The sequence below is a fragment of the Nakamurella multipartita DSM 44233 genome (genome assembly GCF_000024365.1).
Taxonomy (GTDB): Bacteria; Actinomycetota; Actinomycetes; order Mycobacteriales; family Nakamurellaceae; genus Nakamurella; species Nakamurella multipartita.
Window position 1 is genome coordinate 1546404 of sequence record NC_013235.1, and the last position, 56113, is coordinate 1602516.

Sequence of the window (56113 nt, forward strand, 5' to 3'; positions counted from 1 at the left end):
ACATCCTCGGGCTGACCGGCGGCGGTCTCTGGCAGCTCGCGTTGATCCTGCTGGTGGCCATCGGCGGGAAGTTCGTCGGCGCCTACGCCGGGGCCCGGGCGATGAAGGTCCGCCCCCGCCAGGCCACCGCGCTCGGGCTGCTGATGAACACCCGGGGCCTGACCGAACTGGTCATCCTCAACGTGGGCAAGCAGCTGGGCGTCCTGGACGGCGAGCTGTTCACCTTGATGGTGCTGATGGCCCTGATCACCACCGCGATGACCGGACCGCTGCTCAAACTGGTCTACTCGGACCGGGTCATGCACCGCGACATCGCCGAGGCCGAACGGGCCGCCCTGGGAGTCACCGACTCGTACCGGGTGTTGGTGCTGATCGACGACCCGGCCCGGGCCCGGGAGCTGGCCCAGGTCGGCGCGGCCATGCTGGGCCGGGGCCGGCCGGCCCAACTGGTGCTGACCCGGCTGCTGATCCGGCCGACGACGGCCCCGCTGGAGGTCGGTGCCCCGCTGGTGCCCGACCTGGCCCGGATGGCCAGCACCGTGGACGAACTGAACGGGCTGGCCCGGGAGCTGCGCGAGCAGGGCGTGCACTCGAGCGTGCTGACCCGGTTCTCCACCGATCCCTGGGCCGATCTGCTCGCTCAGGCGGCCAGTGCGCAGGCCGACGTGGTGCTGGTGACGGACACGTTCGCCGCCTCGACCGGGTCGGGCCGCCCGCAGGATCCGGCGTTCACCCTGGCCATCGCGCAGGTGGGGGAGCGGCCGGTGGCGCCGGGCGGATCGGTGGGTGTGGTCGCCGACGGTGGCGCCGACGGCCGGGTGGCCGTCGTGCTCGGCTCGGCCGCGGCAACCCGGCTGGCCGGCCCGCTGCACGTGGCCGTGCCGGACGGCGGTCGCGCCGCGCGACGGGTCTGGAGCGCGCTGGCGCCGCTGCGGACCGGTGGTCTGGCCGCCCAGCTGGTTGACGGCACCGACGAGGCGATGGCCGCGGGTCTGGTGCTGCTGGCCGGCGGCGGGGCGTTCGCCGCGGAGCTGCGGGACACCCGGGGGACCGGGACGGTCGTGCGGATCCACGCCGGGCTGGACGACCGGGAGAGCGAGCTGACCGATCAGCTGGCCAAGCTCGCCGAGTCCCCCTGAGCGCAGGCTGACCCGGGTCGGTCAGCCCCGGTTGGAGATTGGCTGGTACCGGTCGGGTCCGATCCGGTCGGGCTCAGAGCCGGGCGTGCGCGGATTCGAAGGTGAACACCCGGCGGCCGATCCGTACGTGGGTGCCCGGGGTGAGCACGATCGGCCGGTGCGGGGCGAGCCGGTTCCAGCCGGACTGGCCGGGCGCGGCCACATGGGTGCCGTTGGCCGAGCCGCGATCGAGCAGCAGCACGTCCCAGCCCTCCAACCGGATCTCCGCGTGCACCCGGGACAGCGTGCCGCTGTCGTCGTCCAGCCGGATCGGCCGCAGCTGGCTGGAGATCACCGCCTCGTCGACCTCGGGATTGCGGCCCAGCAGGTAGTTGTCGTCCAGTACGAACGTCGATCCGATGTCCAGGACGAGAAGGCCCAGCGGAGGTCGCCGGCCGTCCACCAGGATCCCGGTGCGTTGGTCCATCCGGATCCCGCAGACCGAGCAGAACGAGACCCGCGGGTCGTTGTGGTGGTTGCGGGAACAGCGGAACCCCTTGACCAGCACGTGGGCGGGGCCGGCGGCACCGGGTCGGGGCGGGGCCGGTTTGGCCGTCCCGCCGGCGCCCGGCACCGGCAGCGGCGGCCGCGGTGTCTCGTGCTGGTGGGCACCGAAGATCTGCTCGGAGAGCCGCGGTGGTCGCAACTTGACCGGTTCGTCGCTGGGCGGGGCCGGCGGCGGCGAACTGGGCGCCGAGCTGGGCGGGCTGGGCGGCGGGCTACTAGGAGGTGGGCTGCTGGGCGGTGGGCTGCTCGGGGGTGGGCTGGGCGGGGCTGGAGGAGTGGCCGGGGGGCCCAGCGGCGTGCTGACGAACTTGCGGGCATCGGCCCGGGGCAACGGCGGCCGCGGGGGCTCGGCCACCGGCACCGGCTCCGGCTCGGCGGCCCGGTCCGGAACCGGATGCTCGGCGGTCGGCTCCCGGCTCGGGCGGGCGGCCGGCTGCTCCTGGGTGGCCTCGGGTTCGGCGGTCGGCGCCGGCACCGACCGGGAGGCATGCCGGCCGGGGGCCGGTGCGGCCGCAGGGGTGGCGGCCGGCGCCCCCAGCACGATCCCGACGCCCGGGACCAGGCCCTGGACCAGCCCGGACCAGCCGGGCATACCGATCGACGGGTCGGCCGGTCGCCGGTCCGGGTCGCCCGCGGTCAGCACGATCGGGCCGGCCGGTCGCGGCAGCAGCCGGTCGACGGTGAATGCCGCCGTCCGGCCGGACAGGTGCAACGGCTCGGCCGCGGGTGCGCCGGCGGTGCCCGGCGCGGGCAGCTCGGCCACGGTGACGTCACCGTGCAGGAAGACCGCGATGCCGTCGTCGGTGGCGGCGATGGTGCCGAAGCCGGGCACCGCGCGGGTTCGCACCACCCATTCGGTGAGCCGGCGGGCCAGGTCGCGGCCGGGGGCCGGCGCCGCTTCGGCCGCGGCCTGCCGGATCAACTCCAGCAGTTCGGCGGCCGCCGCCTCGCCGCCCGCGGCGTCCCGACGGATCACGGTGACCACGCCGGGCACGCGGGCCACCAGATGGGACGGTCCGTCGCCGGCCGGCAGGACCTCGCCGTGGATCTCGTCGAAGCTGATCACCAGAACCGGCCTCCCCGGAAGCGCCAGCGCGAGAAGAAGATCTGCACCGGCCCGTTGACCACCAGGAAGATGACCAGCCAGGTGGTGATGAACTGGATCAGGAAGACCGACAGCGGGACGTCGCCGACGCCGGGCACCACGCCCGCCTTGAGCAGGATCCACACCAGCAGACCCTCGTTGATCATGGTGAGGAAGCCGAAGAAGGTCGGCCAGTCCTTCTCCCACCGGAACTGCTGCAGCCCGTGGTAGATGAACTCCCAGACGATACCGAGCACCAGCACGGTGAGCAGGATGGCGAAGGTCATCCGGTAGGAGGGACCGAGCGGCTCACCGGTCGGCAGGAACGGGGTGATGATCAGCGTCCACAGGCCGCCGACGACGATCGTCAGCACGATGCGGGTCTGAATCCGCCCGTACAGGGTGGGTACCACGGCCGCCCCCTAGATGCTGCGGTGACGGGCCCAGCGCCACCACTGTTTGGTCGACTGTGCGACGCCGAACTTCTTGCAGAAGCCGAGCTTGACCAGGTCGTCGCAGATCTCCTGGGCGGCGATCTGCAAACCGAGGAAGGTGTCGACGCCGGGGAAGTACCCGCCGAGGGTGGCGCTGCCGGAGGCATACATCCGGCCCGGCTGGCTGCGGGTGCCGATCACCTCGAAGCTGCGGTCGACATCGAGCCGGCCGACCGGGTTGCGGCCGGCGCCGGAGTGATCGAGCAGATCGGCCAGCACCCGGTGCTCCCGGATGTCGGCCTCCAGGCCGGTGCAGTCGATGACGAAGTCGGAGTAGATCTCCACGGTCTGCCCCGGCGAGCCGGTCTGGCCCTTGGGCTGCAGGTAGGTGATCACGCCCTGCCCGCTGGGCCCGGGTCGCAACTCGCTGACCTCACCGGTGACGGTGCGGTACCAGCCCTCCCGGCGACCCCGCTTGAGCTGCTCCTGCCACGACTTGCGGATGGGGGTGTTGGTGCCGCCCATCTCCTTGTAGGCCTGGGCCCGTTCCTCGCCCTCCAGGCCCCGGATCTTGGCCTTGAGCTGACCGCCCCACACCGACTTGGGGTAGTTGAAGCCCTGGTAGGCCCAGCCGTCGCCGCCGCGGCGCCGCTTGAAGACGTTCGGGCCGTGCGCGCCGGTGATGTAGGTGCGGAACACGTGGATGATCTGGGTCTGCAGCCGGTTCCTGTCCCGGTCGTCGATCAGCCGCTGCAGGACCCGGGAGGCGACGATGCCGCCGCCCCGGATGACCACGGTGCCCGGCCGCAGCGCCAGCTGCTGGTAGACGTGCTCGTGCGGCTCGTAGGCGTTGACCACCCGGGACGGGTCGCGGTAGTACTCGCGGTAGCGCTGCAGGTCGGGCAACAGCTTGAGCCCCGGGTAGCCGATGGCGATGTGCACGAACGGGCTGCGGTAGGCCAGGCGCTTGGTCGCGGTGGCGCCCGGCGGCGGCGTCAGGATGGTGAAGTAGCCGCCCTCGCGGCGCCGGCGGACCATCCGGACCTGGCCCTTGCGCACGCACTGCTGGTAGCCGATCCGGTTGGACTCGCGCTCCATCGTCTCGAACGCCTGCCCGGCCTTGGGCGTGTAGTAGTTCTCGATGATGGGCTCGGTCAGCACGTTCCACAGCGGCTTGACGAAGCCGGAGACGCCCTTGGCCCCGAACGCTTCGCGGACCGCGTAGGAGGGGAAGCCCCAGATGTTGTCCGGCGTGGACTTGGAGTCCGAGCGCAGCCGCTCGCCCCGGGGGATCTGCGACACCCGGGTCAGGTACTCATAGCTCTGCCAGGGCGTCTCGAGCTGGGTGAGCACGGTGATGTCCTGGGCGGGCACGCCGTAGATGCGCAGGAAGTCGACCGTGACGAACGAGCCGATCCCACCACCGACCGTGACGAACTTGGTGTCGATGATGGGGATGCCGGCGCGCTGGACCATCTCGTCGGTCCAGATGTCGGTGTCGATGAGTTCCTGGGTGAGGTCGCCGCCGGCCCGGGCCCCCGCGCCGGGTGGTGACCCGGACGGGTGGGCGGACGGCGGGCCGGCCGGTCGGGTGGACGGTGGTGGTGGTGCGGGTCGAACGGGCGGATGGCTCACCCGGATACCCCCTTATGCGGGCCGCGTCGGTCGCCCTGGCTGAGCAGCGACCGATCAGAACGGACATCGGATGTGATCTTCACTCATCTGGACCCGTGGGTCCAGGGATAGGTGCAACCGAGGGTCATCCTGATGCAATGGGGGCGAAGATTGCCCGGGTCAGTCTGGCCAGCTGGTCGGGAGCCAGCTCCACCTGCAGGCCGCGACGCCCGGCGCTGACCATGATGGTGTCGAACAGTGTCGCCGTCTCATCGATCACGGTCGGTAGCGGCTTGCGTTGCCCCAGTGGTGAGATGCCGCCGGCGACGTACCCGGAGGAGCGTTCGGCGTCCGCGACCTTGGCCATGCCGGCCTTCTTGCCGCCGGCGGCGGCGGCCAGCGCCTTGAGGTCCAGCTGGGCGGCGACGGGCACGATCCCGACCGTCAGCTTCCCGTCGACCGTGGCCACCAGGGTCTTGAACACTCGGTCCGCCGGCCAGCCCAGGGCCTGCACGACCTCGTCGCCGAAGGCGGTGGTCGCCGGGTCGTGGTGGTACGGCTGCAGGGTGTGGGCGACCTTCGCGCGGGTGAGCACGGCGATCGCCGGAGTCGGTGCGCCGGCCACAGCGGCAAACCCTACTGGCCGACCACTTCGTGCGCGATCACCGACATCGACTCCAGGGTGGGACCACCGAACGAGGTGATCATGGCGACGTCGGAGGCGTCCCGGCCGCGGCCGATCAGCACCCGACCCTTGCGGCGCCGGTTGTTGCGGGGATCGAAGGTCCACCAGCGGTCGCCCAGCCAGACCTCCATCCAGGCGGCGAAGTCCATCGGCGCCGGGTCGACCGGCACGTCCAGGTCGGGCAGGTAACCGAAGACGTAGCGGGCCGGGATGTTCAGCGCCCGGCAGAAGGTGATCGCCAGGTGGGTGAAGTCGCGGCAGACGCCGAACCCGGAGGTGTTCACGTCGACGGCCGTCGAGGTCGGAGAACTGCTGCCGTAGGCGAACTGCAGGTGGTTGTTGACGTGGTCGCAGATGGCCTGGACCCGGCCGTAGCCGGGCGGGATGAGGCTGAACCGGGACCACGCCTCCTGGCCGAGCATGTCCGGCAGGCAGTACCGGCTCGGCATCAGATAGACCAGGACGTCGTCGGGCAGCGCCTGCGGAGCCCATTCGGGGGCGGACGGGTCGGCGTCCTCGGTGGCGTCGGGCACCGTGACCAGGGCCTGGTAGCCGATGCGCGAGCTGCCGGCCGGCAGCACCATCCGCTGGCAGCGGTTGCCGTACAGGTCGCGGTACTCGTGGGTGCGGTCCTGGGCGGGCTCCAGGTACCACTGCTCGACCTCGATGCTGACGCCCTCGCCGCCCAGCGGCGTCACCTGCACCACCGCCGGGGTCGGCACGGCCGCGGAGTACCGGAAATCGCAGCCGATCGACAGTCTGCGGGTTCCCATGAGCCCAACGTAGGCGGGTCAGATTCCGAACATGTTTCCCCGCCCGCTGGGGTAGCGTCGTTACCGGCGGGTAACTTCGAGGAGATCGGCATGCCGGAGCAGACCCGGTTCCTGGAGTTGCACGGCCACCGGATGGCCCTGACCGATGTCGGGTCCGGCCCGTCGATCCTGCTGGTGCACGGGATGATGAGCGCCCGCACCACCTGGGCGGACCAGTGGGACCGGCTGGCCGCCGACCACCGGGTGCTGGCGCCCGACCTGTTCGGCCACGGCGAGTCGGACAAACCCCTGGGCGACTACTCGCTCGGAGCGCACGCAGCCAGCCTGCGCGACCTGCTCGATGCCCTGGACGTGCCGTCGGCGACGGTGGTCGGGCATTCGCTGGGTGGCGGCATCGCGATGCAGCTGGCCTACCTGTTTCCCGAACGGGTCGACCGGCTGGTGCTGGTCAGCTCGGGCGGGCTGGGCCGCGACCTCAACCCGCTGCTGCGGGCGGCCACGCTGCCCGGCAGCGAGCTCGTGCTGCCGGTGCTGGCCTCGGGCTGGCTGCACGGGGTGGGTGATTCCGCGCTGCGGCTCTGGCGCCGGGTCGGACTGCCCGCGGTCAGTCCCAGCTCCACGCAGGCTTGGCAGTCGTTGACCTCGCTGGCCGACGCCGACACCCGGCGGGCGTTCCTGGCCACCAGCCGCTCGGTGATCGATGCCGGTGGGCAGACGGTCAGCGCCCGCAGCCGGCTGTCCGGGCTCACCGCCCGGGAGGTGCTGTTGATCTGGGGCGCGGGCGACCGGATGATTCCGTCCTCCCACCTGGAGGCGGCCCGGGCGGAACTGCCGCACAGCCGGGTGGAGATCCTGCCGCGGTCGGGCCACTTCCCGCACCTGGACGAACCCGACCGGTTCGCCGCCGTGCTGGCCGACTTCGTCCGGGCCCCGGACCGGCCGGCCGGTGAGATCACCGCACCGGCCGGCCCGTCCCGGACGTCCTGACCGGACCCGAAACAGCGCCCCGGGTCCCGCTCAGGTTCGGCTCAGCTCAGGTTCTGGGCCACCCACTCCTGGGCGACCTGCGCGGAGTCCTGCTTGTCCACGGCGACCTTGGTCAGCAGCTCGGTCAGCGTGGCCGTGTCCAGCTTGGCCGACACCGCGTTGAGCGCCTCGGTGACCTGCGCGTTGTTGGCGTCCGACCGGATCAACGGCAGCACGTTCTGCGCGGCGAACAGATTCTTCGGATCCTCCAGCACGACCAGATCGTTGGCCGGGATGGCCGGGTCGGTGGTGAACAGGTTGCCCGCCTGAACCTGATCGCTGAGCAGCGCGTTGAGGGTCAGCGGTCCGCCCGCGTCCAGCGCCTTGAACTCCTTGAAGGTCAGGCCGTACTTCTCCTTGAGCCCGGGCACGCCGGTGGGCCGGGTCTCCCACTCGGACGGTCCGCCCAGGATGAACGTGGAGGCGACCGGGGCGAGGTCGGCGATGGACGTGAGGTTGTTGGCCTCCGCGGTGGCCTTGGTGACCACCACCGCGTCCTTGTCCTCGGCCGCCGACTTCTCCAGCACGACCAGGCCCTGCGGCGTGGCCTTGACCAGCGCCGCATAGACGTCGTCGGCCGAGACCGCGGTGGCGGTCGGATCGAAGTACTGCAGCAGCACCCCGGAGTACTCGGGCACCAGATCGATCGACCCGTCCTGGATGGCCTTGATGTAGACCTCGCGGCTGCCGATGTTCAGGTTGGTCGAGGCGTCCAGGCCGGCCTTGGTCAACGCCGCGGCGTAGATGTTGGCCAGCAGCGCGCTCTCGGGGAAGTTGGCCGAGCCGACGACGATCTTGCCGCCGCCGGCGGCCGCCGATCCGGACGCGGGTCCGGATGCCGCGGCCGAGGTGCTGGTGTCCAGCGGGTTGGACGAACCGCCGCCGCAGGCCGAGATGGTCAGGGCGGCGGCCAGGCCGGCCGCCAGCAGGCCGGCGGTTCGGAACAGGCCGCGTCGGCGGCCGGTGCGCATGGTCATGCGAATCTCCTTGATCGGTGGGTGCGGGCTGATGGTCGCATCGGGGTACGACATCGGAACTGGGCGGCGAAGTCGGGGTGGCGGGTCACGGGCGGTCGGCCGTCTCGCCGCGGGCGACGACCAGGTCCGCCGTGGTCGCGGCCGGCTTGCGCCGGCGCTCGGCCCGCCCGGTCAGCCCGGGGGAGATGACGAAGTGGCCGATGACGGCCAGGATCCGGTCGCCCAGCACGGCCAGCACGGCCACCAGGAACGCGCCGGCCACCATCATCGAGTAGTTCTGCTGGGCCAGGCCGTCGATGACGTACCGGCCGAAGCCGCCCAGCGCGACCACCGCGGCGATCGTAGCGGTCGCCACCACCTGCAGGAACGCCGACCGCAGGCCGGACATGATCAGCGGCAGGGCGACCGGCAGCTCGACCCGCAGCAGGACCTGGGACCCGGTCATGCCCATGCCCCGGGCCGCGTCCCGAGCGGCCGGGTCGACGTTGGCGATGCCGGCGTAGGTGTTGGACAGGATCGGCGGCACGGCCAGGATCACCAGCACCGCGATGGCCGGGCCGAGCAGCGCGATGTCGCCCTTGAACGTGTGCAGCCCCCACAGCGCGAGCAGGATCAGAAGGCCCAGGCTGGGCAGGGCGCGCAACGCGTTGGCCACGCCGGAGACCAGCCCGGTGAGCCGGCCGGTGTGCCCGATCAGCGCGCCCAGCGGCAGCGCGATCGCCAGGGCGATGGCCAGCGCGAGCAGCGAGTACCCCAGGTGCTGCAGGAGCCGGTTCCAGACGCCGCCGGTTCCGCTCCAGTTCGCCGGGTCGGTCAACCAGGTCCACGCGCCGCTCACCTGGCCTTCACCGCCCGGGCCCATGGTGTGGTGATCCGCACCAGGATCTGGATGATCGCGTCGAAGATCCCGGCCAGCACCAGGCACAGCACGATGCCCGCCCAGATCGGGGTGAAGAAGTCCAGTTGGAACCCGACCGTGAACAGTTGGCCGAGCTGCGGGATGCCCAGCAACGCGGCCACCGAGACCAGGCTGACGTTGGACACGGCCGCCACCCGCAGCCCGGCCCCGATCACCGGGATGGCCAGCGGCAGCTGCACCGTCAGCAGCGAGCGCAACGGCTGGTAGCCCATCGCGGTGGCACTGGCCACCACCAGGGGCGGCACCGCGTCCAGCGCGTCGGCCACCACCCGGACCAGCAGGGCGACGGTGTACAGGGTGAGCGCGACGACCACGTTGAGCGGATCGAGGATGCGGGTGCCCAGCACGGCGGGCAGGACGACGAACAGCGCGATCGACGGCACCGTGTAGAGCAGGCCGGCCAGGGTGATCAGGGTGGCGTACGACCACCGGTACCGGTGGGCGATCGCGCCCAGCGGCAGGGCCAGCAGCAGGCCCAGCACGGTCGGGGCGGCGGCCAACCAGACGTGATCGAGCGTCCAGGCCAGGATCTGCTGGGCGTTGCGGCTGAGCCACTCCCAGTTCATGTCGTGACCTTGTCCGGACCACGGGACTGCTCGATCGCGGTCAGCACCTCGGCGGCGGTGATGGTGCCGACTACGGCGCCGTCGGCATCGACCGCCACGCCGCGCCCGGACGGGGAGGACAGCGCCGCGTCCAGGGCCCGGCGCAGGGATCCGTCCGGCGCGGCCAGCGAGCCGCCCAGCACGAGATCGTCGACCCCGACCGGATGCCCGACCGGGACCGCCGCGCAGTCCAGCCAGCCGCGCGGCCGGCGGTCGTCGTCCACCACCAGGATCCAGCGCCCGTGATCGGCGGAGATGCCCTCGGCGGCGCTGCCGGCCCCGCGAGGCACGGGGGCGCCCAAGGTCAGCGTCTGCTCCGGCCGGACCGGCAGGTCGCCGGTGACGAACGACAGGGCGCGGTAACCGCGGTCCCGGCCGACGAAGTCGGCGACGAAATCGTCCGCCGGCCGGCTGAGCACCTCGGCCGGCTCGGCGTACTGGGCCAGCCGGCCGCCGACCGCGAAGACCGCGATCCGGTCGCCGAGCTTGACCGCCTCGTCGATGTCATGGGTGACGAACACGATGGTCTTACCGAGATCGGCCTGCAACCGGATCAGCTCGTCCTGCAGCTGGTTGCGGACCACCGGGTCGACCGCGGAGAACGGCTCGTCCATCAGCATCACCGGCGGATCGGCGGCCAGGGCCCGGGCCACCCCGACCCGCTGCTGCTGCCCGCCGGAGAGCTGGGCCGGATAGCGCTTGGCCAGGTTGCGGTCCAGGCCCACCCGGTCCAGCAGTTCGGCCGCCGCCAGCCGGGCCTCCCGGCGGCTGCGGCCCTGCAGGACCGGCACGGTGGCCACGTTGTCCAGCACTGTGCGGTGCGGGAACAGGCCGGCGTTCTGGATGACGTACCCGATGCCGCGCCGCAACACCGGGGCGTCGACGGTGGAGATGTCCCGCCCGTCGATGGACAGCACGCCGTGGGTGGGCTCGATCATCCGGTTGATCATGCGCAGCGAGGTCGTCTTGCCGCAGCCGGACGGGCCCACGAATACCGTGATGCGGCCGGTCGCGATCTCCAGGGAGAGTTCCTCCACGGCATGGGTGCCGTCCGGGTAGATCTTGGATACCGATTCGAAGCTGATCACGGGCGGTCCCTCTCGGGTAGGCCTGGGTCGCGTGCTCGCGGCAGACAGTACCCCGACAGGCCGACAGCCAAGCCGGTGCCGGACCGGACAGGGTTTGTGCCACCCTTCCCTTATGACCGAAGCATTGCCGATTCCGCTGTTGTTGTCCCGTGACGGGCTGGATCCGATCGCGGAGCTGGCGCAGCGCCGGGCCAGTGAGCCGGTGGCCAAGCTCGAGCTGCCGTTCGGCATCGTCGCCTGGCTGGTCAGCGGCTACGACGAGGCCAAGCAGGTACTGGGGGACGCGACCACCTTCAGCAACGACATCGGCAACCTGACCAACGAGACCGAGGAAGACCCCGGCGGCCTGGGCATGACCGACCCGCCGTACCACACCAAGCTGCGCCGGCTGCTCACGCCGGAATTCACCATGCGCAAGCTGCAGCGGCTGCGGCCCCGGATCGAGCAGATCGTCGAAGGGCAGTTGGACGCGATCGAGGCGGCCGGGCCGGGCGCCGACCTGGTCGATCTGTTCGCCATGCCGATCCCGTCGCTGGTGATCTGCGAGCTGCTGGGCGTGCCGTACGCCGATCGCGAGGAATTCCAGGCGCTGTCCACGGCCCGGTTCGAGATGGGCGACGAGTCGCCGCTGGACGTCATCGGCACCTCTTTGGACTACCTGCAGAAACTGGTGGTCCGGGAGCGGGAGACGCCGGGTGACGGCCTGCTCGGTCAATTGATCACCGATCACGGCGACGAGCTGACCGACCGGGAGCTGGCCGGCCTGGCCGACGGCATTCTCACCGGCGGGCACGAGACCACGGCGGCGTCGCTGTCGCTGGGTGCGCTGGCCCTGATGCAGAGTCCGGACTACTACCGGGACCTGGCCGACGCCGACGAGCAGACGGTGCACCTGGCCGTGGAGGAGTTGCTGCGGTACCTGACCGTGGTGCAGGTGGCCTTCCCCCGGTTCAGCCGGACGGCGGTGCAGATTGGCGACGTCGAGATCCCGGCCGGGCAGATGGTGCTGGTGTCGCTGTCCGGGGCGGACCGGGACCCGGCCCTGGGCGAGGGCCTGGACCGCTTCGAGCCGACCCGGCCGGCCACCTCGCACCTGGGCTTCGGCTACGGCATCCACCGGTGCGTGGGCGCCGAACTGGCCCGCATCGAACTGCGGATCGCCTTCCCCGCGCTGGCCCGCCGGTTCCCGGCCCTGCGTCCGGTCCTGCCGATGTCGGAGCTGGCCTTCCGCCAGACCTCGATCGTCTACAGCGTGGAGAAGCTGCCGGTCCGCTGGTGATCGGGCGGTGCGCGGGAGGGGACCAGGGGCGGGGATCGGTGGGTGGTGATGGCAGGGTCGGTGGAATAGCCCGCCGGTCCGGGCTGTTCCAACCAGCGTGACGATCCTGCAGCAGAGCCCCGTGCGACGGGCGCCGAGACGGACCCGCCCAGGGCGGCAGGTACCCTCGACGCTGCGTCGCGCTGGTCGCGACGCGGGGGGTGCGCAGCGCCCGCCTTCGTCGACCGCGAGGCAGGTGAGGCACGTGACCACCTCGGTGGACGACGACCTGAGCCAGCGGTTCACCGAACAGGCGATGCCGCTGATCGACCAGTTGTACGCGGCCGCGCTCCGGATGACCCGCAATCCCGCCGACGCCGAGGACCTGGTCCAGGAGACCTACCTCAAGGCGTTCTCGGCCTTCAAATCCTTCACCCAGGGCACCAACCTGCGGGCCTGGCTATACCGGATTCTCACCAACACCTACATCAACGGGTACCGCAAGCGACAGCGCCAGCCCACGGTGACGGCGACCGACGAGATCACCGACTGGCAGCTGGCCTCGGCCGAATCGCACACCTCGACCGGGTTGCGATCGGCCGAGATGGACGCGCTGGACCGGCTGCCCGATTCGGACGTCAAGGAAGCACTGCAGGAGCTGCCGGAGGACTTCCGGCTGGCCGTGTACCTGGCCGACGTCGAGGGCTTCTCCTACAAGGAGATCGCCGAGATCATGGGCACCCCGTTGGGCACGGTGATGTCCCGGCTGCACCGCGGGCGGCGCCAGTTGCGCGACCTGCTCACCGATTACGCGACCGAGCGGGGCTTCCTGCGCAACCAGAGCGCAAACCAGGCAGGCGGACGAGAGGATGGACCGGGCGATGACGTGCGGTGATCCCAGCGAACTGGCCGACCCGGACTCGGGTTGTTCGGGCGTTCTGCGCGATGTGTGGCTGTTCCTGGACAACGAGATGGACCCGGCGAACCGGGCCAAGGTGCAGCAGCACCTGGACGAGTGCTCACCCTGCCTGGAAGAGGCGGGACTGGATCGAAAGCTCAAGGAGCTGCTGGCCCGCAAGTGCGGCGGTGATCGCGCCCCCGATCAGCTGCGGCATCGGGTGATCGCCAGCCTGGAGATCAACATCACCACGGTGCGGGTGACCCGCGAGCAGTCCTAGCCCGCGGGTCGGCCCCAGGCCCCAGGGTCAGGAGTTGGGGCGCTTGCCGTGGTTGGCGCCGCTCTTCTTGCGGGCCTTCTTCTTGCGTCCGCGCTTGCTCATACTTCCTCCGGTTTTCGATCTGACTCGGCCCGCGCCATCTTGCCACGCGAGAGGTGACAAGATGGACGCCTCATGCACGGCGGAGGGAAGTGGATGGCCGAGGAAGTACGGGCCGAGATGGTGGCCAACGTCTGGAAGGTGCTGGTCGCCGAGGGTGACACGGTGGCCGACGGCGACACGCTGGTGATTCTGGAGTCGATGAAGATGGAGATTCCGGTGATCGCCGAGGTGGACGGAACGGTGTCCAAGCTGGCCGTCGCGGAGGGTGGTCTCGTCCAGGAAGGCGATTTGATCGCCGAGATCTCCTGAGCGTGCCCTTCTCCATGTCGACGCTGTCGGACGTCCTGGCCGAACACTCCAGCATCTCCGGGGCGGCGGTCGCCCATTTGCAGGCGGTCGTCTCCGAGTGGCAGTTGCTGGCCGACCTGTCCTTCTCCGACCTGCTGCTGTGGGTGCCGACCGAACCTGACCGGCTGATCTGCGCCGCGCAGGCCCGGCCGACCACCGGGGTGACCGCCTTCGTCGACGACCGGGTCAAGGCCGTGGTCGCGTTGTCGGAGTTCACCCTGCTGCGGCGGGGCTGGGAAGAGGAGCGGGTCGTCTCCGACGAACCGCCGCTGGAGGCGCCGCGCAGCTGGATCCGCCGGCAGGCCATCCCGGTCCGGCACCTGGGCGAGGTGATCGCGATCATCGAACGCGACACCAGCAGCCTGGTCGGCCGCGAGGGCAGCCTGCTGGAGACGGCCTACGTCGACGCGGCCGACGATCTGTTCCAGATGGTCTGCGACGGCAGTTTCCCGCCGCCGGGGCGTCCGGCCGAGTTGCACACCGGGCCCCGGGCCGGGGACGGGCTGCTCCGGCTGGACGCCGACGGCAAGGTGGTCTACGTCAGCCCGAACGCGCTGTCGGCCTACCACCGGCTGGCCTACAACGGGGAGATGCTCGGCCAGTCGCTGGCCCAGTTGACCCGCGGGCTGATCGACGATCCGTTCGACGCCAGCGAGCTGGAGACCCGGATCACCGACGCGGTCGCCGGGCGGCCGAGCCTGCGGATGGAGGTCGAGGCCAAGGCGGCGACGGTGCTGTTCCGGGCGTTGCCGCTGCGGCCGCACGGGCGCGCCTCCGGGGCCCTGGTGCTGGTCCGGGACGTGACTGAGGTCCGTCGCCGGGACCGGGCGCTGCTGAGCAAGGACGCCACGATCCGCGAGATCCACCATCGGGTGAAGAACAACCTGCAGACGGTGGCCGCGCTGCTGCGGATGCAGGCCCGCCGCTCGGCCGATCCGTCGGTCCGGCAGGCGCTGGGGGAGTCGGTGCGCCGGGTGGCCTCGATCGCCATGGTGCACGAGACCCTGTCCACCTCACCGGACGACCGGGTCGATCTCGATCAGATCGTGGACCGGCTGGTGCCGATGATCTCCGATGTCGCCGCGGCCGAGACCTCGGCGCGGGTGCGCCGGGTCGGCTCATTCGGCATCCTGGGTGCCGAGCTGGCCACCCCGCTGGTGATGGTGCTGGCCGAGGTGGTGCAGAACGCGCTGCAGCATGCCTTCGAGCCCGCGCCGGACGCTCCGGTGGGCGACGAGCAGGCGCAGGTGCGCATCACCGTCGATCGGTCGGCTAAGCAGCTCGACATCGTGGTCAGCGACAACGGGGTGGGCCTGCCCGCCGGTTTCGCCGTCGAGCAGGCCTCCGGGTTGGGGCTGCAGATCGTGCGCACGCTGGTCGAGGCCGAGCTTCTGGGCACCATCGAAATGGGTGACCGCACGCCGGAGCCGGGAACTTTCGTCCGCATGTCGGTGCCGCTGCGCGGCCGCACCAAATGATCAGGTCGAACCAGGGGAGCGGTTACATGCTCCGGGCGCGGGCCCGGGCGCGGCGACGCTTGAGCGACCGACGCTCGTCCTCGCTCATGGCGCCCCACACACCGGCGTCCTGGCCGGTCTCCAGGGCCCAGGCCAAGCACTCGCTCGTCACCGGGCACCGTTGGCACACCGCCTTGGCCTCGGCGATCTGCAGCAGTGCAGGGCCGGAGTTGCCGACGGGAAAAAAGAGCTCGGGGTCTTCGTCGCGGCAGATCGCGCGGTGACGCCAGTCCATGGGTGTGCTCCTCGGTCATGCGCCGGATCGGTGGGATCCGACCGGTATCGAATTGGTCGCCAGGCGGCTTCATCGCCCCCGCACGACCTGCTTGTGAATGCTTTCACATGGGACGTTCGTGTCAAGGTTTTGTCACGTCGGGGTTACGGACGTCACTCCAAGATCGCGTGACGCCGTGGCCCTGAGAATCATGATGCCTGGTCGACACGATTCAGACCAGGGTTAGTGACCATGAACTCGGCGCGTCATCGGGCCGCGGGCCGGACTCACACTACTAACCGCAGCGCCCGAGGAACAGAGGTGAATTTGACTTCTGACCGTTCCCCCAGGTAATCGCCGTCCATCTGAAAGGCGACCGGCTCCCGGCAGCGCACCGTGGCCCAGGGCACGTCGTCGGTGCGGACGACGTGTTTGCCCCCGCTGGTGCGCCCGCTGACGATCGCGGTGGCGGCCTGCAGACCATGCGGCAGGGACATGCTGGTCAACGCGAACACGCCCAGGCCGGTGGTGGGGGAGGTGCCGGGATTGGTCCGGATCGGCACGTTGCCCAGGTAGGTCCACGGGTCGACGTTGGAGACGAACACCAGGTGGGCGTCGTCGATCCGGTCCCGGCCGGGCAGCTCCAGGCTTATCCGTGGGGTGCGTCGGTGGGCCCGGAAGAACTGCAGGATCGCGTCCCGTACATGCATCGCGTTGGTGATGGTGCGGCCGGCGGCCCGCCGTTTCTCCACCGCGCGGACCGTCTCGGCGTCCAGACCGAGGCCGGCGTTGAAGGTGAAGTACCGCTCGTCGGCCCGACCGAGGGAGACCGTGCGCACCCGTTGCGCGGCCAACGCCTCCAGGATCTGCTCGGTGGCCACGGTCGGGTCCGGATCGACCCCCATCGCCCGGGCGAAGACGTTGGTGGATCCGCCGGGGACGACCGCCAGCATCGGCACGTCCGGCCGCACCCCGCGGTACATCAGGCCGTTGGCGACCTCGTTGACGGTGCCGTCGCCGCCGTGCACCACCACCACGTCCACCCCGCTGTCGGCCGCCGCGGCGGCCAGGTGGGCGGCGTGCCCGCGGCTCTCGGTCCGGGCCACCTTCAGGGACAGCTCACCGGCCAAGGCGTGGGCCAACAGGTCGCGCCGGCGCTCCGTGGTGGAGGTGGCGTGGGGGTTGACGATCAGCAGTGCGCGCATCGCCCGGCAGCCTACGTGGGTATCGTGAGCCGGTGCTGGCGCGGTTGATCCAGCCGTGACGAGGCAGCCTCCACGAGGCAGCCTCCACGAGGCAGCAGTCACGAGGCAGCAGCGACGAGGCAGTGAGGTGGGGAGCGAGCGTGGAGCCTGATCCGCCGCCGCTGAGCATCCCGCCACCCGGTCCGGTCCGGGCCGCCGCCGGCCTGGTGCTGCTCGAGGCCCTGGGTCTGCTGGCGTTGGCCGGGATCAATCTGGTCTCCGGACTGTCCGAGTCGCTTTCGGTTGGCCGGACCCTGGCCCAGGTCGCGTACTACCTGGTGATCGCGGCGGCGTTGGTCCTGTGCGCGACCGGTCTGTTGCGTGGTCGCCGCTGGGCCCGCACGCCGAGCCTGGTGGCGCAGATCGTGGTGTTCGCCATCGGGGTCTGGCTGATCGCACCGAGCGGGCAGTTGCTCTGGGGGCCGCTGCTCGTGCTGGTCGGGGGAGCGGGCGCGGCGCTGCTGCTGAGCAAGCCGACGAACGCGTGGATCAGCCGGTTCCCGCTGCCGTTCGCAGAGCCGGACCGGTGAGCCGGAACGTCGTCCAGCCGTTCATCGGCACCGCGTCCAGCGACCGGTAGAACTCGATCGAGGGCGTGTTCCAGTCCAGCACCGACCACTCGACGCGGGCGTAGCCGCGATCGACGGCGATCTGCGCCAACCGGGTCAGCAGTGCCTTGCCCAGACCGGAGCCGCGCTGCTGCGGCCGGACGAACAGGTCCTCCAGGTAGATGCCGTGCACGCCCTCCCAGGTGGAGAAGTTCAGGAAGTACAGGGCGAACCCGGCCACCGGCTCGTCCGGCTCGGAGGCGATGAGCCCGAACAGGGCCGGGCTCGGCCCGAACAGGGCGGAATGCAGCTGCGCCGCGGTCAGGTGGCACTGCTCGGGCGCCTTCTCGTAGGCGGCGAGGTCGTGCACGAGGGCGACGACCGCGGGCACGTCGGCCGGCGCGATCGGCCGGATCCGCGGATCAGGAACCGACATGCGGCGGCCGGAACGGGATGATGTTGGCGTGGTCCAGGCAGGGCTCGTCGTGGTAGGTGCCCAGGACGGTCACCGCCGCCGGGTTCATCTGGATCAGCCCGCCGTGCTGGACCGGCAGTCCCAGCCAGCGCATGGCCAGCACCCGCGAGATGTGGCCGTGGCAGAACAGGGCCACGTCGCCGTCGACCAGCTTGTCCTTGGCCCGGGCCAGCACCCGGTCGCACCGGTCGGCCACCTGCTCGGGTGACTCGCCGCCGGGGGCGCCGTGCTTGAAGATCGACCACCCGGGGTTGGTCTGGTGGATCTGCTTGCTGGTGATGCCCTCGTAGTCCCCGTACGCCCACTCGGCCAGGTCCGGCACCACCTCGTCGATGTGCAGGCCGGCCAGCGTCGCCGTGCGCTGGGCCCGCAGGCGCGGGCTGCTCCACACCGTCACCGGGGACAGCTCGACGCCCCAGAGCAGGCTGGGGATCGTCATGGCCTGGTGCACGCCCTCGTCGGTGAGGTCGATGTCGGTCGTCGAGGTGTGCTGGCCCGAGCGGCTCCACTCGGTCTGACCGTGCCGGATCAGGGCGATGCGGTTGGTCATCAGGCGCCTTTCAGGCTGTCGACGTAGGTCCGGCAGGTCTGCCAGTCCGGGAGCAGTCCCTGCTCGGCCGCCTCGGCCAGGGTCGGGGCGGCCGAGTCCTTGTCCGAGAGCAAGAAGTCGACCCCCTCGGGCAACGGCAGGTTCAGGGCCGGGTCCAGCGGGTTGACCCCGTGCTCGCGGCCGGGCGAGTATCCGGTCGAGCACAGGTAGGTCAGCGTGGTGTTGTCCTCCAGGGCGACGAAGGCGTGGCCCAGGCCCTCGCTGATGTAGACCGCCCGGCGGTGCTCGCCGTCGAGCCGGACCACGTCGCAGACCCCGAAGGTCGGCGAGCCCACCCGCAGATCGACCATGTAGTCCAGGACCGCGCCGCGGGGGCAGGTGACGTACTTGGCCTGGCCGGGTGGGACGTCGGAGAAGTGCACGCCGCGCAAGGTCCCGGCCCGGGACACCGACAGGTTCGCCTGGGCCAGGGTCAGCGGGTGACCGACCGCCTCCTCCAGCCGCTCGACCTTGAACCACTCCAGGAAGACGCCTCGCGGGTCGCCGTGCTGGACGGGGGTGAACTCAAATGCTCCGGGTACCTGGAGCTCGCGGACCTGCATGATTGCGGATCCTATTGGCCGTGCCGGCCGCGCCGCCAACCAGGACGAGTCGGCCCGGTCGACGGGCCGTCATCGCACCCCGGCCGGGGTTAGTTTGGTTTCATGAGCCTGCTCAGCTCCGCGGACATCGACACTGCCCTGGACGCCCTGCCCGGCTGGGGCGGCGACGCCGCCGACATTCGCTGCCGGTACCGGGCCACGGACTTCCCGACGGCCATCGCCCTGGTGGACGCGGTGGCGGTGGTCGCCGAGGAGGCCGGCCACCATCCGGACATCGACATCCGCTGGCGCGAGGTGCTGTTCGTCCTGTCCACCCATTCCGAGGGCGGGGTCACCGGCAAGGACCTCGAACTGGCCGCGCGCATCGACGGCATCGCCCGCGGGATGAGCATCACCGCATCCTGAGCACCGGGCCTGAGCACCGGGCCTGATCAGCGCTGCCGCCGGGGACACGCCGGGGTTATGACTTCCGGCGTTCGTGGTGCATCATGAGTTCACCCTTTGCAGTGCCCGTATCACCAGCATCCTTTCCGATGGACCGACCAGGCCCATACGGACCGGCAGCCCGGAGCGCCCACCGCGCGCTCGACTGACCGGCTCCGCTCATCACTCTCATCCGCGCTGTCGGCGGATGCCGCCTGCTCGACCTCGTCGGAGATCTCCCATGCTCACCACCCTCGACTGTCCGGACACGACCCTGCCTGCTCAGCCTGCTCCCGCGCCCGTGGCGCGACCCGGCGGATTCACCGCCGACGACGTCCTGGACGCGCACCGCGGCGGCAAACTCTCGATCGAATTGCGCTCGCCGCTGGTCGACAAGCGCGACCTGTCAATGATGTACACCCCCGGGGTGGCCGGCGTGTCCAGCCTGATCGCCCGCGACCCGGCGGCGGCGCGTGAGTACACCTGGGCGTCCCGCCTGGTCGCCGTCATCTCCGACGGCACCGCCGTGCTCGGCCTGGGCGACATCGGCCCGAAGGCCTCGCTGCCGGTGATGGAGGGCAAGTCCGCCCTCATGCGCTCGTTCGCCGGGCTGGACTCCGTGCCGATCGTGCTCAGCACCACCGACCCGGACGAGATCGTGGCCGCGGTGAAGGCGATCGCGCCCTCGTTCGGCGCGATCAACCTGGAGGACATCTCCGCGCCCCGCTGCTTCGAGGTCGAGGAGCGGCTGGTCGAGGCGCTGGACATCCCGGTGATGCACGACGACCAGCACGGCACCGCGGTGGTCGTGCTGGCCGCGTTGATGAACGCCGCCTCGGTCATCCAGCGGGTGATGGTCGACCTGAAGGTCGTCATCGCCGGGGCCGGTGCCGCCGGGATCGCCTGCGCCAAGATCCTGCTGGCGGCGGGCGTGCGGGATCTGGTCATGGTCGACTCCAAGGGCATCCTGTCGGTGGGTCGGGACGGGCTGCACCCGGTCAAGCAGCAGATGGCCGCGGTGACCAACCCGCGCGGGCTCGCCGGCGACCTGGCCCAGGCCATGGACGGGGCCGACGTGTTCATCGGGGTGTCCGGCGGGGCCGTCGATCCGGCTCTGGTCCGCACCATGGGTCCGCAGCCGATCGTGTTCGCGCTGGCCAACCCGAACCCGGAGATCCACCCCGAGCAGGCGCTGGCCAACGGCGCCGCGGTGGTGGCCACCGGACGCAGCGACTTCCCGAACCAGATCAACAACGTGCTGGCCTTCCCGGGCATCTTCCTGGGCGCGCTGGACGGGCGGGCCACCCGGATCACCGAAGGCATGAAGGTGGCCGCGGCCGGCGCGATCTGCGCGGCCGTGCCCGGCCGGGCGGACGCCGGCCGGATCGTGCCCGACCCGTTCACCCCGGGCCTGGCCAGGATGGTGGCCGATGCCGTCATGGCCGCGGCGGCCGCCGAGAACGTGGTCGCCGGCTAGCCGCCGACCGGCTGCGGACGAGCGGTTCGACGTCCGGGCCACCCGAACCGCCGGAGCCCCAACCATCGGCTCCGGTTCACTCGCGGCCCTCGCCCCCCACCATCGGGGCGGGGGCCGCGGGCTTGTTCCCGGCCTCCGGGACCGGTTGCGGTCGGTGTTGTCGGGTTCGGGTCGGGGTTTTTAGTCCGGGACGCGTCCGCCGATCGCGGTGGTGATCTCCCGGGCCGCTGCTCGTACCGGCGCGGCCAGCTCGGCGAAGTCCGCGCCACAGGCCCGCTCGGCCGGGGTCCCGTCGGTCCGCACCGCGGGGCAGCGATGCCCGATGGTGATGCCGACCGCGGCGATCGGAACCCGGTTGTGGTCGAACACCGCGGCGGCCACCGACGCCGCGCCGGCGCTGATCCGGCCGTCCTCGATCGCCCAGCCACGGCGCCGGGTGACGGTCAGGTCGGCGCGCAGGTCGGGCAGCGTGCGCGGCCCGCGCCCGGTCCGGTCCACGAAGCTGTCGCGGTCGGGGAACAGCGCCCGCACCTGCCCGGCCGGCAGGTGGGCCAGGATGGACAGCCCGGTGGCAGTCAGCGCGGCCGGCAGCCGCACGCCGACCTCGGTGACCAGGGTCGGGGTACGGCCGGCCTTCTCCTTGGCCAGGTAGAGCGTCTGCGCGCCGTGCAGCACGCCCAGATGGGCGGTGCCGGCGGCGGCCGAACCCAACCGGGCCAGCACCGGCCGGCCCACCCGCTCCAACGGCTGCCCGCGCAGGTACGCGCTGCCGATCTCGAACGCGGCCAGGCCCAGACCCCATCGGCGGTCCTCGGCCAGGTGCACGGCGAAGCCGGCCGCGGCCAGCTCGGTGAGCAGCTCGTAGGTGGTGGAGCGGGGCAGGTCCAGGTCCCGGGCGATGGCCGCGGCCGACACCGGGGTCGCGCGCGAGGCGAGCAGGTGCAGCACGGCCAGTCCCTTGCCCAGGGCGGGGGCCGCCGGTCGACTCATGTGTCCGGTATACCGGACACAATCGGCCGGCGCCCAGTCGCGGCGAGGTGCGTCCGCATCATCCAATGAAGCGGTGACGAGCCCTCTGCAGATCGGAACCCAGCCCCTGACCCAGGCCGACGTGGTCGCGGTCGTGCGGCACGCCCGCCCGGTCGTCCTCGGCCCCGACGCGCTGGCCGCGATGGCCGCCAGCCGGGCCGTCGTGGACACCCTGGCCGGCGACGCGCACCCGCACTACGGCATCTCCACCGGGTTCGGTGCCCTAGCCACGACGTCCATCCCGCCGTCCCGGCGGACGGCGCTGCAGCAGTCGCTGATCCGGTCGCACGCCGCCGGCAGCGGTGAGCCGGTCGAGCGGGAGGTGGTCCGCGGCCTGATGCTGCTGCGGCTGGCCACCCTGGCCCGCGGTCGCACCGGTGTCCGGCCGGCCACTGCCGCCCTGCTGGCCGCCACCCTGTCCGCGGGGATCACCCCGGTCGTCCCCGAATACGGTTCGCTGGGGTGCTCGGGCGACCTGGCCCCGCTGGCCGCCGTCGCCCTGACCCTGATCGGCGAAGGGGAGGTGCACGACGCGCGGGGTCGGCGCCGCCCGGCGGCCGATGCGCTGGCCGAGGCCGGTCTGACCCCGGTGACGTTGGCCGAGAAGGAGGGCCTGGCCCTGATCAACGGCACCGACGGCATGCTGGGCATGCTGGTGCTGGCCCTGCACGACCTGGCCGGTCTGCTGGACGCGGCCGACCTGGCCGCCGCGATGTCGGTGGAAGCCCTGCTGGGCACCGACCGGGTGTTCGCCGCAGACCTGCAGCGGTTGCGCCCGCAGGCCGGACAGGCGGTCAGTGCGGCCCGGATCGCGGCCGCGCTGGCCGGCTCGCCGATCGTTGCCTCGCACGCCGGGCCCGAGGACACCCGGGTGCAGGACGCCTACTCGCTGCGCTGTGCCCCGGCCGTGCACGGCACCGCGCGGGACACGGCGGGGTACGCCGCCGCCGTCGCCGATCGGGAGCTGGCCTCCTCCATCGACAACCCGGTCGTGCTGCCGGACGGACGGGTCGAGTCCAACGGCAACTTCCACGGCGCCCCGATCGCGGCCGTGCTGGACTTCCTGGCCATCTCGGTGGCCGACGTGGCCAGCATCTGCGAGCGGCGGACGGACCGGATGCTCGACCGCACCCGGTCGCACGGGCTGCCGCCGTTCCTGGCCCACGAGGTCGGCGTGGACTCCGGGCTGATGATCGCCCAGTACACCCAGGCCGGCATCGTCAGCGAGCTCAAGCGGCTGGCCGTCCCGGCCTCGGTCGACTCGATCCCCTCGTCGGCCATGCAGGAGGACCACGTTTCCATGGGCTGGCACGCGGCCCGCAAGCTGCGCCGCGCGGTGGACGGGCTGCGCCAGGTCATCGCCATCGAGATGCTCGCCGCGGCAAGAGCTCTGGACCTGCGCGCGCCGCTGGCCGCGGGCCCGGTGACCGGCGCGATGCGCGAGGTCATCCGGACGGCGGTGCCCGGCCCGGGGCCGGATCGTCATCTGGCGCCGGAGATCGAGGCCGTGGTAGCACTGTTGGCGTCGGGAGCCATCCTCGCCGCCGGGTCGCCGGCCGCACCCGGCCCGGTCCGATGAGCAGGGAGAACGCCGTGAGATTCGGTCCGACGCCGGGGGACGGCAGCCGGTTCGCCAGCGCCTGGTCCGACCTGGCCGGGATCGGCCGCGACCAGCTGCGCGGCGGGTTCTCCCGGCACGTGTTCGACGATGCCGAGATGCAGTTGCGGGCTTGGTTCGTCGAGCAGGCCCAGCGGCGCGGGCTCGAGGTCGAGAACGACCGCAACGGCAACGTGTGGGCCTGGTGGGGCGCGCCGGCGCCGGGGGCGGTGGTGACCGGATCACACCTGGACTCGGTCCCCGGCGGGGGCGCCTTCGACGGGCCGCTCGGCGTGGTGTCCGGCCTGCTGGCCGTCGACGAGCTCCGGCTGCGCGGCGTCACTCCCGACCGGCCGCTGGCCATCGCCTGCTTCATGGAGGAGGAGGGCGGCCGCTTCGGCCTGCCCTGCCTGGGCTCCCGCCTGCTGACCGGCGCGGTCGACCCCGACCACGTGCGGCGCCTGCACGACGCCGACGGGGTCTCGGTCGCCGACGCCGCCCGCCGGGTCGGCTTCGACCCGTCGACGATGGGACCCGACCCGGCCCGGCTGGCCTCCATCGGCACCTTCGTCGAACTGCACATCGAGCAGGGCCGGCTGCTGCGTTCGGTGGACCCGCTGGCCGTGATCGGGGTGGCCTCGGAGATCGTCGCGCACGGCCGCTGGCGGATCACGGTGAGCGGGCAGGGCAACCACGCCGGCACCACCGCGGTCGCCGACCGGCACGACCCGATGATCCCGGCCGCGGCCGCGGTGCTGGCCGCCCGCCGGGTGCTCAGCGGCTTCGAGGGGGCGGTCGCCACCATTGGCCGGATCACCCCGGTACCCGGCGGCACCAACGTCATCGCCTCGTCGGTGGCCCTGTGGTTGGACGTGCGGCATACCGATGCCCTGGTCACCGCCGCGATCGTGGACGCGATCGTGGCCGAGGTCCGGGCCGAGGCGGCCGCCGAGGGCTGCACCGTGATGGTGCAGCGCGAGTCGATGTCCGACCAGGTCGCCTTCGATCCCGGGCTGGGACTGGAGATCTCCGGCCGGCTGGGTGCCCCGGTCATCCCGACCGCGGCCGGGCACGACGCCGGCGTCTTCGCCGCGCACGTGCCCACCGCCATGGTGTTTGTCCGCAATCCCGCCGGGGTATCCCATGCTCCGGACGAACACGCCGACGCGGACGACTGCGCGGTCGGCGTACAGGCGCTGGCAACCGTACTGGAGACCTTGCTCACGTGACATCAACTCTGCTGCGCGGCATGTCGGAGCTGGTGACGAACGACCCGACCCTGGGTCCGACCGCCCTGGGGCTGATCGAGGACGCCGCGCTGATCATCCAGGACGGCCGGGTGGCCTGGGTCGGGCCGGCCGGGACGGCCCCGCCGGCGGACCAGGCCGTCGATCTGGGCGGCCGGGCCGTCCTACCCGGCTGGGTGGATTCGCACAGCCACGTGATCTACGCCGGCGATCGGTCGGCCGAGTTCGCCGCGCGGATGGCCGGGGAGCCCTACCGGGCGGGCGGCATGCGCGCGACCGTCGAGGCGACCCGGGCCGTGGACGACCGGACCCTGCTGGCCACCGCCCGCCGGCACCGGGCCGAGATGCTGCTCGGCGGCACCACCTGCGCCGAGACCAAGACCGGTTACGGGCTGACGGTGCCCGACGAGCGCCGGGCCGCGCTCACCGCGACCGCCGCCGGCTTCGACGAGATCACCTTCCTGGGCGCGCATGTCGTACCGGTCGAGTACGCCAAGGACCCCGACGGGTACGTCGACCTGGTCTGCGGGCCGATGCTGGAGGCCGTGGCCGATGCGGTGCGCTGGATCGACGTGTTCTGCGAGGACGGGGCGTTCGACGAGGCGCAGAGCCGCCGGGTGCTGGCCGCCGGTCAGCGCAAGGGGCTGGGGCTGCGGGTGCACGGCAACCAGCTCGGGCCCGGACCGGGCGTGCGCCTCGCGGTGGACCTGGGCGCGGCCTCGGTCGATCACTGCACCCACCTGACCCCGACCGATCTCGAGGCCCTGGCCGCGTCCTCGACGGTGGCCACCCTGCTGCCGGCCTGCGACCTGTCCACCCGGCAGCCGCCGGCCCCGGGCCGGGCCCTGCTCGACGCCGGCGCTCGGGTGGCGCTGGCGTCCAACTGCAATCCGGGCTCGTCCTACACCTCGTCGATGAACCTGGTCGTCGCGCTGGCCGTGCTGCAGTGCGCGATGTCCACCGCCGAGGCGGTGCACGCGGCGACGGCCGGCGGGGCCGCGGCGCTGCGCCGCGACGACGTCGGCCACCTCGCTCCGGGGGCGTGGGCCGACCTGCACGTGCTGGACGCCCCCAGTCACGCCTACCTGGCCTACCGAGTCGGAATGCCATTGACCCATCGGGTGTTTCGGCACGGGGTCGAGATCACCGGCTGATCCCGGGTCGACCGTCAGTCGACCGCCGGTCGATCACCGGGTCGATGCCGCCGTGCCCGTCCGGTCACCCCGGCGGTGGGGCGACGCCCGGTCCGACCGTGGGAGATCATCGTTCCCGGTACGGCGACCGGGAGGCCAGGGGATGACCAGATATGAGAAGTGGGAGGCGGCCACCACGCGGCCGCTGGACATCCTCGGGCTGCTGTTCCTGATCGATTTCCTGGCCGGCCGGCTGATCCCCGGCGGCCCGCAGTGGTGGCAGCTCTCGCTGACCGTCATCTCGGTGCTGGTCTGGGTGGCGTTCGTCATCGACTACGTGGTGCGCCTGGTGCTGACCGAGCACCGGTGGGACTTCGTCCGCAGCCATCCGCTCGACCTGGTGATGGTGCTGGTGCCCATGCTGCGGGTGCTGCGCGCCATCCTGCTGATCCGCCGGTCGTTCCGGAACATTTCGACCGAACGCATCGCCGGCTCGTTGCTCATCATCGTGGCGATCGTGGTGGCGGTCGGCGCCCTGCTGGAGTACGCGGTGGAGCACGATGCGCCCGGTGCGAACATCACCACGGTCGGCATCTCGTTCTGGTGGGCGATCGTCACCACCACGACCGTCGGCTACGGGGACACCTATCCGGTGACGTCCATCGGCCGGCTGATCGCCTCGGTGATCATGCTCGTCGGCATCGGCCTGATCGGTACCGTGTCGGCCACCGTCGCCTCGTGGTTCGTCAAGCACAAGCCCGGCCGGCCGCACGGCGAGGACAAGACCGCCGGGCCCGCCGACCCGGGTGAACCGGGTGACCTGGGCCAGGCGATCGCCGCGCTGACCGAGCAGGTGCGGGCGCTGTCCGCGCAGCAGGCGGAGATCCAACGCTCGATCGAGAAGCTGACCGCCCCGCCCCGCTGATCACCCTTGACGGTCACCGGTGGCCGCGATAAGTTGTGTCTCCAAACAAATTGAGATCGGAGTGCCCATGCCGCTGGTCGCCGGGGTCGATTCCTCGACTCAGAGCTGCAAGGTCGTCATCGTCGACGCCGACAGCGGAGCGCTGGTCCGGTCCGGTCGGGCGACGCATCCGGACGGCACCGCCGTCCCCCCGGCGGCCTGGTGGGACGCGCTGCAGACGGCGATCGCCGGGGCCGGGGGACTGGACGACGTCGCCGCCATCTCGGTGGCCGGCCAGCAGCACGGCATGGTCGCGCTGGACGAGCAGGGCAACGTCATCCGGGACGCCTTGCTCTGGAACGACACCCGCAGCGCCGGGGCGGCCCGCCAGCTGATCGAGGAGGTCGGCGCGGCGGAATACGTCCGTCGCACCGGGGTCGTGCCGGTCGCCTCCTTCACCGCGACCAAGCTGCGCTGGCTGCGCGACGCCGAACCCGACAACGCCGCCCGAGTCGCCGCGGTGGCCCTGCCCCACGACTGGCTGACCTGGCGGCTGCGGGGTTTCGGACCGGCCGGGCAGAGCCCGCTGGGGCCCGACCTCGCCGAGTTGACCACCGATCGCTCCGATGCCAGTGGCACCGCGTACTTCTCGCCCACCACCGGCGACTACGACCGCGAGCTGCTGGTGCGGGCGCTGGGCCATGACGCGGTGCTGCCGCGGGTGCTGGGCCCGGGCGAGGCGGCCGGCCAGGTGGGGTCGCTGATCGTCGGACCCGGGGCCGGGGACAACGCCGGCGCCGCGCTGGGTCTGGGCGCGGCCGAGGGCGACTGCGTGGTCTCCATCGGGACCAGCGGCACCGTCTTCGCGGTCACCCCGGAGCCGGTCCGCGACGCGACCGGCACGGTGGCCGGGTTCGCCGACGCCAGCGGCGTGTTCCTGCCGCTGGTCGCCACCCTCAACGCCGCCCGGGTGCTGGACGCGATCGCCGGCCTGCTCGGGGTCGACCACGCCGGCCTGGCCGAGCTGGCCGCCCAGTCGCAGCCGGGCGCGCACGGGGCGGTGCTGGTGCCCTACTTCGAGGGCGAGCGCACGCCCAACCTGCCCGACGCCACGGCCGGCCTGACCGGGCTGACCCTGGCCTCCACCACCCGGCCGCATCTGGCCCGGGCCGCGGTGGAGGGGATGTTGTGCGGGCTGGCCGACGGTCTGGATGCGGTGATCGCGCAGGGCGTGCAGCCACGCCGGCTGCTGCTGATCGGCGGCGCCGCGCTCAACCCCGCGGTGCAGACCACCGCGGCCCAGCTGTTCGGGGTGCCGGTGCACGTGCCGACGCCCGGCGAGTACGTCGCGATGGGCGGCGCGGTCCAGGCCGGCTGGGTGCTCGCCGGTCGACGGCCGGCCTGGGTGGTGGACACCGCGGCGGAACTGGCCGCGGATCCGCAGCCGGTGATCCGGGAGCAGTACGCGCGGGCGCGGTCCGCCTACTGAGGGCCGGGCCGTTCGACCGCCTCGACCAGGGCGCGAACGGCGGCCCGGTACTGCTCGAACGGGGGCTGCCCGTCGATCGCCTGCTGCATCACCATGCCCTGCACCACCGACATCATCACCGGCGCCAGGGCTTCGGGCGCGAGCGCCAGCGAGTTCCCCGCGTCCAGCCAGCGGTGCATCGCCTGGCCCAGCACGGTGCGCAGTTCGTCCAACAGCGTGCGAGCGACCTCGTTCACCGTCGGGTGCCGGGACGCCTCGGCCCAGACGGTGAGCAGGAGTGAGAACAGATCCCCGGGGGCGGCGGCCCGGGCGATGACCGGTTGCTCGGCGAGGAAGTCGATCAGATCGGACGGGCTCGGCGGCGGGTCCTGCGCGACGTAGGCGCTGAGCCGGTGCTCGATGCCGCCGAACACCTCGCCGGCGACCGCGACGATGATCTCCTCCTTCGAACGGAAGTAGAGGTAGACGGCGCCCGCGGACAGGCCGGCCTCGCCGATCACGTCGGCCATCGACGTGGCGTGAAAGCCCTTGCGGGCGAAACACACCCACGCGGCCTGCAGGATCTGGTCGCGGCGGGCGGCGCGATGCGCATCGGTGACTTTGGGCATGCCTCCAATATAAACCGAATAATCGTTCTTGACGAAGGGATGGATCGGGCTTACCGTCATCTCAAGAAAAACGAACGATCCTTCGGAGGTGCGACATGACCCATCAGCCATTGCCGTGGCGGGCCGAGACCCGGCACGCCATCGGCCTCGTCGCGGCGGTGACGGCGGGATTGACGCTGGTCCTGGCGTTGTTCGTGGGGGTGGCGCTGAACAGCGGGCCGAACGGCGTGCGGCTGGCCGTGGCCGGGCCGCCGGCCGCCACCCAGCAGATCGCCGCCGAGCTCGCGACGACCGCCGGGCCCGACGCGTTCGAGGTCGCCGCGGTGGCGGACGCGGCGCAGGCGCAGTCCGCGCTGCGGGGGCGGGAGGCGGACGGCGCGATCGTGCTCGGCCCGGACGGGCCGACGGTGCTTCTCGCCAGCGCCGGCTCGCCGGCCATCGCCCAGTTGTTGACCACCGCTGCGGGCCACCTCAGCGCCGACGGGGCCACCGCGGCGCCGCCCGTGGTCGACGTGGTGCCGCTGTCCCCGGACGACAGCCATGGCGCCGGTCTGCCCGCCGGATCGTTGCCGATGGTGCTGGCCGGCCTTGCGTTGGGTGCGGCGGCCGCACTGAGCCTGCGGCACCGGTGGGTGGTGGTCGGTGCGGTCGCCGGCGGCGCGGTGGCCATCGGCCTGGCGTTCGCCGGGGTGCTCGCCTGGCTCGGCGTGACCGATGGGGCCTACCTGGCGGTGTCGTCGGCGATCGCGCTGACCGTCGCCGCGTCGGCGCTGGTGGTGGCGGGGTCGACCCGGCTGCTCGGGCCCGCCGGCCTCGCCGTCGGCGCGCTGCTGCTGATGATCGTCGGCAACCCGCTGTCCGGCATCGCGTCCTCCCCCCGGCTGCTGCCCGGACCGTGGGGTGAGTTCGGTCAGTGGTTGCCGACCGGCGCCGGCGGCACCCTGCTGCGGACCGTCGCGTACTTCCCGGACGCGGCGATCGGCTTCCCGGTCTGGGTCTTGCTGGCCTGGGCAGCGCTGGGGTTGGCGGGGGTGCTGCTCGGCCGGCGGGCGCCGCACGCCGCCGCGCCGGCGCCGACACCGGCAGCGCGCGGCGCCGTCGAGCCGGTGAGCTGAGCTCGTCCGGCGCTGCTACTGGGAGACGCGGAGCCGACGCCCACCGTTCGCGGTGGGCGTCGCTTCCGTGCTGGCGATGGCCCTGCTGCGCGCGGGCTCGCCCGGCCCGAGGGCACGGCGCTGCTTCTGGTGCGCGATGGCACCGGGGCGCCGCAGGTCTGCCAGCTCCCCGGGTGCTACCGCGCGAACGCGGCCGCGATCACCGCCTGCTGCTCGACCTCGTGCACCTTGGCCGACCCGGCCGACGGGGCGGCCATCGCCCGGCGGGACACCCGCTGCAGGCCGGTCAAGCGGGGCAGCATCTCCGGCAGGGACAGCGCCAGGAACGTCCACGCCCCCTGATTGGCCGGCTCCTCCTGCACCCAGCGGAAGTCCATCACGTTCGGGTAGGACTCCAGCACGTGCAGCAGCTTGCGCCGTGGCACCGGGTAGATCTGCTCCAGCCGCACGATCGCGGTGTCGGTGATGTCGTGCTTGCGGCGGTAGGCGTCCAGCTCGTAGTACAGCTTGCCGCTGGTCAGCAGCACCTTCTTCACGTGCAGCGGGGCGATCGAGGAGTCCGCGATGACCGACTCGAACTTGCCGTGGGTGAAGTCCTTGACCTCCGAGACCGCGGCCTTGTTGCGCAGCATCGACTTGGGGGTGAACACGACCATCGGCCGGTGCACGCCGTCCAGCACGTGCCGGCGCAGCAGGTGGAAGTAGTTGGCCGGGGTGGAGGGCACCGCGATCGTCATCGAGCCTTCCGCACACAGCTGCAGGAAACGCTCGATCCGGCCGGAGGTGTGGTCCGGGCCCTGGCCCTCGTGCGCGTGCGGCAGCAGCAGCACGACGCCGGACTGCTGGCCCCACTTGGCCTCGCCGGAGGACATGTACTCGTCGATGACCGACTGGGCGCCGTTGACGAAGTCGCCGAACTGCGCCTCCCACAGCACCAGCGCGTCCCGGTTGGCCACCGAGTAGCCGTACTCGAACCCGAGGGCGGCGTACTCGGACAGGGCCGAGTCGTAGATGAGCACCCGGCCCTGTTCGTCGGACAGATGCTGCAGCGGCAGGTACTCGGCCCCGGTGCTCTTGTCGATCAACGCCGAGTGCCGCTGCACGAAGGTGCCGCGGCGGGTGTCCTGGCCGGACATCCGGACCAGCCGGCCCTCCATCGCGATCGAGCCGAGGGCCAGCAGCTCGCCGAAGGCCCAGTCGATGCCGCCCTCGCGGGCCATCTCGGCCCGGCGCTGCAGCACCTGCTTGACCCGCGGGTGCGGGGTGAAGCCCTCGGGGTAGTCCAGGGCCACGTCGGCGATGCGCTCCATCACCTGCTGGCTGATCTTGGTCTCCACCCGCGGCGGGATCGGCTGCTCGGCCTCCACCGACGGCGACGGCGCGACGACGGCCCGCTCCAGTTCGCGGACCTCGTTGAACACCCGCTCCAGCTGGGTGTGGTAATCGCGCAGGGCCTCTTCGGCGTCCTCGGGGGTGATGTCGCCGCGGCCGATCAGCGCCTCGGTGTAGATCCGGCGCACCGACCGCTTGCCGTCGATGATCTGGTACATCAGCGGGTTGGTCATCGACGGGTCGTCGCCCTCGTTGTGACCGCGGCGGCGGTAGCAGACCATGTCGATGACGACGTCCCGGCCGAAGGTCTGCCGGTATTCCACGGCGAGCCGGGCCACCCAGACGGCGGCCTCCGGGTCGTCGCCGTTCACGTGGAAGATCGGCGCCTGGATCATCTTGGCCACGTCGGTGCAGTACTCGCTGGACCGGGAGGACTCCGGGGCGGTGGTGAAGCCGACCTGGTTGTTGATGATCACGTGCATGGTGCCGCCGGTGCGGTACCCGCGCAGCAGCGAGAGGTTCAGCGTCTCGGCCACCACACCCTGGCCGGCGAACGCGGCGTCGCCGTGGATGGCGATCGGCATCACGCTGTAGCCCTCTTCGCCGAGGTTGAGCATGTCCTGCTTGGCCCGGGCCACACCCTCCAGCACCGGGTCGACGACCTCCAGGTGTGAGGGGTTGGCACACAGGGTCACGTCGACCTGGCCCTCGCCGAACGGACGGATGTACTTGCCCTCCGCGCCCAGGTGGTACTTCACGTCACCGGAGCCGTGCGCCTGACCGGGGTCCATGTTGCCCTCGAACTCGCGGAAGATCTGCGAGTAGGGCTTGCCCACGATGTTGGCCAGCACGTTGAGCCGGCCGCGGTGGGCCATGCCGATGACGACCTCGTCCATGCCGTACTCGGCCGACTTGTTCAGCGCGGCGTCCAGCAGCGCGATGACGGTCTCGCCGCCCTCGAGGGAGAACCGCTTCTGGCCGATGTACTTGGTCTGCAGGAAGGTTTCGAACGCCTCGGCGCTGTTCAGCCGGCCCAGGATGTACTTCTGCTCCTCGACCGGGGGCTTTTCGTGCATCACCTCGACCCGCTGCTGGATCCAGCGGCGCTGCACCGGGTCCATGATGTGCATGTATTCGATGCCCACGGTGCGGCAGTAGGAGTTGCGCAGCACCCCCAGCACGTCACGCAGCTTCATGAAGTCGCGGTCGTTGAACCCGCCGACGGCGAATTCGCGGTCCAGGTCCCACAGCGTCAGCCCGTGCGAGAGCACGTCCAGGTCGGGGTGACGGCGCTGCCGGTAGTTCAGCGGATCGGTGTCGGCCATCAGGTGGCCGCGGGTGCGGTAGGCGTCGATGATCTCCAGGACCCGGGCGGTCTTGTCGATCTGGCCGTGCCGGCCGGCGTCCAGGTCCTTGACCCAGCGCACCGGTTCGTAGGGCAGCCGCAGCGAGGCGAAGACGTCGTCGTAGAACTGATCCTCGCCGATCAGCAGCTGGTGGATGCGACGCAGGAATTCGCCGGACTCGGCGCCCTGGATCACCCGGTGGTCGTAGGTCGAGGTCAGCGTGATGATCTTGGACACGCCCAGGTCGGCCAGCATCTGGTCGGCCGCGCCCTGGAAGGCGGCTGGGTACTCCAGCGCGCCGACGCCGATGATCGCGGACTGGCCCTGCATCAATCGGGGCACCGAGTGGTTGGTGCCGATGCCGCCGGGGTTGGTCAGCGAGATGGTGGTGCCCTGGTAGTCCTCCGCGGTGAGCTGGCCCTGCCGGGCCTTGCGGACGACCTGCTCGTAGGCGCTCCAGAACTGAGTGAAGCTCATCGTCTCGGCGCTGCGGATCGGCACCACGACCAGGTTGCGCCCGCCGCCCTTGGCCGGCAGGTCGATGGCCAGGCCTAGGTTGACGTGGCTCGGCGTCACCATCGACGGCTTGCCGTTCACCTCGGCGAAGTGCCGGTTCATGTTCGGGTAGTCGCTGATCGCGCGAACGATCGCGTACCCGATCAGATGGGTGAAGGAGATCTTGCCGCCGCGGTTGCGCTTGAGGAAGTTGTTGATGACGATCCGGTTGTCGGCCATCAGCTTGGCCGGCACGGCCCGCACCGAGGTGGCGGTCGGCACCTCCAGCGAGGTCGTCATGTTCTTGACCACGACCGCGGCCACACCCCGCAGCGGGGTGGTGGTCAGGCCGTCACCCTCGGCGTCGTGCGCCGCCCGGGCCGCCTTGGCCGCGCGGGCCGCGACCATGTCGTCGGGCGTCGCAGTGGTCGCCGGGCGGCGGGTCGGGGCCGTCGGGGCGGCGTCCACGCTCTCCTTGCCGCCGGCCGGGGCGCTCTTGCTGGCCGGGGTGGTCACCACCTGGCTGGTGGCCGGGGCGGAATTCGCCGCCGGGCTCGCGGCGGCCTTCCCGCTGCGGTTCGGCGGGGGCGGGGGCGGCGGAGTCGCGCCGGCGGTCGCGCCGTTCGCCGAGCCGCCCGCGCTCTTCGGGGCCGCCTGGGCAGCGGCCGCCTTGGGCGGCGCCGCGGGCTTGGCGGGCGCCGCGGTCGCGGTGGCCGTCGCCGTGCCCGCTGTCGCATTGGCGGTTGTGGCATTGGCGGTTGTGGCGTTGGCCACGCCGGCGGTGCCGTTGGTGGCGGAGACACCGATCAGCGTGCTCGGCGCCTTGGCGTCGGCGAAGAAATCACGCCAGATCGGGTCCACGCTCTGGGGGTCTGCGAGGAACTGCTGGTACTTCTCCTCGACAAACCAGTCGTTGGGGCCGAATTCTGGCGCTGCTGACGACACGGTCGATGTCCGCCTGTTCTGAAGATGGTGAGCCTGTGTGATCCAGGCTAAACCTGTCGCCTCTTCGGATGCTCGGGTGTGTGACGTGGCGTCACCCACTTGACGGGCTCTGTTCGGCGTACAGGCGGGCGTAGGCCCCGCCGCGCCGCAGGAGTTCGTCGTGCCGCCCGGTCTCCACCACCCGCCCGTGGGCCATCACCACGATGCGATCGGCCCGCGCCGCGGTGGTCAGCCGGTGGGCCACCACCACCGTGGTGCGGCCCCGGGCGAGCCGGTCGGTGGCGGCCAGGACCGCGCTCTCGGCGGCCGGGTCCAGCGCCGCCGTCGCCTCGTCCAGCAGCAGGATCTCGGGATCGACGAGCTCGGCGCGGGCCAGCGAGATCAGCTGCCGTTGCCCTGCGGACAGGTTGCGGCCACGCTCGTCCACCGGATGATGGAACCCGCCGGTGAGCGCGCCGATGGCGGTCAGTGCGCCGACCGACCGGGCGGCCGCCTCGACCTGCGCGTCCGTGGCCTCCGGCCGGCCGTAGGCGATGTTGTCCCGGACGTTGCCGATGAACAGGTGCGGCTCCTGCGGAACGACGCCCAGTCGCCGCCGGTAGCCGCCCAGGTCGAACCGGCGCACGTCGGTGCCGCCGGCGGTGACCGCGCCCGAGGTCGGGTCGTAGAACCGGGCCAGCAGCTTGACCAGGGTCGACTTGCCGGCCCCGGTCGAGCCGACCACGGCAACCGTCTGCCCCGGTACGAAGGTCAGGTCGACCCCGTCCAGGGCCGGGGTGGTGGTGCTCGCATAGCGGAAGCCCATCCGCTCGGTGGCCAGATCACCGAGCCGGTCGGGAAGCGGCTGCGGATGCTCGGCCGCCGCGGTCGAGGTGGGGGTGTCCAGCAGCTCGCCGATGCGCTGCAGGCCGACCTGGGCCTGCTGGTAGGAGTCGAACACCTGGGACAGCTGCTGGATCGGGGTGAAGAAGCTGTCCAGGTAGAGCACGAAGGCGATCAGCGTGCCCACCGTCATGGTCCCGGCGATCACCCGGAGCACCCCGGAGCCCAGGACCGCGGCGGCCGCCAGTTCCGAAAGCAGGGCGACGAAGGGGAAATAGATGGAGATGGCGGTCTGCGCCCGCATCCGGCTGCGCCGGTAGTCGTCGCTGCGCGCGGAAAAGCCCTCGGCGTTGACCTTCTGCCGGCCCAGCGCCTGGGACACCCGCAGCCCGGCGACGTTCTCCTGCAAATCGGCGTTGACGATGCCGACCTTCTCCCGGGCGTCGTGGTACGCGCGGGTGGAGAACCGCCGGAAGATCACCGTGGCCACGGCGACCAGCGGCAGGGCCAGGAACGCGATCAGGGCCAGCCCGACGTCCATCAGCACCAGCACCACGGCGATGCCCAAGAAGGTGGCCAGGGACACGACCGAGGTGACCAGCCCGGTCTGCAGGAAGCTGGACAGCGCGTCGACGTCGGTGGTCATCCGGGTCATGATCCGGCCGGCCAGTTCCCGCTCGTAGTAGTCCAACCCGAGCTTTTGTAGGTGGCCGAACTCGCGCAACCGCAGCCGGTACAGCACGTTCTCGCCGGCCCGGCCGGCGGCCAGTTGCTGCCAGCGCTGGATCAGGTAGTCGGCGCCGACCAGCAGCAGCGCCACGCCGGCCGCCCCCAGCACCACCTGGACCGACCCGTCGGAGACGCCGTGGTCCACGCCGTAACGGATCAGGATCGGCAGCAGCACGCTGGCCGCGGCGTCCGCGGCGACCAGCAGGAACGCCACGATCAGCAGGCCGCGGACCGGCCGCAGCGTCCGGCGCAGGCTGAACGGGCCGGTCTCCGGGGCGACCGGTTGCGGGCGGTCGGTGGCCGGCGGCAACGACGCGACCTGGTTCAGCAGTTCCGCGGTCGGCGGCACCGCCCCGAGCATCCCGGTGAAGCCGCCCCCGGCGGCACCGCCGCCCCGGCCGCCCCCGCCCCGCAGACGGGGTCCGGCGCTCTGGGTGGCTCGCAGGGCCTGTTCGCCGGCCCGGACCAGCTCGGCCTCGGCCTCGGCGGACGCATCGACGGCGGGCCACAGCTCCGGGGTGATCCCGTCGGGGCCGGCCGTCCAGCCGCCGTCCGGCGCTGGGGCGGCATCCCCGGCCAGGTCGCTGCCCAACAGCCGCCGGTAGTCGGCGCAGCGCCCGACCAGTTCGGCGTGGGTGCCCAGGTCGACGACCCGGCCGGCGACGACGACGGCGATCCGGTCGGCCAGGGACAGGGTGGACCGGCGGTGGGCGATCAGAATCGTGGTGCGGTGTTCGGTGACCCGGTGCAGCGTGGCGTGGATCGCCGCCTCGGTGGCCGGATCGACGGCACTGGTGGCGTCGTCGAGCACGAGTACCCGGGGGTCGGTGAGCAGGGCGCGGGCCAGGGCGAGCCGCTGCCGCTGGCCGCCGGACAGGGTCAGCCCGCGTTCGCCGATCACCGTGTCGTACCCGTCGGGCAGGGCCGCGATGAACTCGTCGGCCTCGGCCGCCTGCGCGGCGGCCCGGATGTCGGCGTCGGTGGCGTCCGGCCGGCCGTAGGCGATGTTGGCGGCGATCGTGTTGGAGAACAGGAACGCCTCTTCGAAGACCACCCCGACCGCGGTGCGCAGCTCGGTCAGATCCAGCTCGCGCACGTCGACCCCGCCGACCTCGACGGTGCCGTGTTGCGGGTCGTAGAACCGGGGCAGCAGCAGCGACACGGTCGACTTGCCGGAACCGGACGGCCCGACCAGGGCGACCGTGGCCCCGGCCGGCACCGGCAGGTCGAAGCCGTCCAGCACGGGCTCGGTGGCCTGGTAGCCGAACCGCACGTCGCGCAGATGGACGGCCACCGGTCCGGGCGGCAGCGGGGTGGGCTCGGCCGGTTCGGTGATCTCGGGCAGCGAGTCGACGATCTCCAGCACCCGCTCGACCGAGGCCCGGGCCTGCTGACCCAGCACCAGCAGCATGGTCAGCATCCGGGTGGGGGCGACGAGCTGGGCCAGATAGAGGGTGAAGGCCAGGAAAGTGCCCAGGGTGATGGTCCCGTTCAGCGCCAGGTACCCGCCCAGGGCCAGCACGCCGACCTGGCCCAGGGCGGTCAGGGCCTGCAGCGCGGGGCTGATCGCGGCCGCGCTGCGCACCGCGCGCATCCGGGTCGCGAACAGTGCGCCGGCGCCGGCGGTGAGCCGGGCCAGCTCCCGGTCCTCCTGCCCGAAGGCCTTGACCACGCGGACGCCGGTGACGTCCTCCTCGACGATCTCGGCGACCTCGGCCGCCGACTGCTGGGCCGCCCAGGTGGCCGGGAACAGCTTCGTGCGGGTCAGCCGGGTGACCAGCACGACGGCCGGCACCACTAGCAACGCCATCACGGTCAGCAGCGGGGACAGCACGGCCATGATGACCAGCGAGACGACGAACAGGACCACCTGGCCGGCCGAGAGCGGGATCATGGCCAGCAGCGACTGCACCATCTGCAGGTCGGTGTTGGCCCGGGAGACCACCTGGCCGGTGCGTAGCCGGTCCTGCCCGGAGCCGTCCAGCCCCTGCAATGCGCCGAACACGTCCTGCCGCAGATCGTGCTGCACGTCCAAGGACAGCCGGCCGCCGGCCCAGCGTCGCAGGAACGAGGAGCCGAACCGGATCAGGGCCAGCGCGACCAGCCCGGCGATCACCCAGCCCAGGTTCGCCGTGGTGCCGGCGGTGGCGTCGTCCACCGCGACCTGGGTGAGCAGCGGGGTCAGCGCGCCGAGCCCGACGCCACCGACGGCGGCCAGACCGGCCAGGACCGTGATGACCGGGTGCCGCCAGCAGTAGCCCCACAGCCGCCGCAGCCACCCGCCGGCCGGTTCGCCGCGGTTCGGGGCGCGGACGTCGGTGCGGGCGGCCCCGGAGGGTGCGGTGGTGGTGGTCGGTGGCACAAGCGACACGGTAACCGCGAGCACCGACAACACCGTCGGCCTCAGCCGTCCGGCATGACACCCTGGTCCCGTGGATTCGACCTCGACGGCGCGGCCGCCCTGGTGGCGCCGGGGTGCCATCTGGTGGCGCATCGTCCGTGACGTGGGTTCCCTGGCCCTGGCCGTGGCCCTGCTGGTGTGGGGGCTGCCCCGGATCGCCGGGGTCGGCTGGGCGCAGATCCTGGAGCCGCTGCAGCGACTGCCGGTACCGGCGCTGATCCTGCTGGCCGCGTTGCAGCTGTGCGCGCTGCTGGCCTTCACCTTCACCATCACCGGGGCGCTGCCGGGGATCAGCCACGGCCGGGCGCTGATCGTGAACCTGGCCGGCTCGCTGGTGGCCAACACCCTGCCCTTCGGCGGCGCCCTGGGCGTGGGCGCGACGTACGCGATCTGCCGGTCCTGGGGCTTTGGCCGGTCCGCGATCGGCATCGCGGTGGTCCTCGGCGGCGTCTTCGCCACGGCCGGCAAGGTGCTGCTGCCGCTGGTCGGACTCGGTGCCCTGCTGCTGCAGGGCGGGCACATCAGCCCGGCCCTGCGCGATGCCGCCGTCGTCGGCGTGCTGACCCTGCTCGGTGTGCTGGCCCTGTTCATCGTGGTGATGGTCAGCGACCGGGCCGCCCACGCCGTCGGCCGGTTCATCCAGCGCACCGCGGAGGCGGTGCTGCGGCTGATCCGGCGGCCGGCCCAGCTGGGCTGGGAGCAGGGCATCGCCCGGCTGCGGGCGCAGACCCAGGACGTGATGCGCCGCGGCTGGCTGTCGATGACGTTGGGCACGCTGGGTTACTTCGTCATCTACTTCGTGCTGTTCTGGCTGTGCCTGCACATCTGCGGTCTGGTCATCGGGGTCGGCACCATGCTGGCCGCGTTCGCCCTCGGCCGGCTGCTGACCTCGGTGGCGGTGACGCCGGGTGGGCTGGGTCTGGTCGAGGCCGGCTCGGTCGCGCTGCTGGTGGCGATGGGCGCCGATCCGGCGCTGGCCGCGGCCGGCACCCTGTTGTTCACGATCTTCACCCACGTGCTGGAGATCCCGTTCGGGATCGTGGCCTGGTTGGTGTGGCTGTGGGGTCGCAAGAAGGGCCCGGCCGGGTCAGCTCAGCTCGGCCCGGACCTGCATCAGCAGCAGCCCCAGGCGATTGACCCCTGACCCGTCGCCGCCGTCGCCGCAGTAGTGGTCGTTGACCGTGTGCTCGACCAACTGGGCGTCGGCGGTGTCCAGCAGCAGCGCCCGCAGCTGTTCGTGCTGGGTGAACTTGGCCCGCAACGCGGTCCGCATCACCTCGTCGCGCACCGCGAGCCAGTCCGCGCGCAGCGGTGCCGCGCGGTCACCGCCGAGCTGTTTGGCCCGGTCGGGCGTGGCGGCCAGCCGGATCAGCTCCGCGTGCGGCGTCCCGGGGAACTTGGCCGCCTGGAAGTAGTGCTCGGTGGTCGGCCAGCGCTGCCCGTCGAGGTGGATCGGGGCCGGGTGGAAGTTGGACAGCTCGCCCCAGGGATCGGTGTGCAGGTAGAACTCGATGATCCGCATCAGCGCTCCAGAGTGGCGAACACGTCGTGGTAGCGGTGCCCGGTCGGCGGCAGGCCGGGTTGGCGGTACCACTCCCGGCCGAACACGGCCCCGAACAGCGGCGGCGGCACCTTGGTGAACACGCCCAGGGTGCGGGCACCGGAATCGGCCGTCGCCTGGGAGGCGTGCGCGCGCATCGACGCCCGCCGGGCCCTGGCCTGGGCGCGGACGTCGATGCGGTGCGTGATGTCGGCGGCGGCGCTATAGGCCTGGGCCCACGGCGTCAGGTCGACCCGGCGACCGGCTGGCAGCAGCCGGTTCACCCGGCCGGCCCAGCTCAGCAGCCGGTCCCGCGGCACGGTCGCCTCCAGCAGCACCGGGGTGCCGGCCAGCTTCGCCGCGGCGGCGGCGATGTGGTGCACGGCGACGTGGTCGGGGTGGCCGTAACCGCCGTTGACGTCGTACCCGGTGACCAGGTCCGCGCCCTCCTCGGTCAGGATGCCGGCCAGGGTGGCGGCGACCGCGGCGACGTCGGCGTCGGCCAGCCGGGGCAGCCGGTCGGCCGGGGGCGGGGGCGACGGGGCGGTGGCCAGACCCGAGTCGGCGTAGCCCAGCACCTCGACCCGGCTCACCCCGAGCGCTCGCGCCGAGGCCTGCAGTTCGGCCCGGCGGCGCCCGCCGAGCCCGCCGTCGGCGCGCAGTTGGCCGGCGGCCAGCCCGGCCTCGCCGGCGGTGGCCACCACCAGCACCACCCGGTCACCGGCGGCGGCCAGGGTGGCCATGGTGCCCGAGGTCAGCAGCGCCTCGTCGTCGGGATGGGCGTGGAAGAAGACGGCACAGCGGCGCACCGGTCTAGTCTGACCCAGTCGCGGCCGGGGTGATCTCCGGGCCAGTCGAGGGGAGGCGCTGCGATCGTGCGGGTGGCGCACATCTCCGACTGTTTCGTTCCGCGGCTGGGCGGCATCGAGATCCAGGTCAACGATCTGACCCGGCGGCAGCAGGCGCAGGGCCTGACTCCCGAGGTGATCACGGCGACCCCGCTGCCGCGCCGGATGGCCGGCCGGACGTTCCCGGTGCCCATCCATCGCTTCGGCATCCCGCTGCCGGCCGAGATCGCCAACAACCCGATCCCGTCCCGGCCGATCCGCAAGGCGCTGCGGGCCGGCGACTACGACCTGGTGCACGTGCATGCCGGGGTGGGCTCGCCGTTCGCGGCGGCCGGCGTGCGGGTCGCGCTGGAGCTGGGGTTCCCGGTGGCGGTCACCGTGCACTGCCTGCCGGCCCGATTCCGGCTGCCGGACAGCCTGACCCCCTGGGCGACGCCGGAGATCGCTCGCCGGATCGCGTTGAGCGCGGTCAGCCAGGCCGCCGCGGCGCCGCTGCGGGCCCGCACCGGAGGCCCGGTGACCGTGGTGCCCAACGGGCTCGACCCCCAGGACTGGGCGATCGAGCCGGTCGAACGGGATCCGGCGGTGGTCGAGGTGGTCAGCACCATGCGGCTGTCCGTGCGCAAGCGCCCACTGCCGATGCTGGCCATGGTCCGCGCCGCGCAAACCCGGCTCACCCAGCAGCAGTCGCCGGTCACGCTGCGGCTCACCGTGTTCGGTGACGGCAAGCTGATGCCTCGCATGCGCCGCTACGTGCACCGGCACCAGATGACCGACACGGTCCGGCTGGCCGGACGGGTCGACCGGGCCGAGCTGACCGAGATCTATCGGCGGGCCGACGTTTTCCTGGCCCCCGCGCATCTGGAGTCGTTCGGCATCGCCGCCCTCGAGGCCCGGTGCGCCGGCCTGCCCGTGGTGGCCATGCGGGCCACCGGCATCACCGAGTTCGTGGCCGACCGGCAGGAGGGACTGCTCGCCGACGACGACGCCCAGATGTCCGACGCGCTGGTCGAACTGGCCGCCGACGCCGGCCTGCGGGCCTCGATCGCCGAGCACAATCGCACCACCGCACCGCCGACCGCCTGGTCCACGGTGCTCGCCACTGTCGAACGGGAGTACCAGCGAGCCATGGCCATTCGAGGGGCGACAGCGTGAATCCGGACGTGCTGGTGCTCGGCGGCGGTCACAACGGTCTGGTGGCCGCGATTCTCGCGGCCACCGCCGGCCGGACGGTGACCCTGCTGGAACGTTCGGCGGCCCCGGGCGGGGCGACGGTGGGCGAGCGGGTGTTCCCGCCGCATCCGGTGCGGCTCTCCCGGTACTCGTATCTGGTGGCGCTGATGCCGGACGAGCTGATCCGCCGGCTCGGTGTCGCCGTACCGCTGGCCTCGCGGGCGGTCTCGTCCTACACGCCGGTGATGCGCGGCGGGGCCGCCACCGGACTGCTGGTCGAGCGCAACCTGGGGTCACGCACGGAGGACTCGTTCCGCGAGGTCACCGGTTCGGACGAGGACTTCGCGGCCTGGCGGGAGCTGTACGGGCAACTGCACACGCTGGCCGGGGTGGTCGCCCCGGCGCTGACCGGCCCGCTGCGCCGGCGCAGCGAGGTAGCCGACGCGGTCGTCGCGGCGGCCGGTTCGCAGCTATGGACCGACCTGGTCGAGCAGCCGCTCGGCGCCATGATCGAGCGGCGCTTCCGGGACGACACGGTGCGCGGGGTGGTGGCCACCGACGGTTTGATCGGCACCCACACCTCGTTGTTCGCGCCGGAGCTGCTGGCCAACCGGTGCTTTCTGTATCACCTGATCGGGCGGGGCACCGGTGAATGGCTGGTCCCGATCGGCGGAATGGGGGCGCTGACCGACGCCCTGATTCGCCGGGCCCGCCAGCTCGGCGTCGAGATCCAGGCCGGCACCGAGGCGATCGCCATCGACGAGGGCGCGACACAGGTGACGGTCACGGCCGAGCGGGACGGTGAGCAGGTCACCTTCCAGGCCGCGCACGTGCTCGCCGCGATCGCCCCGGCGGTCCTTGATCGGTGCCTGGGCCGGGAGGCCGAGGATCCGGTCGGCGCCCAGGTCAAGATCAACATGTTGCTGGACCGGTTGCCCCGGCTCAAGTCCGGGATGGACCCGCGGGTGGCCTTCGCCGGCACCATGCATCTGAACGAGGAACTGTCCGAGCTGGAGGCCGCGCACGCAATCACCGCCGCCGGCAGCCTGCCGGCGATGGTGCCGTCCGAGGTGTACTGCCATTCGCTGACCGACCCGTCGATCATGAACGGGCATCCGGGGGCAACGCTGACCCTGTTCGGGCTGCACACTCCGGTCGGGCTGTTCCGGGAGAATCCCGACCAGGCCCGGTCGGCCGCCGCCCAGGGGGCGCTGATCGCCCTGCAGCAGCACCTGGCCGAACCGCTGCTGGACTGCCTGGCCCGGGACGAGCACGGCGAGCCCTGCGTCGAGGTCGCCACCCCGGTCGACCTGGAGCGCAGCCTGGCGATGCCGGGCGGCAACATCTTTCACGACGACCTGAGCTGGCCCTGGCTGGCCGACGGGTTCCCGGCCGAGACTCCGGCCGCCGCCTACGGCGTCGAGGTTCCCGGATCACGCCGGATCCTGTTGGCCGGGGCCGGATCCCGGCGCGGTGGGGGAGTGTCGGGACTCGGCGGCCTGGCCGCCGTCGAAGCGTTGCTGGAGCTGACGGGAGAGCACGGGTGAGCGGAACACCAGGGGACGCCGACTATCTGGCTGCGGCGGTGCGCGCGGCCCGGCAGGGGCTGGCCGAGGGCGGCATTCCGATCGGGGCGGCGTTGATCGTGGACGGGGGCGTGCTGGCCACCGGGTGGAACAAGCGCGTCCAGCTGGGCAGTGCCATCCGGCACGGCGAGACCGACTGCCTGGAGAACGCGGGACGGCTGCCGGCCACCGTGTACGCGAGGTCCGTCATGGTCACCACCTTGTCGCCCTGCGACATGTGCACCGGTGCGATCCTGCTGTACAAGATCCCGCGGGTGATCGTCGGTGAGAACCAGACGTTCTACGGCGGCGAGGAACTGCTGCGCGCCCGCGGAGTCGAGGTCACCGTCCTGGACGACCCGGAGTGCGTGGCCATGATGACCGCCTTCATCGCCGACCGGCCGTCCCTGTGGAACGAGGACATCGGCGTCCCCGACTGACCCCCCGCCTCTCGCGCGGATCAACTTCCCCGGCGCGGCTGAAGTCGTTGATTCCCGTCACACCAGTCACATTCGGTGGCTCTCCTGCCGTGTCTGTGGGTTAGCCGCGGCCTGGGAGTGCTGGGCGGTGTCCGCCCAGCCGGAGCATAGCCAGGGCTATGAGGGCGTGTGGAGAGGCGAACCCGAACGCGACTCGGGTGATCAGCCTGATCTTGGCGTTGACGGACTCGACGCGGCCGTTGGACATGTGGTGCTCGATCGCGGCCAGGATGCTGGCTCGATGTCGAGTGATCCGTTTCGCCAGGCTGCTGAACAGTCCGATGCCGGCGGTCCGCGCCCAGGTGATCCAGTTCTCCAGGGCGGTGGCGGCCTGCTCGACCGGCAGTTTGAAGATCAGTCGAAGGCCTTCCTTGAGCAGATACGCGCGGTGCAGGTCGGGGTCGGTCAGCGCGATCCAGGCCAGTTTGACCTGCTGATTCTCGGTGAGGTCCTCCGAGTTTCGCAGCAACGCCGACCGGGCCCCGGCCATGCCCTTGACCAGGTCAGCGCCGGCTTGCCCGGCAGTGACGACCGGGCTCGAGCCGCCCGCGATGCGGTCGACGGCGGCCCGGCGGGCCTGCCGACGGGCCGTGCTGATCACGATGCGTCGTAGCTTGTCCAAGGCGTCGGTAGCCCACCCAACAACATGGAACGGGTCAGCACACCGGACCGCGTTCGGGCATCGCTGCTTGACGACCGTGCTGATGTAGGTGGCGCCGTCGGCCGAGACATGGGTCAGCAGAGCGCACCGATCCGGGCCCAGAAGATCGAAGAACTGGTGCAACGTTGCCGAGTCCCGACCGGGTGCCGCCCACAACAAGTGACCGGTGTCGTGGTCCACCACGACCGTGAGGAACCGGTGGCCACGCTTGTAGGAGATCTCATCGATCCCGAGGCGGCGGACCCCGCGTAACCGGTCCTGCAACCGTTCATGATCGGCCCAGTACCGAGACACGATCGCCCCGACAGTGCGCCAACTGATCCGCAACAGCTGGGTCGTGGCCGTCTTCGAGGTCTGAGTGGCCAACCACGCCACGGTCCGGTCGAACACCAGGGTGTGGCCCGCGCCGTGCCTGGCCCAGGGCACATGCGCAACGACCACACCATGCTCACGGCACGACACCCGAGGGGCCTCAGCCTCCACCACCGCCCGGGACAACCCCACGTCCACCGTCCGCCACTGCCGACGGCCGGCGCCCCGGTCGTACCACGGCGACCGGCGTCGACACCGGCCACACCGCCCCGCCCACCTCTTCACTGGCCGGACCCGCACCACGATCAAGTCCGGATCATCGACGTCGACGTCCTCAACGATCGCCCCCATCAGGCCCAACGCCCGATGCCATACCCTGTTTCCGCGCACGCCGCTCTCCGCCCACCGTCCCGGGACCTTCAGACAGCCCCAGAACCTAGGCGCGGGAGCGGCGTGTTGCCATTCCCCACCCCAACAAACGACCCACTGATTCAGCAGGAGAGCCCATTCGGTGTGGGTTGATCCGCGCGGGCGCTGCCTGCCGCCGGACCAGCCGGCGGCGCCGTGGCGACACCAGGGCGGTCCGGGCCGCGCGGCTGAAGTCGTTGACTCCCGTCACACCAGTCACATTCGGTGCCGGTTGATCCGCGCAGTCGCAGTTGATCCGCGCGGGGAGGCCGCCGGGAGCGGGGCTCAGCCCAGCAGCGTGCGCAACCACAGATCGGCATACCCGCGGGCGTCCACGTGCTCGGCGACGTCCACCTCGGTGGGGGCGAGGAAGCCGGGCAGTCGCACCCGGTCGACCGTCGACTCGCGCCGGTCGACGATAGTCTGCCCGCGGGAGTAGCCGAAGCCGGTGTCGACCCGCACCGGGTGGCGATGGGTGGTCAGGCCGTCCGGGTCGGCGACCGCGCAGACGGTGCCGGCGTCGCCGATGGTGATCGCGTCCACGTCGAGCAGCGTGCACCGGGCATCGATCAACGCCCCGGCGAGTTGGCAGGCCGGGTCGAGGTGCGAGCGCAGCCGGGCGGCCTGCTCCCGGTCGACCAGCACCTGCCCGAACACCTCGAGCCCGTACATGGTCACCGGAATGTCCAGGTCGCGGGCGGCGGCCAGGGTGATGGCGGCCGCCTCGGGGTCGTGGAAGACATTGTGTTCGGCGACCGCGGTCACGTTGCCGGGCCCGGCCGCGCCGCCCATGAAGACCAGGCGTTCGATGCCGCCGGCCACCTCGGGATGGGCCCGCAGCAGCAGGGCGATGGTGGTCAGGGGAGCGGTGGCGACCAGGGTGATCGGCTCACCGGTGGCCACCGCCGACGACAGCTCGTGCCGCAGCAGGTCCACCGCCGACCGCCGATCGATCCGCCGGTCCGATTGTCGGGAGAATCCGCCGAGGCCGTCGCTGCCGTGGAACCGGCCGGCGTCAGCGGGCGCGGCCAGCAGGGGCTGGGGCGCGCCGCGGCCCAGCGGGATCTCGCCGGCGCCGGCCGCGTCGAGCACGTAACAGGTATTGGCCAGCACCTGGTCGACACCGGTGTTGCCGCCGACACAGGTCACCGCGCGCAGGTCGATGGCCGGGTGCCGCACGGCGAACATCAGCGCAAACGCGTCGTCGATGCCGGTGTCCACGTCCATGATCACCGGCGTCGGGTTCATAGCGGTCAGCCTGCCATCGCCCCGGCCGACCCGCCAATGGCGTAAGCTACTGGCCAGTAACTTAGCCGGGTGACCGTGACTGTGGTACCGGCGGGCATGATGGATTTCCTCCAAGTCATGAGGGGTGAATGCCGGCGATGAACATTGCCGTTCTGATCAAGCAGGTCCCGGACACCTGGTCCGAGCGAGTACTCAAGGATGCCGACTGGACCCTGGACCGGGATGCCGCGGACGCAGTCATCGATGAGATCGACGCCCGCGGCGTCGAGGCCGCGCTGCAGCTGGTCGAGCAGCACGGCGGCGAGGTGACCGTGGTCACCATGGGCCCGGACCGGGCCACCGAATCACTGCGCAAGGCGCTGGCCATGGGCGCCGACAAGGCCGTCCATGTCACCGACGACGGCCTGGCCGGCTCGGACGCGCTGCAGACGTCCGCCGCGCTGGCTGCGGCGATCGGCACCCTGTCGGTCGATCTGGTCATCACCGGTAACGAATCCACCGACGGTCGCACCGGCTCGGTGCCCTCCATGCTGGCCGAACGGCTGGGACTGCCCCAGGTCACCTCCGTGCGCAGCCTGGAGATCGACGGCACCACCGTGCGGGCCGAGCGGGTCCGCGACGGCGGCTACAGCGAGGTCACCGCGACCCTGCCCGCCCTGGTCTCGGTCACCGAGAAGATCAACGAGCCCCGCTACCCGGGGTTCAAGGGGATCATGGCGGCCAAGAAGAAGCCGGTCACCGTGCTCGGCATCGCCGACCTCGGTCTGGACGCGGCCGGCCTGGCCAATGCGGCGACCGTCGTGCTCGACGCCGCTCCCCGGCCCCCCAAGCAGTCCGGCGAGAAGGTCACCGACGACGGAACCGGTGGCACCCAGGCCACCGAGTTCCTCGCCGCGGCCCGGTTGATCTGAGAAGGAGAGACAGATGTCCGAAGTTCTGGTTCTCGTCGAGCAGCACGACGGGGCGATCGCCAAGGTGACCGGTGAACTGCTGGCCGCCGCCGCGCGGCTGGGCGAACCGGCCGCGGTGGTGGTCGGCAAGCCCGGTACCGCCGACGCGCTGGCCACCGAGCTGGGTGCGTTGGGTGCGGCCAAGGTCTACGCGGCCGAGTCCGACGAGGCGACCAGCCTGCTGGTCACCCCGGCCGTGGCCGGCCTGGCCGCGGCGGCGACCGCCGCCGGTGACCCGGTCGCGATCCTGCTCGCCGCGACGGTCGAGGGCCGAGAGGTGGCCGGCCGGCTGGCGGTGCGGATCGATTCCGGGCTGCTGGCCGACGTCGTCGACGTGGCCGCCGACGGCGGCACGGTGGTGGCCACCCACTCGGTCTTCGGCGGCGCCTACACGGTGCGCGCCAAGGTGGCCAAGGGCACGCCCATCGTCACCGTGCGACCGGGCGCGATCGACGGCGCCGCCCCGGCCGCCTCGCCGGCGGTGTCCCCGCTGACAGTCACGGTCGACCCGGCCATCTCCGCGGTGATCGTCGCCGACCACCCCGAACCCGCCGGTGACCGGCCCGAGCTGGCCTCGGCCTCGGTCGTGGTGTCCGGCGGCCGTGGCGTCGGCTCGGCCGAGAACTTCAAGGTGGTCGAGGAACTGGCCGACGCGCTCGGCGGCGCGGTCGGCGCCTCCCGGGCCGCGGTCGACTCCGGGTACTACCCGCCCCAGTTCCAGGTCGGCCAGACCGGTACCACCGTCTCGCCCCAGGTCTATGTCGCCCTGGGCATCTCGGGGGCCATCCAGCACCGCGCCGGCATGCAGACCTCCAAGACCATCGTCGCGGTGAACAAGGACGCCGAGGCGCCGATCTTCGAGATCTCCGACTTCGGGGTCGTCGGTGATCTGTTCGCCGTCGCGCCCCAGTTCGCCCAGGCGGTGCGCGCCCGCAAGGGCTGATTCGCCCAGAAGTTCACCTGTCCGTCAGGACGCGGCCACGGCGGCGTCGGCGGGTGCTGGCCTGGTCTCGTCACGCTGCATCATCGTGACGATCAGCCAGATGCACCTGCCGGCGCCGCCGTCGGCGTCCCTGCCCCGTCCGTTCGAACGCGACCGTTACAGCCTGCGGCTGGCCTCCAGCCAGGCCGACGTGATCGCGGCGCAATCGTTGCGCTACCACGTGTTCGCCCTCGAGATGGGGGCGGTGACTCCCGGACCGCCCGGCCTGGACGCCGACGGGTTCGACGACCTGTGTGACCACCTGGTGCTGTGGCACAGTGCGCCGGGCCGGCCGGCCGAGGCGGTCGGCACCTACCGTCTGCTCCCGCCGCACAGCAACGACCATGACCCACGCTCCCGCGGGCTCTACGCGGACGGCCAGTTCGGCCTGATGCCGATGGAGTCGATCCTGGACCGCACGGTGGAGGTCGGCCGGGCCTGCGTCCGCGCCGATCATCGTGGCGGACCGGCGATCTCGATGCTGTGGCGGGGAATCGCCGGGTACCTCAATCTCACCGGCTATCGCTACCTGCTCGGCTGCGCGTCGATGCCGCTGACCGACGGGGGTCGGTCGGCCGCGGCCTTCTGGGATCTGGCGTTGCGCGACCACCTGGCCCCGGCGCACCGGCGTTGCCGGCCCCGCCGGCCGGTGCCGATCGGACGGCTGCCCCGGGCCACCGAGTTGACCGTGCCGCCGCTGGTGGCCGGCTACCTGCGGCTGGGCGCCAAGGTCTGCGGCCCGCCGGGGCACGACGAGATGTTCGGCACGGCCGACTTTCTCATGCTGCTCGATCTGGAAGCGGCCGACCAGCAGTATCTCCAGCGGTTCTCGGCGACCGGCGGGTGAGCATGACGCGGCCGTGTTCGACGTCCTGTGTCCACGACGAATCGGGCCGCACCCGCCCGGCCGCGCTTGCCCGCCTGGCGCTGACCGGCGGCGCGATGGTGCTGGCCAGCGGGCTGGTGCTGGTCGGGGCGCTCGGGCCGCGGTACGGGCGGATCGGTCGGGCCGGCGTCGCGGCGTCGCTCGGGTCCCGGATCCTGTTGCGGGCGTTGGGAATTCGGGTGGTCCGGCACGGCGTCGTGCGCGATGGCGCGGCGTTGGTGGTGGCCAATCACGTGTCCTGGGTGGACATCCTGGTGATCGCCGCGACGGCACCCGTGGTGCCGGTGGCCAAGTGCGAGATCGCCCGCTGGCCGGTGATCGGTGGGCTGGCCCGCCGGATCGGGGCCGTCTTCGTGCCCCGGCGGACCGGACGGGACCTGCCCGAGGCGGTGGATCAGGTGGCGGGGCTGCTGCGCCGCGGCCATCGGGTACTGATCTTCCCGGAGGCCACGACGACCTGCGGGGGACCGCCCGCGGGCTTCTACCGCGCCGGCTTCCAGGCTGCCGTGGACGCGGCGGCGCCGGTCGTGCCGGTGGCCATCGACTACGCCGACGGCCGGGGCCGGCCGACCACGTCGGCCGCTTTCGTCGGCGACGACGATCTGCTCAGCTCGCTCTGGCGGGTCCTGCGGTCGGGCACGGTGGTCGCCGACCTGTGGTGGCAACCGGCCGCCCCGGCGATCCAGGACGGCGGTCACCGGGCCAGCCACCGGGCCCGGGCGGCGACCCGGGCGCACGACCGCATCAGCCATCGACTGCTGGCCGGCGCGGTCGGGCCCGGCCGCCGTGGTTGAACCGGGTCAGCCGGTCTTGCCGGACAGCGCCACCAGGACCCCGGCCAACGCGAAGTACTTGTTCGATCCCAGGTCGGCCACGGTCTTGATGCCCAGACCGGCCAGCAATTCGTCGTGCTTCTCGGTCAGGCCGGCCAGGGCCGACGGCGGTGCGGCCAGGATCTCCGGCAGGCTCACGTTCTCGTACGCCTTGTCCAGCGCCTTCTCCAGGTTCACCGAAAGAGCCATGGCAGATCGTCCCCTCGTTGGGCCGCTTGACGAGCGGCCGTCCTCCATCAGGGTGAGCGACGGGGGCCGGTTCGGCAATCCGACTTGACCGTTCATCGAACTCGATTCGGGGTACCGCGGGATCAGGACCTACCCTGGAGGGGCGATGACGTACCTCGACCATGCCGCGACCACGCCGGTTCTGCCGGAGGTGATCGCCGCGATCTCCCAGGCGATGACCCTGACCGGCAACGCCTCGTCGCTGCATACCTCCGGACGGGCGGCCCGGCGCCGGATCGAGGAGTCCCGTGAGGCCATTGCCGCGGCCCTCGGCGCGCGGCCGAGCGAGGTCGTCTTCACCTCTGGGGGTACCGAATCCGACAATCTCGCGGTTGCCGGCATCTACCGGGCGCGGGTCGCGGCCGATCCTCGCCGCCACCGCATCATCGCCCCGGCCATCGAGCACCATGCGGTGCTGGATGTGATCGAGCACCTGGTCGCCGACGCGGGCGCGGCCGTCACCTGGCTGGAGGTCGACGACTTCGGTCGAGTGCACGCGGACACGCTGGCCGCGGCCATCGCGGAGAATCCGGCGGACGTGGCCCTGGTCACCGTGATGTGGGCCAACAACGAGGTCGGCACGGTCAACCCGATCCGCGAACTGGCCGCGGTCGCCCACACGCAGGGCATTCCGTTCCACACCGACGCGGTGCAGGCGATCGGCCAGGTTCCGGTCGACTTCGCCCGCAGCGGCGTGGACGCGGTGACCGTCACCGGCCACAAGATCGGAGGTCCGGTCGGCGTGGGCGCCCTGCTGGTGCGCCGGGACACCCCGGTGGCGCCGATCATGTTCGGCGGCGGTCAGGAGCGATCCATCCGGTCGGGCACCCTGGACAAGGCGGGAATCATCGGTCTGGCCGTCGCCGTGCAGGACGCGGTCGCCCATCGGGCCGAACGCGCGGTGGCCCATGCGGCCCTGCGGGACGAGCTGATCCGGGCGGTCACCGCGCAGGTGCCCGACGTCCTGCTCTCCGGAGACCCGGGGGCCGGGCTGATGGACGGGGGGCCGTCCCGGCTGCCCGGGAACGCGCATCTGCGCTTCCCCGGGTGCGAGGGCGATTCGTTGTTGATGCTGCTCGACGCCGCCGGGATCGAATGCTCGACCGGGTCGGCCTGCACCGCGGGCGTGGCCCGGCCCTCGCACGTGTTGCTGGCCATGGGCCTGCCCGAGCCGGACGCGCGGGCCTCACTGCGGTTCACCTTCGGGCACACCTCGACGATCGACGACGTGACGGCCGTGGCCCAGGCCATCGGCCCGGCGGTGCAGCGATCCCGGCGGGCGGCGCTGGCCGGCGCCCGGCGTCGCTGATGGCCGGCCGATGAGGGTGCTGGCCGCGATGAGCGGCGGGGTCGACTCGGCGGTGGCCGCCGCGCTGGCGGTGGAGGCCGGACACGAGGTGACCGGCGTGCACATGGCGCTGTCCCGCACGCCCGGCACGCTGCGCACCGGATCGCGGGGCTGCTGCACGGTGGAGGACGCGTTCGACGCCCGACGGGTCTGCGACCTGCTCGGCATCCCTTTCTACGTCTGGGATTTCAGCGAGGACTTCCTGGACGACGTGGTCGCCGATTTTCTGTCCGAGTACGCCGCCGGGCGCACCCCCAACCCGTGCCTGCGGTGCAACGAGAAGATCAAGTTCGCGGCCCTGCTGGACCGCGCGATCGCCCTCGGGTTCGACGCCGTCTGCACCGGGCACTACGCGCGGCTGATCGACGGCGCGCTGTACCGCAGCGTCGACCTGGCCAAGGACCAGTCCTACGTGCTGGCCGTGCTCACTCCGGATCAGTTGGCGCACAGCATGTTCCCGCTGGGCGAGCTGACCAAGCCTCAGGTCCGGGCGCAGGCCCAGGCGCGCGGGTTCGCGGTGGCCGCCAAGCCGGATTCCTACGACATCTGCTTCATCCCGGACGGCGACACCCACGGGTACCTGGTGGACAAGCTGGGGGCCCGGCCGGGGGCGGTCGTCGACGCCACGACGGGTGAGCAGATCGCCGAGCACGACGGCTTTTTCGCCTACACCATCGGTCAGCGCAAGGGTCTGGGCCTTTCCCGACCCGCGGCCGACGGCCGACCCCGCTACGTGCTGGGGATCGAGCCGACGACGCGCACGGTGACGGTCGGTCCGGCCAGCGGGTTGGACGTCCGGCTGGTGGTCGCCGATCGGGTGGTCTTCCCCGGTGGCCGCCGTCCCGACTTCCCGATCCGGGTGCAGGCTCAGCTGCGGGCGCACGGCGGCACGGTGGGCGGCTCGGCTGATCTGGTGGACGGAACGCTGCGGCTGAGCCTGGATCAGGCGGCGCGCGGGGTGGCCCCGGGTCAGACCATGGTGCTCTACGGCGGGGCGACGCCGGACGCGGCCAGCGCCGGCCCGGCCGCCGATCAGTATGTGCTCGCGGCCGGCACGATCGTGCGGACCGGCGGATGACCGACGCCGTGCCGCGGTTGGAGATCCCGGCCGCCGAGAGCGAATCGGCGCTGCTGGCGCAGTTCCCGGTCAAGCGGGCCTGGCAGCTGGGTGCGGCCACCGGCATCGGCTCGATGCCGGGCACGTCGCCGGGGGAGGCTGCGACGATGGTCGCGGTCGAGCTGCCCGAACTTCCGCACCTGGTCGAGCTGCCGGCCCGCGGGGTCGGTGCCGATCTGGTCGGTCGCACGGCCGGTCTGCTGGTCGACATCTGGGCCGAGGTGGTGCCGTCCGGGTGGCGGATCTCCCGCCGGCCGGGCCGGGACAGCCAGCGAGCGGCCGACTTGTTGGCCTGGGATCTGGACGCGGCCGAGGAACGGTTCGCCGGGGCGGAATGGATCAAGGCGCAGATTTGCGGACCGTGGACGCTGGCCGCCGGCCTGGAACTCCCGTCCGGGCATCGGGCCCTGACCGATCCAGGTGCGGTGCGCGACCTGGCCGAGTCGCTGATCGAAGGGGTGCGGGCCCATCTGGCCGAGCTCGCCCGAAGGATTCCCGGGGCCGGCGTGGTGCTGCAGATCGACGAGCCGGGGCTGCCGGCGGTGTTGGCCGGAAGCCTGCCCACGGCCAGTGGTTTCGGCACGGTGCGGTCGGTGCCGGCGGCTCGGGTGCAGGAGGTGTTGGCGACGGTGGTCGATGCGGTCGGCGATCGGCCGACCATCGCGCACTGTTGTCACGCGCAGGCGCCGCTGCGGTTGTTGCGGGCGTGCGGATTCGATGCGCTGGCGGTGGATCTGACCCTGGTCGGGGACCGTCCGCCGGTGCTGGACGCCTTGGGTGAGCTAATCGATTCTGGGGGAATCCTGTTGGCCGGCGTCATTGCGACCACGGCTCCGGGGAAACCGGATCGGCCGCTGGCCAAGTGGGCCGCGCCCTTGCTGGAATCGTGGAACCGCCTGGGCTTCCGGCGCGAGGACATGGCGGCATCGGTCGTCCCGACACCCTGCTGCGGGTTGGCCGAGGCCGATCGGGAGTGGGCCGTGCGCGCGATGAAACTGGCCGCGGCGCTGGCCGACGCGTTGCCGGATCTGCCCGAGACCTGGTAGGTCAGCGCGGGCTCTTGCGCAGTTCCTGGGCGACGAGTTCGGCCACCTCGGCCCGGCTGGGCCGCCAGCCCTCGTAGTACCCCTGGGACAGGCGGGCGATCAGGCCCCGTCGCCGACGCGGGCTCAACGGCGCGAGCAGGTCGGCGAAACGGTCGGCAATATTGGGAGTCGTCGAGCGGGAGTCCACCCGGCGAGTCTGCGTGTGATGGTGGGGCGTTCCGGATCCGGCGGCCGGAGCAAAGCTGACGCGCTGATTCATGTCCGGGGCCCCTTCTCACTCTCATATGGACAGCTGCCCGGTGGCGCCGCCCCGGCGGGAGGTCGGGGCGGCGGACCGGACAGTCAGGACGTTGCCGCCAGCGGGAGATTGCGCAGGCCGCAGATTCAGATGTTGCGAAATGGAGCCACGACCACCCGGGAGCGCGTAGTCCCCCGGGCGGTCGTGAGTTTCAGCGGTGCGAGACCGAAGCGGTCTCAGGCAGCCGGGGCCAGCGCGGCGAACAGCTTGTCGCTGGTGGCGCGGCCCTGGGCGAGGACCTTCTCGGCGAAATCGAAGCCGGCAGCGGTGACCTCTTCGGCCTTGGGCAGGTCGGCCGGAACCGGAACCTCGACGGCCGGCTTGGGCAGCTCGGGCAGGGCCTTGACGAAAGCGGCGACGGCCTCGACGAAGTTGTCCTGGATCTTGGCGACGGTGGCCAGGAACTCATCGGCGGTCTTGGTGGCCTCGGCGACGTAATCGGTCATCAGAGTGATCCCTTCGGAGAAAGTGGCGGTGGACGGTGGTGCTGTCCGGGTGACTGGTGCTTAGTCTGCCAAGCATTCCGAAGTATGTCAAGCACTTTGCTTGATAAATCAAGCAGAGTCGCGGAGCGTCCGATACATGTGCAGCAGGGCGTCCTTCTTGTCCTGGGTGAGCGTGTCGTCCAGCCGGATGGCCTCCTCCACGCTGACCCGGGGGGCCTGCTCGTCGTTGGTGTCCAGCAGGCCGAACTGGGCGAACAGCACCGCCGGCGGGATGTGCAACGCACCCGCAATACCCCGAAGGACCTCGGCCGACGGCTTGTACTGGCCCCGTTCGATCTGGCTGAGGTAGGAGTCGGACATGCCGCTGGCCTTGGCCAGTTGGCGCTGGGAGATGTTGGCCAGCTGGCGTTGCGCCTTGACGAAGGCACCGAACGCCTCCGCCATGTCGATCGGCTTGTCCACGGGTGGGCCTCCTGAGACCGGCATCCATCGGCTCCGGTGCAGATGCGATGTGAACCAAGCATGCCACGGATACCCGACGGCGGCCGGGCGGCTCGCTCAGCCCGAACCCAGAACCCGTTCGACGGCGATCACCAGCGCCACCCGGCGCGGGTTGACCCGGGGGGTGCGGTAGCGCGCGGCGTAACGGTGCTCCGCCTCGCGGATCTCATCGGGATCCCGGCTGACCCGTACCGGGCCCTCCAGGCTGGCCCACCGCCGCCCGTCGACCTGGCCGACCGCCGCGCGTGGCGGGCCCCCGCCGGCGCCGGCCCGCTCGGCGTTGCGCACCTTCACCGACCCGTCCGAGGTGATGACCCGGGCCAGCCCGGTCTGCGGATCGAAGGTGAAGCCGACCGCGACCACGTGCAGGGAACCGTCGCGGCGCACCGTGGACAGGGTGGCCAGGTGGCGTTCGGTCAGGAAGGTGAGCAACTCGGAGTCCAGCCGACTCGGGTCCAGCGTCATGACCCCACCCTGTCAGAGGGCCCGCTGTCACAGGCTCGTCCTAGTGTTGTCCCCGTGAGTGAGCGCATCGATTCGCTGCCCGAGTCCGCCGAGCTGACGGCACTCGGGGTGCCGCCCGAGGCCGCGCACCGGCACGCCGAACTGACCCAGATCATCACCGACGCCCAGTTCCGGTACTACGTGCTGGACGCCCCCACGATGTCCGACGGGGAGTTCGACACGGTGCTGCGCGAGCTGGACGGGCTGGAGGAGCAGTACCCGTCGCTGCGCACGCCGGATTCGCCGACCCAGCGGGTCGGGGGCGGCTTCGCCACCGAGTTCGGCGCGGTGGAGCACGCCGAGCGGTTGCTCAGCCTGGACAACGTGTTCTCCGCCGACGAGCTGGCCGGCTGGCTGGCGCGCACGGCCCGCGACGCGGGGACCCCGGTCAGCTGGTTGACCGAGCTCAAGATCGACGGGCTGGCCGTCAATCTCACCTACGAGCGGGGCCGCCTGATACGGGCGGCGACCCGGGGCGACGGGCGGGTCGGCGAGGACGTCACGCTCAACGTGCGCACCATCGCGGCGGTCCCCGAACGGCTGCGCGACGACGGCGCCCACGACGTGCCCGAGTTCGTGGAGATTCGCGGGGAGGTCTTCTTCCCGCTGGAGGCCTTCGAGGAGCTCAACGCCTCCCTGGTGGCCGCCGGCAAGGCGCCCTTCGCCAACCCCCGCAACTCCGCGGCCGGGTCGCTGCGGCAGAAGGATCCCCGGGTGACCGC

Annotated in this window: 56 protein-coding genes (2 of these 56 only partly in view); 28 read left to right on the forward strand and 28 right to left on the reverse strand. The window is 71.8% G+C overall.

The window, feature by feature from the left end; genetic code table 11:
• Positions 1-1139, forward strand: partial view of a cation:proton antiporter gene (locus tag NAMU_RS06970; RefSeq protein ID WP_015746704.1) — the 3' portion only. The gene continues 931 nt to the left of window position 1, outside the view; 1139 of the gene's 2070 nt are visible here — the last part of the coding sequence; its start codon lies beyond the left edge, outside the window; it ends in the stop codon at positions 1137-1139.
• Between the two features lie 73 nt (positions 1140-1212).
• On the opposite strand, the gene NAMU_RS31370 is transcribed toward NAMU_RS06970, so the two are convergent.
• From NAMU_RS31370 to NAMU_RS06995, 5 genes are all read right to left on the reverse strand, one after another.
• Positions 1213-2751 (reverse strand): FHA domain-containing protein, encoded by a 1539-nt coding sequence (locus NAMU_RS31370; RefSeq protein ID WP_015746705.1) that lies wholly within the window; start codon positions 2749-2751, stop codon positions 1213-1215.
• Complete coding sequence (locus NAMU_RS06980; RefSeq protein ID WP_015746706.1) at positions 2748-3182, reverse strand: hypothetical protein; 435 nt, start codon at positions 3180-3182, stop codon at positions 2748-2750. Before NAMU_RS06980 ends, NAMU_RS31370 begins: the two co-directional genes overlap by 4 nt.
• 9 nt (positions 3183-3191) lie before the next feature.
• Positions 3192-4838, reverse strand: coding sequence for an FAD/NAD(P)-binding protein (locus NAMU_RS06985; RefSeq protein WP_015746707.1), 1647 nt, complete (start codon positions 4836-4838; stop codon positions 3192-3194).
• Positions 4839-4962: 124 nt separating this feature from the next.
• Positions 4963-5442 (reverse strand): Cys-tRNA(Pro) deacylase, encoded by a 480-nt coding sequence (ybaK, locus tag NAMU_RS06990; protein ID WP_015746708.1) that lies wholly within the window; start codon positions 5440-5442, stop codon positions 4963-4965.
• Between the two features lie 11 nt (positions 5443-5453).
• Positions 5454-6275, reverse strand: coding sequence for a transglutaminase-like domain-containing protein (locus NAMU_RS06995; RefSeq protein ID WP_015746709.1), 822 nt, complete (start codon positions 6273-6275; stop codon positions 5454-5456).
• A gap of 90 nt (positions 6276-6365) precedes the next feature.
• On the opposite strand from NAMU_RS06995, the gene NAMU_RS07000 reads away from it, so the two are divergent.
• Positions 6366-7262 (forward strand): alpha/beta fold hydrolase, encoded by an 897-nt coding sequence (locus tag NAMU_RS07000; RefSeq protein ID WP_015746710.1) that lies wholly within the window; start codon positions 6366-6368, stop codon positions 7260-7262.
• A gap of 41 nt (positions 7263-7303) precedes the next feature.
• Here the strand turns inward: NAMU_RS07000 and NAMU_RS07005 are convergent, their stop codons facing one another.
• The 4 genes from NAMU_RS07005 to NAMU_RS07020 all read right to left on the reverse strand — a co-directional run bounded on the left by NAMU_RS07005 (position 7304) and on the right by NAMU_RS07020 (position 10890).
• On the reverse strand, positions 7304-8278 hold the full coding sequence (locus NAMU_RS07005; protein WP_015746711.1) for an ABC transporter substrate-binding protein: 975 nt from the start codon (positions 8276-8278) through the stop codon (positions 7304-7306).
• 85 nt (positions 8279-8363) lie between these two features.
• A complete protein-coding gene (locus tag NAMU_RS07010; RefSeq protein ID WP_217180771.1) occupies positions 8364-9116 on the reverse strand; it encodes an ABC transporter permease in 753 nt (250 codons plus the stop codon).
• Positions 9113-9763, reverse strand: coding sequence for an ABC transporter permease (locus NAMU_RS07015; RefSeq protein WP_015746713.1), 651 nt, complete (start codon positions 9761-9763; stop codon positions 9113-9115). The genes NAMU_RS07010 and NAMU_RS07015 overlap by 4 nt, the downstream gene beginning before the upstream one ends.
• On the reverse strand, positions 9760-10890 hold the full coding sequence (locus NAMU_RS07020; protein WP_015746714.1) for an ABC transporter ATP-binding protein: 1131 nt from the start codon (positions 10888-10890) through the stop codon (positions 9760-9762). The genes NAMU_RS07015 and NAMU_RS07020 overlap by 4 nt, the downstream gene beginning before the upstream one ends.
• A gap of 112 nt (positions 10891-11002) precedes the next feature.
• Here NAMU_RS07020 and NAMU_RS07025 point away from each other — a divergent pair, with 112 nt between their 5' ends.
• From NAMU_RS07025 to rsrA, 3 genes are all read left to right on the forward strand, one after another.
• Positions 11003-12169: a cytochrome P450 gene (locus NAMU_RS07025; RefSeq protein WP_015746715.1), complete on the forward strand. Its 1167-nt coding sequence runs from the start codon at positions 11003-11005 to the stop codon at positions 12167-12169.
• A gap of 235 nt (positions 12170-12404) precedes the next feature.
• Positions 12405-13043: a sigma-70 family RNA polymerase sigma factor gene (locus tag NAMU_RS07030; RefSeq protein ID WP_407669207.1), complete on the forward strand. Its 639-nt coding sequence runs from the start codon at positions 12405-12407 to the stop codon at positions 13041-13043.
• Positions 13030-13326, forward strand: a complete 297-nt coding sequence (gene rsrA / locus NAMU_RS07035; RefSeq protein ID WP_041369995.1) for a mycothiol system anti-sigma-R factor — start codon at positions 13030-13032, stop codon at positions 13324-13326. Before NAMU_RS07030 ends, rsrA begins: the two co-directional genes overlap by 14 nt.
• A gap of 27 nt (positions 13327-13353) precedes the next feature.
• Here rsrA and NAMU_RS31715 read toward each other — a convergent pair whose 3' ends face one another.
• Complete coding sequence (locus tag NAMU_RS31715) at positions 13354-13428, reverse strand: 50S ribosomal protein bL37 (protein ID WP_407669231.1); 75 nt, start codon at positions 13426-13428, stop codon at positions 13354-13356.
• A 93-nt stretch (positions 13429-13521) separates the two neighbouring features.
• On the opposite strand from NAMU_RS31715, the gene NAMU_RS07040 reads away from it, so the two are divergent.
• A complete protein-coding gene (locus tag NAMU_RS07040) occupies positions 13522-13737 on the forward strand; it encodes a biotin/lipoyl-binding carrier protein (protein WP_015746718.1) in 216 nt (71 codons plus the stop codon).
• Positions 13738-13751: 14 nt separating this feature from the next.
• Entirely contained in the window at positions 13752-15254 is a 1503-nt protein-coding gene (locus NAMU_RS07045; RefSeq protein ID WP_015746719.1) for a sensor histidine kinase, read from the forward strand.
• A 22-nt stretch (positions 15255-15276) separates the two neighbouring features.
• On the opposite strand, the gene NAMU_RS07050 is transcribed toward NAMU_RS07045, so the two are convergent.
• Together NAMU_RS07050 and NAMU_RS07055 are read right to left on the reverse strand one after the other, a co-directional pair.
• Entirely contained in the window at positions 15277-15528 is a 252-nt protein-coding gene (locus NAMU_RS07050) for a WhiB family transcriptional regulator (protein ID WP_015746720.1), read from the reverse strand.
• Positions 15529-15794: 266 nt separating this feature from the next.
• Positions 15795-16712: a diacylglycerol/lipid kinase family protein gene (locus NAMU_RS07055; RefSeq protein ID WP_015746721.1), complete on the reverse strand. Its 918-nt coding sequence runs from the start codon at positions 16710-16712 to the stop codon at positions 15795-15797.
• Positions 16713-16852: 140 nt separating this feature from the next.
• Here NAMU_RS07055 and NAMU_RS07060 point away from each other — a divergent pair, with 140 nt between their 5' ends.
• Entirely contained in the window at positions 16853-17281 is a 429-nt protein-coding gene (locus tag NAMU_RS07060; protein WP_015746722.1) for a hypothetical protein, read from the forward strand.
• On the opposite strand, the gene NAMU_RS07065 is transcribed toward NAMU_RS07060, so the two are convergent.
• From NAMU_RS07065 to NAMU_RS07075, 3 genes are read right to left on the reverse strand one after another with little or no spacing between them, the layout of a single operon-like run.
• Positions 17241-17735, reverse strand: a complete 495-nt coding sequence (locus NAMU_RS07065; protein WP_015746723.1) for a GNAT family N-acetyltransferase — start codon at positions 17733-17735, stop codon at positions 17241-17243. The two genes, NAMU_RS07060 and NAMU_RS07065, sit on opposite strands and share 41 nt — an antisense overlap.
• Positions 17722-18324 (reverse strand): histidine phosphatase family protein, encoded by a 603-nt coding sequence (locus tag NAMU_RS07070; protein ID WP_015746724.1) that lies wholly within the window; start codon positions 18322-18324, stop codon positions 17722-17724. Before NAMU_RS07070 ends, NAMU_RS07065 begins: the two co-directional genes overlap by 14 nt.
• Positions 18324-18926, reverse strand: a complete 603-nt coding sequence (locus tag NAMU_RS07075; protein ID WP_015746725.1) for a dTDP-4-dehydrorhamnose 3,5-epimerase family protein — start codon at positions 18924-18926, stop codon at positions 18324-18326. Before NAMU_RS07075 ends, NAMU_RS07070 begins: the two co-directional genes overlap by 1 nt.
• Before the next feature lie 102 nt (positions 18927-19028).
• Here NAMU_RS07075 and NAMU_RS07080 point away from each other — a divergent pair, with 102 nt between their 5' ends.
• Together NAMU_RS07080 and NAMU_RS07085 are read left to right on the forward strand one after the other, a co-directional pair.
• On the forward strand, positions 19029-19331 hold the full coding sequence (locus NAMU_RS07080) for a 4a-hydroxytetrahydrobiopterin dehydratase (protein WP_015746726.1): 303 nt from the start codon (positions 19029-19031) through the stop codon (positions 19329-19331).
• A gap of 259 nt (positions 19332-19590) precedes the next feature.
• Positions 19591-20826, forward strand: coding sequence for an NAD(P)-dependent malic enzyme (locus NAMU_RS07085; protein WP_015746727.1), 1236 nt, complete (start codon positions 19591-19593; stop codon positions 20824-20826).
• A gap of 180 nt (positions 20827-21006) precedes the next feature.
• Here NAMU_RS07085 and NAMU_RS07090 read toward each other — a convergent pair whose 3' ends face one another.
• Positions 21007-21816 carry an IclR family transcriptional regulator gene (locus NAMU_RS07090; RefSeq protein ID WP_015746728.1) on the reverse strand — a complete coding sequence of 270 codons (810 nt, stop codon included), beginning with the start codon at positions 21814-21816 and terminating at the stop codon, positions 21007-21009.
• A 73-nt stretch (positions 21817-21889) separates the two neighbouring features.
• Between NAMU_RS07090 and hutH the strand changes: the two genes are divergently transcribed.
• The 5 genes from hutH (at position 21890) to NAMU_RS07115 (ending at position 28225) form a co-directional block, all read left to right on the forward strand.
• The gene (hutH, locus tag NAMU_RS07095) at positions 21890-23434 is read left to right on the forward strand and encodes a histidine ammonia-lyase (RefSeq protein WP_015746729.1); all 1545 of its coding nucleotides are present in this window, start codon (positions 21890-21892) and stop codon (positions 23432-23434) included.
• The gene (locus NAMU_RS07100; protein WP_015746730.1) at positions 23431-24681 is read left to right on the forward strand and encodes an allantoate amidohydrolase; all 1251 of its coding nucleotides are present in this window, start codon (positions 23431-23433) and stop codon (positions 24679-24681) included. The genes hutH and NAMU_RS07100 overlap by 4 nt, the downstream gene beginning before the upstream one ends.
• A complete protein-coding gene (hutI, locus tag NAMU_RS07105; protein WP_015746731.1) occupies positions 24678-25853 on the forward strand; it encodes an imidazolonepropionase in 1176 nt (391 codons plus the stop codon). Before NAMU_RS07100 ends, hutI begins: the two co-directional genes overlap by 4 nt.
• 142 nt (positions 25854-25995) lie before the next feature.
• Positions 25996-26757, forward strand: coding sequence for a potassium channel family protein (locus NAMU_RS07110; RefSeq protein WP_015746732.1), 762 nt, complete (start codon positions 25996-25998; stop codon positions 26755-26757).
• A 67-nt stretch (positions 26758-26824) separates the two neighbouring features.
• Entirely contained in the window at positions 26825-28225 is a 1401-nt protein-coding gene (locus NAMU_RS07115) for a xylulokinase (RefSeq protein WP_015746733.1), read from the forward strand.
• On the opposite strand, the gene NAMU_RS07120 is transcribed toward NAMU_RS07115, so the two are convergent.
• Entirely contained in the window at positions 28219-28833 is a 615-nt protein-coding gene (locus NAMU_RS07120) for a TetR/AcrR family transcriptional regulator (protein WP_015746734.1), read from the reverse strand. The genes NAMU_RS07115 and NAMU_RS07120 overlap by 7 nt on opposite strands.
• Before the next feature lie 95 nt (positions 28834-28928).
• Between NAMU_RS07120 and NAMU_RS07125 the strand changes: the two genes are divergently transcribed.
• Positions 28929-29948 carry a hypothetical protein gene (locus NAMU_RS07125; protein WP_015746735.1) on the forward strand — a complete coding sequence of 340 codons (1020 nt, stop codon included), beginning with the start codon at positions 28929-28931 and terminating at the stop codon, positions 29946-29948.
• Positions 29949-30124: 176 nt separating this feature from the next.
• Here NAMU_RS07125 and NAMU_RS07130 read toward each other — a convergent pair whose 3' ends face one another.
• A complete protein-coding gene (locus NAMU_RS07130) occupies positions 30125-34066 on the reverse strand; it encodes a multifunctional oxoglutarate decarboxylase/oxoglutarate dehydrogenase thiamine pyrophosphate-binding subunit/dihydrolipoyllysine-residue succinyltransferase subunit (RefSeq protein WP_015746736.1) in 3942 nt (1313 codons plus the stop codon).
• A 91-nt stretch (positions 34067-34157) separates the two neighbouring features.
• The gene (locus NAMU_RS31375; protein WP_281023798.1) at positions 34158-37979 is read right to left on the reverse strand and encodes an ABC transporter ATP-binding protein; all 3822 of its coding nucleotides are present in this window, start codon (positions 37977-37979) and stop codon (positions 34158-34160) included.
• 70 nt (positions 37980-38049) lie between these two features.
• On the opposite strand from NAMU_RS31375, the gene NAMU_RS07140 reads away from it, so the two are divergent.
• Complete coding sequence (locus NAMU_RS07140; RefSeq protein ID WP_052307840.1) at positions 38050-39162, forward strand: lysylphosphatidylglycerol synthase transmembrane domain-containing protein; 1113 nt, start codon at positions 38050-38052, stop codon at positions 39160-39162.
• Here the strand turns inward: NAMU_RS07140 and NAMU_RS07145 are convergent.
• Both NAMU_RS07145 and NAMU_RS07150 read right to left on the reverse strand, forming a co-directional pair.
• Complete coding sequence (locus NAMU_RS07145) at positions 39106-39540, reverse strand: NADAR family protein (RefSeq protein WP_015746739.1); 435 nt, start codon at positions 39538-39540, stop codon at positions 39106-39108. The genes NAMU_RS07140 and NAMU_RS07145 overlap by 57 nt on opposite strands.
• Positions 39540-40367, reverse strand: coding sequence for a PIG-L family deacetylase (locus NAMU_RS07150; RefSeq protein ID WP_015746740.1), 828 nt, complete (start codon positions 40365-40367; stop codon positions 39540-39542). Before NAMU_RS07150 ends, NAMU_RS07145 begins: the two co-directional genes overlap by 1 nt.
• 72 nt (positions 40368-40439) lie before the next feature.
• Between NAMU_RS07150 and NAMU_RS07155 the strand changes: the two genes are divergently transcribed.
• The 3 genes from NAMU_RS07155 to NAMU_RS07165 are packed head-to-tail and all read left to right on the forward strand — an operon-like array spanning position 40440 to position 43584.
• Positions 40440-41561, forward strand: coding sequence for a glycosyltransferase family 4 protein (locus tag NAMU_RS07155; protein ID WP_138179993.1), 1122 nt, complete (start codon positions 40440-40442; stop codon positions 41559-41561).
• Positions 41558-43126, forward strand: a complete 1569-nt coding sequence (locus tag NAMU_RS07160; RefSeq protein ID WP_015746742.1) for a phytoene desaturase family protein — start codon at positions 41558-41560, stop codon at positions 43124-43126. Before NAMU_RS07155 ends, NAMU_RS07160 begins: the two co-directional genes overlap by 4 nt.
• Positions 43123-43584: a nucleoside deaminase gene (locus tag NAMU_RS07165; protein ID WP_015746743.1), complete on the forward strand. Its 462-nt coding sequence runs from the start codon at positions 43123-43125 to the stop codon at positions 43582-43584. Before NAMU_RS07160 ends, NAMU_RS07165 begins: the two co-directional genes overlap by 4 nt.
• 100 nt (positions 43585-43684) lie before the next feature.
• Here NAMU_RS07165 and NAMU_RS07170 read toward each other — a convergent pair whose 3' ends face one another.
• Together NAMU_RS07170 and NAMU_RS07175 are read right to left on the reverse strand one after the other, a co-directional pair.
• Complete coding sequence (locus tag NAMU_RS07170; protein WP_015746744.1) at positions 43685-44986, reverse strand: ISL3 family transposase; 1302 nt, start codon at positions 44984-44986, stop codon at positions 43685-43687.
• 303 nt (positions 44987-45289) lie between these two features.
• Positions 45290-46252, reverse strand: a complete 963-nt coding sequence (locus tag NAMU_RS07175) for a nucleoside hydrolase (protein WP_015746745.1) — start codon at positions 46250-46252, stop codon at positions 45290-45292.
• 137 nt (positions 46253-46389) lie between these two features.
• Here NAMU_RS07175 and NAMU_RS07180 point away from each other — a divergent pair, with 137 nt between their 5' ends.
• From NAMU_RS07180 to NAMU_RS07195, 4 genes are all read left to right on the forward strand, one after another.
• Entirely contained in the window at positions 46390-47163 is a 774-nt protein-coding gene (locus NAMU_RS07180) for an electron transfer flavoprotein subunit beta/FixA family protein (protein WP_041370005.1), read from the forward strand.
• A gap of 13 nt (positions 47164-47176) precedes the next feature.
• The gene (locus tag NAMU_RS07185) at positions 47177-48145 is read left to right on the forward strand and encodes an electron transfer flavoprotein subunit alpha/FixB family protein (RefSeq protein ID WP_015746747.1); all 969 of its coding nucleotides are present in this window, start codon (positions 47177-47179) and stop codon (positions 48143-48145) included.
• 85 nt (positions 48146-48230) lie between these two features.
• Positions 48231-49031, forward strand: a complete 801-nt coding sequence (locus NAMU_RS07190) for a GNAT family N-acetyltransferase (RefSeq protein WP_041368534.1) — start codon at positions 48231-48233, stop codon at positions 49029-49031.
• Between the two features lie 2 nt (positions 49032-49033).
• Positions 49034-49864, forward strand: coding sequence for a lysophospholipid acyltransferase family protein (locus tag NAMU_RS07195; protein WP_052307842.1), 831 nt, complete (start codon positions 49034-49036; stop codon positions 49862-49864).
• A 6-nt stretch (positions 49865-49870) separates the two neighbouring features.
• Here NAMU_RS07195 and NAMU_RS07200 read toward each other — a convergent pair whose 3' ends face one another.
• Entirely contained in the window at positions 49871-50092 is a 222-nt protein-coding gene (locus NAMU_RS07200) for a hypothetical protein (protein WP_015746750.1), read from the reverse strand.
• A gap of 145 nt (positions 50093-50237) precedes the next feature.
• Between NAMU_RS07200 and NAMU_RS07205 the strand changes: the two genes are divergently transcribed.
• From NAMU_RS07205 to NAMU_RS07215, 3 genes are read left to right on the forward strand one after another with little or no spacing between them, the layout of a single operon-like run.
• Positions 50238-51440: a cysteine desulfurase family protein gene (locus tag NAMU_RS07205; protein ID WP_015746751.1), complete on the forward strand. Its 1203-nt coding sequence runs from the start codon at positions 50238-50240 to the stop codon at positions 51438-51440.
• A gap of 10 nt (positions 51441-51450) precedes the next feature.
• On the forward strand, positions 51451-52557 hold the full coding sequence (gene mnmA / locus NAMU_RS07210; protein ID WP_015746752.1) for a tRNA 2-thiouridine(34) synthase MnmA: 1107 nt from the start codon (positions 51451-51453) through the stop codon (positions 52555-52557).
• The gene (locus NAMU_RS07215) at positions 52554-53642 is read left to right on the forward strand and encodes a uroporphyrinogen decarboxylase/cobalamine-independent methonine synthase family protein (protein ID WP_015746753.1); all 1089 of its coding nucleotides are present in this window, start codon (positions 52554-52556) and stop codon (positions 53640-53642) included. Before mnmA ends, NAMU_RS07215 begins: the two co-directional genes overlap by 4 nt.
• A gap of 1 nt (position 53643) precedes the next feature.
• Here the strand turns inward: NAMU_RS07215 and NAMU_RS07220 are convergent, their stop codons facing one another.
• The 4 genes from NAMU_RS07220 to NAMU_RS07235 form a co-directional block, all read right to left on the reverse strand.
• Positions 53644-53829 carry a hypothetical protein gene (locus NAMU_RS07220; protein ID WP_041368537.1) on the reverse strand — a complete coding sequence of 62 codons (186 nt, stop codon included), beginning with the start codon at positions 53827-53829 and terminating at the stop codon, positions 53644-53646.
• Between the two features lie 287 nt (positions 53830-54116).
• The gene (locus NAMU_RS07225) at positions 54117-54386 is read right to left on the reverse strand and encodes a hypothetical protein (protein ID WP_015746755.1); all 270 of its coding nucleotides are present in this window, start codon (positions 54384-54386) and stop codon (positions 54117-54119) included.
• A 108-nt stretch (positions 54387-54494) separates the two neighbouring features.
• A complete protein-coding gene (locus NAMU_RS07230; RefSeq protein ID WP_015746756.1) occupies positions 54495-54848 on the reverse strand; it encodes a helix-turn-helix domain-containing protein in 354 nt (117 codons plus the stop codon).
• 96 nt (positions 54849-54944) lie between these two features.
• Positions 54945-55352, reverse strand: a complete 408-nt coding sequence (locus NAMU_RS07235) for a pyridoxamine 5'-phosphate oxidase family protein (protein ID WP_015746757.1) — start codon at positions 55350-55352, stop codon at positions 54945-54947.
• Between the two features lie 54 nt (positions 55353-55406).
• On the opposite strand from NAMU_RS07235, the gene ligA reads away from it, so the two are divergent.
• A protein-coding gene (gene ligA, locus NAMU_RS07240) for an NAD-dependent DNA ligase LigA (protein ID WP_015746758.1) crosses the window boundary here: on the forward strand, positions 55407-56113 show its start. It continues 1504 nt past the right edge of the window; only the first 707 of its 2211 coding nucleotides appear in the window; it begins with the start codon at positions 55407-55409; its stop codon lies off the right edge, out of view.

Bases quoted from the DNA above. Each gene is read 5' to 3' on its own strand.
- NAMU_RS07185 (WP_015746747.1), top strand. From the start codon at position 47,177: ATGTCCGAAGTTCTGGTTCTCGTCGAGCAGCACGACGGGGCGATCGCC.
- NAMU_RS07125 (WP_015746735.1), top strand. From the start codon at position 28,929: ATGACCCATCAGCCATTGCCGTGGCGGGCCGAGACCCGGCACGCCATC.
- NAMU_RS07110 (WP_015746732.1), top strand. From the start codon at position 25,996: ATGACCAGATATGAGAAGTGGGAGGCGGCCACCACGCGGCCGCTGGAC.
- NAMU_RS07015 (WP_015746713.1), bottom strand. From the start codon at position 9,763: ATGAACTGGGAGTGGCTCAGCCGCAACGCCCAGCAGATCCTGGCCTGG.
- NAMU_RS07040 (WP_015746718.1), top strand. From the start codon at position 13,522: ATGGCCGAGGAAGTACGGGCCGAGATGGTGGCCAACGTCTGGAAGGTG.
- rsrA (WP_041369995.1), top strand. From the start codon at position 13,030: ATGACGTGCGGTGATCCCAGCGAACTGGCCGACCCGGACTCGGGTTGT.
- NAMU_RS07200 (WP_015746750.1), bottom strand. From the start codon at position 50,092: ATGGCTCTTTCGGTGAACCTGGAGAAGGCGCTGGACAAGGCGTACGAG.
- NAMU_RS07085 (WP_015746727.1), top strand. From the start codon at position 19,591: ATGCTCACCACCCTCGACTGTCCGGACACGACCCTGCCTGCTCAGCCT.
- NAMU_RS07090 (WP_015746728.1), bottom strand. From the start codon at position 21,816: ATGAGTCGACCGGCGGCCCCCGCCCTGGGCAAGGGACTGGCCGTGCTG.
- NAMU_RS07080 (WP_015746726.1), top strand. From the start codon at position 19,029: ATGAGCCTGCTCAGCTCCGCGGACATCGACACTGCCCTGGACGCCCTG.
- NAMU_RS07235 (WP_015746757.1), bottom strand. From the start codon at position 55,352: ATGACGCTGGACCCGAGTCGGCTGGACTCCGAGTTGCTCACCTTCCTG.
- NAMU_RS07070 (WP_015746724.1), bottom strand. From the start codon at position 18,324: ATGACCAACCGCATCGCCCTGATCCGGCACGGTCAGACCGAGTGGAGC.
- NAMU_RS07005 (WP_015746711.1), bottom strand. From the start codon at position 8,278: ATGACCATGCGCACCGGCCGCCGACGCGGCCTGTTCCGAACCGCCGGC.
- NAMU_RS07225 (WP_015746755.1), bottom strand. From the start codon at position 54,386: ATGACCGATTACGTCGCCGAGGCCACCAAGACCGCCGATGAGTTCCTG.
- NAMU_RS07045 (WP_015746719.1), top strand. From the start codon at position 13,752: ATGTCGACGCTGTCGGACGTCCTGGCCGAACACTCCAGCATCTCCGGG.
- NAMU_RS07205 (WP_015746751.1), top strand. From the start codon at position 50,238: ATGACGTACCTCGACCATGCCGCGACCACGCCGGTTCTGCCGGAGGTG.
- NAMU_RS07025 (WP_015746715.1), top strand. From the start codon at position 11,003: ATGACCGAAGCATTGCCGATTCCGCTGTTGTTGTCCCGTGACGGGCTG.
- NAMU_RS07215 (WP_015746753.1), top strand. From the start codon at position 52,554: ATGACCGACGCCGTGCCGCGGTTGGAGATCCCGGCCGCCGAGAGCGAA.
- NAMU_RS07000 (WP_015746710.1), top strand. From the start codon at position 6,366: ATGCCGGAGCAGACCCGGTTCCTGGAGTTGCACGGCCACCGGATGGCC.
- mnmA (WP_015746752.1), top strand. From the start codon at position 51,451: ATGAGGGTGCTGGCCGCGATGAGCGGCGGGGTCGACTCGGCGGTGGCC.
- NAMU_RS07175 (WP_015746745.1), bottom strand. From the start codon at position 46,252: ATGAACCCGACGCCGGTGATCATGGACGTGGACACCGGCATCGACGAC.
- NAMU_RS06995 (WP_015746709.1), bottom strand. From the start codon at position 6,275: ATGGGAACCCGCAGACTGTCGATCGGCTGCGATTTCCGGTACTCCGCG.
- NAMU_RS07120 (WP_015746734.1), bottom strand. From the start codon at position 28,833: ATGCCCAAAGTCACCGATGCGCATCGCGCCGCCCGCCGCGACCAGATC.
- NAMU_RS07050 (WP_015746720.1), bottom strand. From the start codon at position 15,528: ATGGACTGGCGTCACCGCGCGATCTGCCGCGACGAAGACCCCGAGCTC.
- NAMU_RS07100 (WP_015746730.1), top strand. From the start codon at position 23,431: ATGAGCAGGGAGAACGCCGTGAGATTCGGTCCGACGCCGGGGGACGGC.
- NAMU_RS07145 (WP_015746739.1), bottom strand. From the start codon at position 39,540: ATGCGGATCATCGAGTTCTACCTGCACACCGATCCCTGGGGCGAGCTG.
- NAMU_RS07195 (WP_052307842.1), top strand. From the start codon at position 49,034: ATGACGCGGCCGTGTTCGACGTCCTGTGTCCACGACGAATCGGGCCGC.
- NAMU_RS07115 (WP_015746733.1), top strand. From the start codon at position 26,825: ATGCCGCTGGTCGCCGGGGTCGATTCCTCGACTCAGAGCTGCAAGGTC.
- NAMU_RS07180 (WP_041370005.1), top strand. From the start codon at position 46,390: ATGAACATTGCCGTTCTGATCAAGCAGGTCCCGGACACCTGGTCCGAG.
- NAMU_RS07075 (WP_015746725.1), bottom strand. From the start codon at position 18,926: ATGCAGGTCCGCGAGCTCCAGGTACCCGGAGCATTTGAGTTCACCCCC.
- NAMU_RS07055 (WP_015746721.1), bottom strand. From the start codon at position 16,712: ATGCGCGCACTGCTGATCGTCAACCCCCACGCCACCTCCACCACGGAG.
- NAMU_RS07065 (WP_015746723.1), bottom strand. From the start codon at position 17,735: ATGTCGGTTCCTGATCCGCGGATCCGGCCGATCGCGCCGGCCGACGTG.